At 61.2% G+C, this 49,568-nt stretch carries 49 protein-coding genes and 3 pseudogenes; 36 read left to right on the top strand and 16 right to left on the bottom strand.

The window, feature by feature from the left end; all coding sequences use genetic code 11:
- The 6 genes and pseudogenes from AC1D1L_RS31270 to AC1D1L_RS31245 all read right to left on the bottom strand — a co-directional run.
- Positions 1–186 (bottom strand): annotated as a pseudogene (locus AC1D1L_RS31270) (IS30 family transposase); the annotation flags it as partial.
- Positions 187–628: 442 nt separating this feature from the next.
- Positions 629–1,009 carry a DUF427 domain-containing protein gene (locus tag AC1D1L_RS31265; protein ID WP_477345267.1) on the bottom strand — a complete coding sequence of 127 codons (381 nt, stop codon included), beginning with the start codon at positions 1,007–1,009 and terminating at the stop codon, positions 629–631.
- A gap of 16 nt (positions 1,010–1,025) precedes the next feature.
- A complete protein-coding gene (locus tag AC1D1L_RS31260; protein WP_477345266.1) occupies positions 1,026–1,421 on the bottom strand; it encodes a nuclear transport factor 2 family protein in 396 nt (131 codons plus the stop codon).
- Between the two features lie 36 nt (positions 1,422–1,457).
- A complete protein-coding gene (locus AC1D1L_RS31255; RefSeq protein ID WP_477345264.1) occupies positions 1,458–2,204 on the bottom strand; it encodes an SDR family NAD(P)-dependent oxidoreductase in 747 nt (248 codons plus the stop codon).
- A gap of 12 nt (positions 2,205–2,216) precedes the next feature.
- Positions 2,217–2,957 carry a 3-oxoacyl-ACP reductase family protein gene (locus AC1D1L_RS31250; protein ID WP_477345262.1) on the bottom strand — a complete coding sequence of 247 codons (741 nt, stop codon included), beginning with the start codon at positions 2,955–2,957 and terminating at the stop codon, positions 2,217–2,219.
- Between the two features lie 58 nt (positions 2,958–3,015).
- On the bottom strand, positions 3,016–3,852 hold the full coding sequence (locus AC1D1L_RS31245; RefSeq protein WP_477345260.1) for an alpha/beta fold hydrolase: 837 nt from the start codon (positions 3,850–3,852) through the stop codon (positions 3,016–3,018).
- Between the two features lie 268 nt (positions 3,853–4,120).
- On the opposite strand from AC1D1L_RS31245, the gene AC1D1L_RS31240 reads away from it, so the two are divergent.
- The 13 genes from AC1D1L_RS31240 to AC1D1L_RS31180 all read left to right on the top strand — a co-directional run bounded on the left by AC1D1L_RS31240 (position 4,121) and on the right by AC1D1L_RS31180 (position 15,550).
- Positions 4,121–5,029, top strand: a complete 909-nt coding sequence (locus AC1D1L_RS31240) for a LysR family transcriptional regulator (RefSeq protein ID WP_477345259.1) — start codon at positions 4,121–4,123, stop codon at positions 5,027–5,029.
- Between the two features lie 315 nt (positions 5,030–5,344).
- Positions 5,345–6,253: a helix-turn-helix domain-containing protein gene (locus AC1D1L_RS31235; protein WP_477345258.1), complete on the top strand. Its 909-nt coding sequence runs from the start codon at positions 5,345–5,347 to the stop codon at positions 6,251–6,253.
- Positions 6,254–6,851: 598 nt separating this feature from the next.
- Positions 6,852–7,178 carry a DUF736 domain-containing protein gene (locus AC1D1L_RS31230; RefSeq protein ID WP_113190782.1) on the top strand — a complete coding sequence of 109 codons (327 nt, stop codon included), beginning with the start codon at positions 6,852–6,854 and terminating at the stop codon, positions 7,176–7,178.
- A gap of 52 nt (positions 7,179–7,230) precedes the next feature.
- The gene (locus AC1D1L_RS31225; RefSeq protein ID WP_477345256.1) at positions 7,231–7,404 is read left to right on the top strand and encodes a hypothetical protein; all 174 of its coding nucleotides are present in this window, start codon (positions 7,231–7,233) and stop codon (positions 7,402–7,404) included.
- 72 nt (positions 7,405–7,476) lie between these two features.
- Positions 7,477–7,758, top strand: coding sequence for a helix-turn-helix transcriptional regulator (locus AC1D1L_RS31220; RefSeq protein WP_140523012.1), 282 nt, complete (start codon positions 7,477–7,479; stop codon positions 7,756–7,758).
- A gap of 17 nt (positions 7,759–7,775) precedes the next feature.
- Positions 7,776–8,831, top strand: coding sequence for a replication initiator protein A (locus AC1D1L_RS31215; RefSeq protein ID WP_477345254.1), 1,056 nt, complete (start codon positions 7,776–7,778; stop codon positions 8,829–8,831).
- Positions 8,828–9,319 carry a DUF2840 domain-containing protein gene (locus tag AC1D1L_RS31210; protein WP_477345271.1) on the top strand — a complete coding sequence of 164 codons (492 nt, stop codon included), beginning with the start codon at positions 8,828–8,830 and terminating at the stop codon, positions 9,317–9,319. The genes AC1D1L_RS31215 and AC1D1L_RS31210 overlap by 4 nt, the downstream gene beginning before the upstream one ends.
- Positions 9,316–9,861, top strand: a complete 546-nt coding sequence (locus tag AC1D1L_RS31205) for a S26 family signal peptidase (RefSeq protein WP_477345253.1) — start codon at positions 9,316–9,318, stop codon at positions 9,859–9,861. The genes AC1D1L_RS31210 and AC1D1L_RS31205 overlap by 4 nt, the downstream gene beginning before the upstream one ends.
- Before the next feature lie 36 nt (positions 9,862–9,897).
- Positions 9,898–10,227, top strand: a complete 330-nt coding sequence (locus tag AC1D1L_RS31200) for a DUF736 domain-containing protein (protein WP_477345251.1) — start codon at positions 9,898–9,900, stop codon at positions 10,225–10,227.
- Complete coding sequence (locus AC1D1L_RS31195; protein WP_477345249.1) at positions 10,224–11,096, top strand: lytic transglycosylase domain-containing protein; 873 nt, start codon at positions 10,224–10,226, stop codon at positions 11,094–11,096. The genes AC1D1L_RS31200 and AC1D1L_RS31195 overlap by 4 nt, the downstream gene beginning before the upstream one ends.
- 146 nt (positions 11,097–11,242) lie before the next feature.
- The gene (locus AC1D1L_RS31190) at positions 11,243–12,982 is read left to right on the top strand and encodes a relaxase/mobilization nuclease domain-containing protein (RefSeq protein ID WP_477345248.1); all 1,740 of its coding nucleotides are present in this window, start codon (positions 11,243–11,245) and stop codon (positions 12,980–12,982) included.
- Between the two features lie 142 nt (positions 12,983–13,124).
- A complete protein-coding gene (locus tag AC1D1L_RS31185) occupies positions 13,125–15,104 on the top strand; it encodes a conjugal transfer protein TraG (RefSeq protein ID WP_477345246.1) in 1,980 nt (659 codons plus the stop codon).
- 5 nt (positions 15,105–15,109) lie between these two features.
- Positions 15,110–15,550 carry a CopG family transcriptional regulator gene (locus AC1D1L_RS31180; protein WP_477345244.1) on the top strand — a complete coding sequence of 147 codons (441 nt, stop codon included), beginning with the start codon at positions 15,110–15,112 and terminating at the stop codon, positions 15,548–15,550.
- Positions 15,551–15,645: 95 nt separating this feature from the next.
- On the opposite strand, the gene ehuB is transcribed toward AC1D1L_RS31180, so the two are convergent.
- From ehuB to AC1D1L_RS31165, 3 genes are all read right to left on the bottom strand, one after another.
- On the bottom strand, positions 15,646–16,518 hold the full coding sequence (ehuB, locus tag AC1D1L_RS31175; protein WP_477345242.1) for an ectoine/hydroxyectoine ABC transporter substrate-binding protein EhuB: 873 nt from the start codon (positions 16,516–16,518) through the stop codon (positions 15,646–15,648).
- A gap of 610 nt (positions 16,519–17,128) precedes the next feature.
- A complete protein-coding gene (locus AC1D1L_RS31170; protein WP_477345240.1) occupies positions 17,129–18,661 on the bottom strand; it encodes a Fic family protein in 1,533 nt (510 codons plus the stop codon).
- A 457-nt stretch (positions 18,662–19,118) separates the two neighbouring features.
- Positions 19,119–19,586 (bottom strand): Lrp/AsnC family transcriptional regulator, encoded by a 468-nt coding sequence (locus AC1D1L_RS31165; RefSeq protein ID WP_477345238.1) that lies wholly within the window; start codon positions 19,584–19,586, stop codon positions 19,119–19,121.
- A 126-nt stretch (positions 19,587–19,712) separates the two neighbouring features.
- On the opposite strand from AC1D1L_RS31165, the gene AC1D1L_RS31160 reads away from it, so the two are divergent.
- From AC1D1L_RS31160 to AC1D1L_RS31150, 3 genes are all read left to right on the top strand, one after another.
- Positions 19,713–22,130 (top strand): transketolase, encoded by a 2,418-nt coding sequence (locus AC1D1L_RS31160; protein WP_477345237.1) that lies wholly within the window; start codon positions 19,713–19,715, stop codon positions 22,128–22,130.
- Between the two features lie 146 nt (positions 22,131–22,276).
- Positions 22,277–23,155 carry a GHMP family kinase ATP-binding protein gene (locus AC1D1L_RS31155; RefSeq protein ID WP_477345235.1) on the top strand — a complete coding sequence of 293 codons (879 nt, stop codon included), beginning with the start codon at positions 22,277–22,279 and terminating at the stop codon, positions 23,153–23,155.
- Positions 23,149–24,222, top strand: a complete 1,074-nt coding sequence (locus tag AC1D1L_RS31150; protein WP_477345233.1) for a PLP-dependent cysteine synthase family protein — start codon at positions 23,149–23,151, stop codon at positions 24,220–24,222. The genes AC1D1L_RS31155 and AC1D1L_RS31150 overlap by 7 nt, the downstream gene beginning before the upstream one ends.
- Here AC1D1L_RS31150 and AC1D1L_RS31145 read toward each other — a convergent pair.
- Entirely contained in the window at positions 24,217–25,479 is a 1,263-nt protein-coding gene (locus AC1D1L_RS31145; RefSeq protein ID WP_477345269.1) for a threonine synthase, read from the bottom strand. The genes AC1D1L_RS31150 and AC1D1L_RS31145 overlap by 6 nt on opposite strands.
- A gap of 202 nt (positions 25,480–25,681) precedes the next feature.
- Here AC1D1L_RS31145 and AC1D1L_RS31140 point away from each other — a divergent pair, with 202 nt between their 5' ends.
- The 4 genes from AC1D1L_RS31140 (at position 25,682) to AC1D1L_RS31125 (ending at position 28,610) form a co-directional block, all read left to right on the top strand.
- Positions 25,682–25,948, top strand: a complete 267-nt coding sequence (locus tag AC1D1L_RS31140; RefSeq protein WP_477345231.1) for a helix-turn-helix domain-containing protein — start codon at positions 25,682–25,684, stop codon at positions 25,946–25,948.
- Positions 25,949–26,116: 168 nt separating this feature from the next.
- Positions 26,117–26,845, top strand: coding sequence for a LuxR family transcriptional regulator (locus AC1D1L_RS31135; protein WP_477345229.1), 729 nt, complete (start codon positions 26,117–26,119; stop codon positions 26,843–26,845).
- Positions 26,846–26,911: 66 nt separating this feature from the next.
- Positions 26,912–27,526 (top strand): acyl-homoserine-lactone synthase, encoded by a 615-nt coding sequence (locus AC1D1L_RS31130; protein ID WP_477345227.1) that lies wholly within the window; start codon positions 26,912–26,914, stop codon positions 27,524–27,526.
- Between the two features lie 217 nt (positions 27,527–27,743).
- Positions 27,744–28,610: a recombinase zinc beta ribbon domain-containing protein gene (locus tag AC1D1L_RS31125; protein WP_477345226.1), complete on the top strand. Its 867-nt coding sequence runs from the start codon at positions 27,744–27,746 to the stop codon at positions 28,608–28,610.
- On the opposite strand, the gene AC1D1L_RS31120 is transcribed toward AC1D1L_RS31125, so the two are convergent.
- The gene (locus tag AC1D1L_RS31120) at positions 28,607–28,939 is read right to left on the bottom strand and encodes a hypothetical protein (protein WP_477345224.1); all 333 of its coding nucleotides are present in this window, start codon (positions 28,937–28,939) and stop codon (positions 28,607–28,609) included. The two genes, AC1D1L_RS31125 and AC1D1L_RS31120, sit on opposite strands and share 4 nt — an antisense overlap.
- Before the next feature lie 90 nt (positions 28,940–29,029).
- Complete coding sequence (locus AC1D1L_RS31115) at positions 29,030–29,248, bottom strand: hypothetical protein (RefSeq protein ID WP_477345223.1); 219 nt, start codon at positions 29,246–29,248, stop codon at positions 29,030–29,032.
- Positions 29,249–29,697: 449 nt separating this feature from the next.
- Between AC1D1L_RS31115 and AC1D1L_RS31110 the strand changes: the two genes are divergently transcribed.
- The 9 genes and pseudogenes from AC1D1L_RS31110 to AC1D1L_RS31070 all read left to right on the top strand — a co-directional run bounded on the left by AC1D1L_RS31110 (position 29,698) and on the right by AC1D1L_RS31070 (position 40,024).
- Complete coding sequence (locus AC1D1L_RS31110) at positions 29,698–30,666, top strand: SDR family NAD(P)-dependent oxidoreductase (RefSeq protein WP_477345221.1); 969 nt, start codon at positions 29,698–29,700, stop codon at positions 30,664–30,666.
- A 209-nt stretch (positions 30,667–30,875) separates the two neighbouring features.
- The gene (locus tag AC1D1L_RS31105; protein WP_477345219.1) at positions 30,876–33,740 is read left to right on the top strand and encodes an ATP-binding protein; all 2,865 of its coding nucleotides are present in this window, start codon (positions 30,876–30,878) and stop codon (positions 33,738–33,740) included.
- A gap of 137 nt (positions 33,741–33,877) precedes the next feature.
- Entirely contained in the window at positions 33,878–34,876 is a 999-nt protein-coding gene (locus tag AC1D1L_RS31100; RefSeq protein ID WP_477345218.1) for a zinc-dependent alcohol dehydrogenase family protein, read from the top strand.
- 36 nt (positions 34,877–34,912) lie between these two features.
- A complete protein-coding gene (locus tag AC1D1L_RS31095) occupies positions 34,913–35,212 on the top strand; it encodes a tautomerase family protein (protein ID WP_477345216.1) in 300 nt (99 codons plus the stop codon).
- 251 nt (positions 35,213–35,463) lie between these two features.
- Positions 35,464–36,288 (top strand): alpha/beta fold hydrolase, encoded by an 825-nt coding sequence (locus AC1D1L_RS31090; protein WP_477345214.1) that lies wholly within the window; start codon positions 35,464–35,466, stop codon positions 36,286–36,288.
- 95 nt (positions 36,289–36,383) lie between these two features.
- A complete protein-coding gene (locus AC1D1L_RS31085; RefSeq protein WP_477345212.1) occupies positions 36,384–37,349 on the top strand; it encodes an MBL fold metallo-hydrolase in 966 nt (321 codons plus the stop codon).
- 124 nt (positions 37,350–37,473) lie between these two features.
- Positions 37,474–37,911 carry a DsrE family protein gene (locus AC1D1L_RS31080; protein WP_477345210.1) on the top strand — a complete coding sequence of 146 codons (438 nt, stop codon included), beginning with the start codon at positions 37,474–37,476 and terminating at the stop codon, positions 37,909–37,911.
- 48 nt (positions 37,912–37,959) lie between these two features.
- On the top strand, positions 37,960–39,048 hold the full coding sequence (locus tag AC1D1L_RS31075; RefSeq protein WP_477345208.1) for a Gfo/Idh/MocA family protein: 1,089 nt from the start codon (positions 37,960–37,962) through the stop codon (positions 39,046–39,048).
- Between the two features lie 345 nt (positions 39,049–39,393).
- Positions 39,394–40,024, top strand: a pseudogene (locus AC1D1L_RS31070) (tyrosine-type recombinase/integrase).
- Between the two features lie 164 nt (positions 40,025–40,188).
- Here the strand turns inward: AC1D1L_RS31070 and AC1D1L_RS31065 are convergent.
- On the bottom strand, positions 40,189–41,940 hold the full coding sequence (locus tag AC1D1L_RS31065) for an adenylate/guanylate cyclase domain-containing protein (protein WP_477345206.1): 1,752 nt from the start codon (positions 41,938–41,940) through the stop codon (positions 40,189–40,191).
- 562 nt (positions 41,941–42,502) lie between these two features.
- Here AC1D1L_RS31065 and AC1D1L_RS31060 point away from each other — a divergent pair.
- From AC1D1L_RS31060 to AC1D1L_RS31040, 5 genes and pseudogenes are all read left to right on the top strand, one after another.
- Positions 42,503–42,661 (top strand): annotated as a pseudogene (locus AC1D1L_RS31060) (FAD-dependent monooxygenase); the annotation flags it as partial.
- A gap of 96 nt (positions 42,662–42,757) precedes the next feature.
- On the top strand, positions 42,758–42,982 hold the full coding sequence (locus AC1D1L_RS31055; RefSeq protein WP_477345204.1) for a YjiS-like domain-containing protein: 225 nt from the start codon (positions 42,758–42,760) through the stop codon (positions 42,980–42,982).
- A gap of 364 nt (positions 42,983–43,346) precedes the next feature.
- Positions 43,347–43,757 carry an amidohydrolase family protein gene (locus tag AC1D1L_RS31050; protein WP_477345203.1) on the top strand — a complete coding sequence of 137 codons (411 nt, stop codon included), beginning with the start codon at positions 43,347–43,349 and terminating at the stop codon, positions 43,755–43,757.
- A complete protein-coding gene (locus tag AC1D1L_RS31045; RefSeq protein WP_477345201.1) occupies positions 43,678–44,205 on the top strand; it encodes an amidohydrolase family protein in 528 nt (175 codons plus the stop codon). Before AC1D1L_RS31050 ends, AC1D1L_RS31045 begins: the two co-directional genes overlap by 80 nt.
- Before the next feature lie 732 nt (positions 44,206–44,937).
- Positions 44,938–46,173, top strand: coding sequence for an FAD-dependent oxidoreductase (locus AC1D1L_RS31040; RefSeq protein ID WP_477345199.1), 1,236 nt, complete (start codon positions 44,938–44,940; stop codon positions 46,171–46,173).
- Positions 46,174–46,381: 208 nt separating this feature from the next.
- Here AC1D1L_RS31040 and AC1D1L_RS31035 read toward each other — a convergent pair whose 3' ends face one another.
- Both AC1D1L_RS31035 and AC1D1L_RS31030 read right to left on the bottom strand, forming a co-directional pair.
- Entirely contained in the window at positions 46,382–46,834 is a 453-nt protein-coding gene (locus tag AC1D1L_RS31035; RefSeq protein ID WP_477345197.1) for a tetratricopeptide repeat protein, read from the bottom strand.
- Between the two features lie 247 nt (positions 46,835–47,081).
- Positions 47,082–47,624 carry a phosphatase PAP2 family protein gene (locus AC1D1L_RS31030; protein ID WP_477345195.1) on the bottom strand — a complete coding sequence of 181 codons (543 nt, stop codon included), beginning with the start codon at positions 47,622–47,624 and terminating at the stop codon, positions 47,082–47,084.
- 39 nt (positions 47,625–47,663) lie between these two features.
- Between AC1D1L_RS31030 and AC1D1L_RS31025 the strand changes: the two genes are divergently transcribed.
- The gene (locus AC1D1L_RS31025; protein WP_477345193.1) at positions 47,664–48,146 is read left to right on the top strand and encodes a DUF2127 domain-containing protein; all 483 of its coding nucleotides are present in this window, start codon (positions 47,664–47,666) and stop codon (positions 48,144–48,146) included.
- On the opposite strand, the gene AC1D1L_RS31020 is transcribed toward AC1D1L_RS31025, so the two are convergent.
- Positions 48,051–48,851, bottom strand: coding sequence for a phosphatase PAP2 family protein (locus AC1D1L_RS31020; protein WP_477345191.1), 801 nt, complete (start codon positions 48,849–48,851; stop codon positions 48,051–48,053). The genes AC1D1L_RS31025 and AC1D1L_RS31020 overlap by 96 nt on opposite strands.
- 308 nt (positions 48,852–49,159) lie before the next feature.
- Here AC1D1L_RS31020 and AC1D1L_RS31015 point away from each other — a divergent pair.
- Positions 49,160–49,568: outer membrane protein (locus AC1D1L_RS31015; protein ID WP_477345189.1), on the top strand; the 409-nt coding region annotated here is incomplete at its 3' end.

Below are 49,568 nucleotides of genomic sequence, written 5' to 3'. Positions count from 1 at the left end.
CGCCGAGGCCGCTCTACGCCTTGCTGACGGAGCAATACCGCCGTGTAAGGATACGATCCGCTGAACGCCGGTCTTGTTCCGGCGGTCCAGTGCCCGCGAGATCGACGAAATGCTCTGACCTTGCTTCCATCGCTCCCAAAGCTCGGCCTTCTGCGCTGACGTAAACCAGATCCGTGACGTCACCATGCAACACCTCCTCATCCTCTCAGATTAAGAGTGTTGCGGCGACCTATTGAACCCACCACCCAATCTCGGCCATTCGCCGCGGCATACATCGATCCTGAAAGCTGCCATTGGTTCAGCTATGGTTGATGGCGTCCGTTATTAAGTGGTACGGCATCCGCATATCACTCAAGGCGAACTGGCAGGTCGGCATGTACGAACCGAGGTAAATACCGCCCCGACCCGAAACCTTGTTCGACATCTTCACCGCCGTGCGGACGTTCTATCGCGACGTGCTCTATACCGGGGCCGGGCCACGCCTCATGACGGGGCCGAACCCAGAAGCAATGCAGCGGTGAGCATGAGGTGCGACACGACCGGCATCGTCTGGGAAAAGCGCGTGATCATCGAGTCCTTCGTGCGAGGCAGTTCGGGCGTTTCGGAGCCAGACGCCGCCCGATGCGCGTCAGGCGGCGCGCTCCTCGATCGCGTCGACCCGATCGGGATAGAAAGCGAGGTGGTCCCTGATGGCAGAAACGCTGTCGTATGGTTCCTCGTAGGTCCAGATCGCATCCACCGAACGTGTGCCGCCCGCGGGAATGCCGAAATAGGACGCCTCGCCCTTATAGGGGCAATAGCTATGCGTGTCCGACCGGCTGAGCGCCGCCATGTCCACATCCGCGCGCGGTATATAATGGACGGCGGGATAGCTCGCCTCGCGCAGCGTGAGCGCGCGGGTGGTGTCGGCGATAACCTTGCCGCCGAGCGTCACGATCACGCGGCTGGCATTGGGGCCGATCGTGATCGGATGATCGGGTCCGGGAATCTTGATTACACGTTCGGACATGAGAAATTTCCCCGATTCAGGCTGGAAAGGTCCTGCCGAACATCGGCAAGCCGCTTTTGGATTCGGCCGCGGTGGCTTCGTCCTGCAGTACGTCCCAATGTTCCTTGAGCCTGCCGTCCTCGATGCGGACGACATCGGCCGCCACCCAGGCGGCCGGCAGGCCAGTGTTGGTGAAGCGGCCGTGGAGGATCACGAGATCGCCCTCGGCGACCGCCATGTCATGTTCGTAGCGCAGGTCGGCGGGGGCCGCGCGGATCAGATCGAACAGCCCGTCCCGGCCCGGCGCGATATGCGCGCTATGCTGGATATATTCGTCCGACCAGAAGGCGGCGGCGCGCGCATAATCGCGCCGGTTGAACAAGGCGTCGAACGCCTCGATCACGAGGGCCTTGTTCCGTTCGGGCGTCGTCATGCTGGCCTCCTTCAATGCCGTTCCACCGTGCGGGATTCAGAGCTTCGAGCCGCCGTCAACCCGCAACGTATCGCCGGAAACCCAGCGCGCCGCGTCGGAGGCGAGGAAGGCGATCGCGCCGCCGATGTCGTCCGCCTGGGCGACGCGTTGGAGCGCCTGGATGCCGAGCGTGAAGTCACGACCCTCATCGGTCTTGGCGAAGCTCGACATGTCGGTCGCGACCACGCCCGGAGCGACCGCATTGACGCGGATGCCTTTGGGCCCGAGCAGAGCGGCGAAGTGCTTGACCAAAGTGTCGATCGCGCCCTTGGTCGCGGCATAAGCCGGCAGCACGCCGACCGAGGCATGCGCTGCGAGCGACGAGGTGAAGATCACGCTCGATCCCTCGCGCAGGATGGGCAGCAGTTGCTGGACCAGGAAGAAGGGCGCGCGGACGTTGACCGCGAACAAGGCGTCGAAATCCTCGACCGTCGTCTCCTCGATCGAGACCGCCTTGGCGATGCCGGCATTGGCGACGAGGATGTCGAGCCGTTCGCCGGCGATCTCGCGGACCTTGCGGGCGAGTTCGACCGGGCCTTCGGGCGTGGCGAGATCGGCGCCGATCGCCTGGGCCCGCCCGCCGCTGGCGCGGATCTGTTCGACCACGGCGTCCGCCTCCGCGGCGTTCTTTCCGTAGTGGACCAGGATCTGCGCGCCGGCTTCGGCGAGGGCCAGGGCGGCCGCGCGGCCGATGCCGCGCGACGCGCCCGTGACGAGAGCAGTCTTGCCGTTGCAGTTCGTCATGACCCGTCCTCCTCAGGCGTTGGTGCCGCCGTCGACGGTAAGGCTTGCGCCGGTGATGTAGCCGGCTTCGGGACCGGCGACGAACGCCACCATCGCGGCGATATCGTCGACATGGCCGTAGCGCTTGAGCGCGGTGTTCGCGATCTGCGGATCGGCCCAGTCGCCCACGGCGGGGTTGAGATCGGTGTCAATCGGACCCGGCTGGACGTTGTTGACGGTGATGCCGCGCGAACCGACCTCACGCGCCAGGCCCTGCGTGAACATCTTCACCGCCCCCTTGGTCGCCGAATAGGCGACCAGACCTGGCGTCCCCATGCGTTCACCGACGCACGACCCGATCGTGATGATGCGGCCCCCATCGGGCAGATGCTTGAGCGCCGCCTGGGTGGCGATGAACACGCCGCGCAGGTTGATGTCGATGACACGGTCCATCTCCTCCAGCGTCGATTCCTCGAACGGCTTGGGGATAGCGGTGCCGGCATTGTTCACGAGGATGTCGAGCCCGCCCAGAGCGGAGACGGTCTGCTCGACCGCCGCCTGGACTGCCTTGGCATTGGTCGCGTCGGCCTGGATCGCGATTGCCTTGCCGCCCGCCGCCTCAATCGCCTTCATGACCTGAGCTGCGGCGTCCGCGCCCTGGGTGTAGGTGATCGCGACGCTCGCGCCATCGGCGGCGAGCCGCTTGGCGATGCCCGCGCCGATACCGCGCGAGCCGCCTGTAACGAGGGCGATCTTGTTGGTCAGATTAGTCACGGAACATTCCTTTCAACGTTGGGGTGCCCCGCGGCCGTGCCGCGAGGGGGGTGAGGTTTCACTTGTCGAGAAACAGGGTGGCCTCGGCCACGAACAGCTCGGGATATTGATAGATCGAGCCGTGGCCCGAATCCGGGTAGATGATGAGCTGCGCGTCAGGCAGATTCTGCTGCAGCGTTAGCGAGTGCACGGTCGGGATGATCGCATCGTCGCTGCCCTGCACGACCAGGACGGGCTGCTTGATCGACTTCAGGTAAGCGAGCGAATCCGCTTCCGGCGAGATCCACTTGCCGACCGCCTCGCCCTGCGCGGCAATCGTCTGCTCGCTCACCTCCGGATCGCGATCCTTGCGGCGCCACTTGCGCTCGAGGAACGCGAGACCGGCCTTGCGGCTGGTTCCGGTGTTCTTGAAGTGGACGTCGAGCCAGAGATGTTCGGGCGGATCATAGCTGCCGGCGAAGAATTCCGCCGAGCGGCTGAGCGTCATGTCCATCCCGCGATGGCCGGTGCCGACGAGGATGATCTTGCGGACGAGATTACCGCCCTGGAGCGCGGTCTCCTGCGCGACGAAGCCGCCGATCGAGATGCCGAGGACGTCGACCTGGCTGAGGCCCAGCGCGCGGATGAAAGCGATCACGTTGGCGCCCATTTCCTGGAAACTGGTCGGTGTCGCTCCCGACGAACTGGAGACGCCGGCATTGTCGAACAGGATCACCTCGCGGGTCTGGGCCAGGCCGTCGGTCACGGCCGGATCCCAATAGTCCATCGTACCGGTATAATGCTGGTTGAAGACGATCGGCACGCCGCCCGCCTTGCCGAAACGGCGATAGGCGAAGCGGATGCCATTGGCCTCGACATACCGGGTCGGGGCGGTTTCGTGCGTGTCGGCCGTCATCGTTCTTGCCCTTGCAAAAAGGAGCGGCGGCAATCGCCGCGCGTCCAAAAATCCGTCCTGTTCGAACCCGATCGCGATATTCCCGAAGGGCATCGCCAGCTTCTGAATTCCTTTGCTGAAGGACAGCCGGCCGCTCTCACCGAAAGCCGTTGTCGGCACCGTGACGCACTGTCCGACTGCACTTCGATGTTGCGTATCTAGGTATTTGTTGCGGCAACGAAAAAGACTTTGTATGTCATGCAACCATACCTGCTAGGCATGGCTTGAAATGGAACTGCGTCACCTCCGTTACTTCGTGGCGGTCGCCGAAGAGGGCAGCCTCACCGTCGCCGCGGAAAAGCGGCTGCACACGGCGCAACCGTCGCTCAGCCGCCAGTTGCGCGATCTGGAGCTCGAGGTCGGCGCCCAGCTCTTCACGCGCGGCGCGCGCGGCGTCGAGCTCACCCCGGCGGGGCGCGCCTTCCTCGATCATGCGCGCCTGGCGCTCGGTCAGGCGGCGGAGGCGGTGCAGGCGGCGAGGCGGGCGGCGCGCCCGGCGCGCGAGACCTTCTCGGTTGGTTTCCTGACGGGGCAGGAGGTCGACTGGCTGCCGCACGTGACGCGGATCTTGCGCGGACAATTGCCCAATATCGAGTTCAAGGTGACGAGCCTCTACTCGCCGGATCTCGGCGACGCGCTCCAGAGCGGTGAAATCGATCTGGGCTTTCTGCGGATCGAACCCCGGCCCGACGTGTCCTATCGCGTCATCGCCAAGGAACCGCTCGTCGCCATATTGCCCAGCGACCATCGCCTCGCGGCCAAAGATGCGGTCGATCCCCGCGCGCTGGCGGGAGAAATCTTCGTGGGCTTTTCGGACGTGCCCCATGTGTTGCGGGACGTCGTCGATACCTACCTGCGGCAGTGCGGCGTGGATCTCACGCCCAGCCACCATATCGACAATTTCGCGATGGGTATTTCCCTCGTCGCCTCGACGCGGGGGGTGGCCCTGCTTCCCGCTTATGTCGAACCGCTCCTGCCTTGGTCCGTCGTCAGCCGGCCGCTCATCGGCGCGCCGCCGACGATCGATCTGGCGGTCGGATATCGGGCGGATAATCCGTCGCCCGTGCTGCGGGCGTTCCTTGCCTGCATCGATCAGCTCATCGCGGCGGGGCCTGCTGGACAACGGACGAAACCCTGACACCAGGTCGCGGCGCCGAGCGCCCGCAAAATCCCCTGGATAACCTGAACATCGCATGCCCCGCAGGCTCATCGGCGACAGGTCGATCATCAGCGCAAGCCTCCGAGTGTCCAGGACTGGGGAAGGCGCCCTTCCCCATCAGGCTCTGACCGGAACCCGTGGGTCTGGTCGGGATTTGGCAATCATTTCCCACGCAGCGCGGGGCGTCTTTCACGAAGGTGCTGCAGATTGTCAGAAATTGGCAAAAAGCGTATCGGGGAGGACGTCGGTAGCTGCGGGCAATCCGTCGGATATCCGGCAAGCCGGGGACTGCGGATGCCAGTCAGCGACAGTTACGGCGAGGCCTTTGGCAGACGGCTGAACGCCAAGGTGAGTTCATTCGTCACCCGCGCCTTGCCGAGGTCCACGATCGCGGTGACCGAACTGCGCTACGACAATCCACAATTCATCCTGTCCACGCCGCCGATCGAGGAGGATGCGTTCCTCCTGGGCGTGCATCTCAAGTTTTACGAACGATACGAATATTGGGAGAATGGCAGAGCGGCGCCGGTATCCTCACTACGACCCGGCGAGACGATCATTTACGACATCAAGCGCCGGCCGACCTTTCACCTCAACAGTTCGTTCCACTCCGTGCATTTCTATCTGCCCGCGGGCGCGCTGAAAGCGGTCGCCGATGAGGCCGAAGCGCCGCATATTCACGAACTTCGCTACAAGCCGGCCGTTAGCCATTCGGATGCCTTCTTGCGCGGCATGGCTGAAGCCCTGCTGCCGGTCTTCCAGACGCCGGATCAGGCCAATCAGGTGTTCGTCGATTACCTCATGCTCGCAGTCGGGCATCATGTGGCCAGGACGTATGGCGGCATGATCCCGTTGGTAAAGCTGGTCGTCGGAGGGCTCACGCCGCTGCAGGAACGGCGAGCCAAGGAGCTTCTGCGGGCAAATCTCGCAGGCAATATCCGCCTGGCCGACCTGGCAAAGGAATGCGGCCTGTCCGCTTCGCAGTTCAGCAGGGCTTTCCGAAAAAGCGTGGGGGTTCCGCCGCACCGGTGGTTGCTTCAGGAACGTATAGAGCGCGCGAAAATCTTCCTGCGCGAAACCGAAACATCCCTCGCGGGAATCGCGTTGGCCACCGGCTTTTCGAGTCAAAGCCACTTCACGCGGAGTTTTTCCGCATGGACGGGGATAAGCCCGGGGCTGTGGCGCCGGTCTGTCTGCACGTAGCCGGCATCCTTTCGCTTCCATGGGCCCGCGGGAGGAATGTGACGGACGCATATGTTATCAGCCGCCTGTTCAGGGCGCCGAAGCCCCATTTGACGACCGCTCGACAGCTTGGAGGGCCTCGCGAGCCGCACGAACGGCAACTTTTGACGCTACCTTCCCCGAAAGCGGCCAGCCCGCAAACGGCCAAAACACGACACGCGCAGTGTGTCATCGTATGCGCTTGGCAGCGGATGGGCAAACGCTTTGATGCGGGGCAAGCCATTATAGGCTGACGTCTTGGCAAACCAGTCCGTTTTGTCTCTGAGCCCCGATGCCGCCATTGCCTCCCTCCTTCATTTCACAGAGCGCACCAACTCCTCTCGAACGGGTTGATCTGGCCGAAGGACGGCTGAAGCCTCGACCGCCTATGCCGCAATGGCGCGTCGCTCGTTTCTTCCCCTGGGCGTAGCCCATTCCTCGCGAAACCAAGAAACGCGGGCCTGCGCCATCCTCCGCTTTGCTGCGGTCGCAAGCGATGCGGCGGCGGTCGCCTTGGGCCTCACGAAGCCATCGAGGTCGCATGGTGCGGGCTCGGAAACGAAGAAAACGGAGACTGAAAATGGCTACCATCGGCACTTTCAAGAAGACCAATGCGAACGAGTTCACCGGCGAGATCGTCACCCTCAGCGTCCAGGCCAAGGGCGTTCGCATCGTCCCCGACACCCGGGCCAGCGGCGAGAACGCTCCAAGCCACCGCGTGGTGGTCGGCAAGGCCGAAATCGGCGCCGCCTGGTCCAAGCGCTCCAACGAGGGCCGTGACTATCTCGGGCTCAAGCTGGACGATCCGAGCTTCACCGCTCCGATCTACGCCAACCTCTTCGCCGACGAGGAAGGCGAGGGCCACAGCCTCATCTGGTCCCGCCCCAACCGCCGTAATGGTGAGTGAAGCGGCAAACGCCTCGCCCGGTACCGGGCGCGGCGTCTTCTGCCGGTGACCGTTGAAGCTTTCCGCGCCGCCGGGCGCCATGACCGAGCTTCCTTTCATCATGCGCTGCTTGATGCGCGATGGCGTGAAGATGGTGGAGCGCCTATCACAATTGCTGCGCGCGCCGGCGCCACTGCCTGATGGCCTCTTTGCGGTGCGAAATAGCGGCCCTCAATTGCGCACCTGATCACCGTCCCCACGCTCCTCCATCCTGGCCATCGATCGCCGTTCAATCGCGACGGCCGCAAGGAGACATCCCATGAATGCCGACGCCGCGCCATTGCCGCCGCGCTACCTGCGCACTTCGGAAGCAGCGCATTTCCTCAGTCTTTCTGCGCGTACGCTGGAGAAACATCGCACCTACGGCACCGGGCCTGCCTATCGCAAACTCGGCGGCCGAGTCGTCTACGCCGTCGACGACCTCCAGGCCTGGGTCCAGCGTGGCGCCATGACGTCGACATCCGATCCGCAGGGGTCGGTGCTGCCCGCCAAGCCTCAAGCCGCCCGCCTGATCGCCTATGCCGGGCGCGAAAGGCGCTGACCCGGCTGATCTCCCCTATGTCTGGACGCACACAGCAACCGTCGGAACGCGGACAGCTTGATCTGTTCCACGCGCTGCCCGGTGTTGTCGCGCCACGCGATGCGCAGGACCTCATGGCCTATCCCTTCTTCTCTCTGGCCAAATCCAGGCGCATCGCGCCGATCGACTTTCGCGCTGGCGATGTGGCGATCCGTGTCGAAGCGATGCCCGACCACGGCATGGCGACGATCTGGGATGCCGATATCCTGATCTGGGCCGCGAGCCATCTCGTCAACGCGCGGGATGCTGGATTGCGCACGTCGCGCCTGATGGCTGCGACGCCATACGAAATGCTGACCTTCGTCGGCCGCGGTGTCTCGAAGCGAGACTACCTGCGCCTCAAGGCGGCGCTCGATCGCCTGCAGTCGACAAGCGTCGTCACCTCCATCCGCCAACCCGCCGAGGGCCGGCGCCATCGCTTCTCATGGATCAATGAATGGCAGGAGCGCTTCGATCGGAACGGCCGCCCGCTTGGCGTCGAATTGATTTTGCCGGATTGGTTCTATCGCGCCGTTATGGACGATGCACTCATCCTGACGATTGATCGTGCCTATTTCGGGCTGACCGGCGGGCTGGACCGGTGGCTCTACCGGGTGGTGCGTAAGCATGGCGGACGCCAGCGCGCTGGCTGGCGCTTCGACATCCGGCATCTGCATCAGAAGTCCGGCAGCCTCTCGCCGCTCAAGCGCTTCGCCTTCGAACTGCGTGACATCGTGCGCCGCCAACCTTTGCCGGGATATCTGCTGTTCACGGAAGTCGAAGCCAGCGGCCGTGTGCTGCTGGCCTTCGAACCGACGCCCGCGCCGGTTGACAGGATCGTGCCATCGGGAACCCGCACCATCGTGCCATCGGGAACCGCATCCTCGTGCTTTCGGGAACGGCGATCGGCCTTAAGGGACGGGCCCGCAACGGAAAATCGCGCTCTTAACTTAGAGTCTAACTCTCAATCTAACAGTCTTGCGCGCAAGCCGCGGACTGGCGGTGGCGAGCAGGAGCGTCGGTGCGCTGGCCGGCGCGCGGGAGACGACACATGACGTCGTCTACCCGATCAACGCCGCGCGGTAACCTCACGACGGTCGAGCTGATCTGGATCGAGAAGCGGATTGAACATCGCATGCGCTTCGGACGTCCTGCCGATCAGACGATCATCGACAAGCGGCGCCGCGTCGTCGGATTTGCGCCTGGCAGTGTTTTTGCGTTCGTGCGCTGGGCGGCGAATGACTTTGGCACTGTCGTTTCGCGCATCGACATCGTGCGCGCGGCCTTGCCCGCTGAACCTTATCAGACGCTGCCTTACATCCGGCCAGGCGGCGAGATCCTGCTCAGGATCGCAGGCTGGGACAAGGTTGAGCGCGTTCTCCAACGGGTCGATGCGATCGAGGCGATGGGTCTCGATCCGGCCGAAGCCGCACCGGACTATTGGCGTCAGACCCACAACCGTCTGATTGCCGGCGCAACGCCTCGTGCCTATTCGCTCGAGCAGCACCGGGCCTTTCTGTTGCGCAAGCGGGTGACCTCATGAGCCGCGCCGCTTGCATGGCCGCATCGCTTGCGGCCGTCGTCGCGACGGTCGCTCCGGCTGTCTTGGAGATGCCGCCGCTGCTGCTGTGGAATGCATCGGCCAGCGCGCCTCTTGGGCTCTATGCGATCAGGAAAATGGCCGTACCAACGGCTGGCGCGCTCGCTGTCATCGAACCGCCAGACAAGGTCGCCCAGTTCGCTGCCAAGCGTGGCTACCTTCCCCCCGGCGTGCCGATGCTGAAACACATCGAGGGTCTTCCTGGGAGCCAAGTCTGCCGCCTAAGTCGCGTCATCACTGTCGACGGGCGCGCGGTCGGTACCGCCCTGGAGCGCGACCGCAAGGGACGCGCCCTGCCTGTCTGGCAGGGCTGCCGCGTCATCGCCGCCGCCGAAATCTTCGTCATGAATCGGAAGGTCGGGGACAGTCTCGACGGCCGCTATTTCGGCCCGTTCCCGGCGAGGTCGATCGTCGGAGCCGCGCTGCCGCTTTGGACGGACGAGAGGGGTGATGGCCACTACACCTGGCTCGCTCCGGCGAACTGAAATTCAGCCCAGCCAACAAGAGGAAAGAGATTATCGATGGCCGAGATCGGCGTCTTCCACAAAACTGAATCTGGTTATTCCGGACGCATTCGAACGCTGCTCGTGGATGCCGAGCTGGTGCTCGTGCCGACCAAAATATCTGACGGCAAGGCGCCTGATTTTCGTATCCACATCGGCGACGGCAGCGGCCCCGAGGTCGGCGCGGCCTGGAAGGAAACCGGACCGACGTCTGGAGACTATCTGTCGTGTCGATTGGAGGATCCGCTGTTTGGTCGGCGCTTTCGCGCCGGTCTCTTCCTCGCTGACAACGGCTCCTGGTCGCTGCGCTGGATTCGGCCGAAAGCGCGGCCGGAGCGTACTCGATGAGTGGGCCATCGGCGCCGAACTTTGCGCACGAATGCCGGCCCGTCAGTTGGTTGCCCGTTCGTCGTAAAGCACTTTGCCTTATCGGCGGCATGCTGATCGTCTGTCACGCAATGACAGGGGCCTTCGCACAATCCGCGCCGGCCCCGCGCGAATCCGCGGACGATCCTTATGCCGCACCTATCGCCGAGGCGTCGCATCGCTTCCGCGTTTCCGAGCGCTGGATCCGGGCAATCATGCATCTCGAAAGCGCCCGCGACCCGCGCGCCGTGTCGCGAAAGGGGGCCCTGGGCCTGATGCAGATCATGCCTGGAACCTGGGCCGAGCTGCGCCTTCGCCACCAGCTCGGCCGCGATCCCTATGATCCACACGACAACATCCTTGCCGGCACCGCCTATCTTCGCGAGCTGTATGATCGATACGGTTCACCGGGCTTTCTGGCCGCCTACAATGCGGGGCCAGGGCGTTACGAAGCCTCCTTGAAGGGCCGTCCGCTGCCGGCTGAGACCCGGGCCTATGTTGCGACGCTTCGCCCTTTCTGGGGCGGTGGTGATGCATCCGGCGCGCTCACCGCCGGTCATGCCAGGGCCGTCAGTTGGAAGGTTGCGCCGCTGTTCATCGTGCCGTCCGCGTTCATGGCCGCTTCCGGTGTTCCGTCCGAGGAAGCCCCCTCCGGCGAGGTTTCGTCGCCACCGTTGGTGCGCAGACTTTTCGCGGCCGGTTCGCAGCGCACCAGCTGTTCACTGGGTCCGACGTCCGGACACCGCAGCGATGACGAAGTCGCCGTCAGGTCGCGCCCTGGCGTCTGTTTTGACGTCGCAGCCAATGAGGCGCGGAGAGCACAGGGCAACAACCGAGGGATGGCAAGATAAAAGGGCGCACATTGCGCGGCGGTCGGTTGGTTGTATTTGCTGGGCTTTTAGCCACTTTCCGCACATTGCAGCGAACAGGCGCAATGTGTTGAAAGCATGCAAATCGTTGTATTTGTTATGTTTATGGCAGTGTGAGGGCGCGTGCCGTGTCCGATGAGGGCGAGTTCCGCGTCCGTCCAGGTCGCATTCGGTCAACACGATCCCAATCGTCGCGGCCCTTCATCGCCCAGGTGCTCGCGGCCGCCCAGAAGGCTGGCGGCGGCGTGTCGCGAGCCGGAGGGATCGGCTCAGGCAAGCGCTCCCAATTTGGACGCGGCAGGGCAGCGAGCGTCCAGGCCAACCGTTTGCTTACCGGCCGCTCCCGCATCGCCATGATCAAGACCCGCGTGGTTCGTCATTCGAAGCGTGGCGCGCCGTTGGCGCTCCACCTCAACTATCTGCGGCGCGAGGGCGTCACACGGGACGACGCGAAAGCCCGCATGTTCGGACCGGAAGTCGACGAAGCGTCGGCCACGGATTTCGTCGCGCGCTGCGAGGACGACCGGCATCATTTCCGCTTCATCGTCTCGCCCGAGGATGCCGTCGAAATGGCCGACCTGAAATCCTTTACCCGTGATCTCATGGGTCGCATGCAGAAGGATCTCGGCACCGCGCTCGACTGGATCGCGGTCGATCATTGGAACACCGACAATCCGCATGTCCACATCATCCTGCGTGGCCGGGCCGACGACGGCCATGATCTGGTGATCTCACGCGACTACATCAGCCGTGGCATGCGCGATCGCGCCAGTGACCTGGTCACGCGGGAGCTCGGCCCCCGGTCCGATCTCGAAATCCGCCGGCATGTCGAGCGTCAGGTCGAGGCCGAGCGGTGGACCGGGCTCGACCGCCAGTTGCTCCGGGACGCACGCGACAGCCGTGTCATCGATCTCGCGCCGCATGCCGATCGCCAGCCTGATGAATTCATCGTGCTCAAGGTGGGGCGGCTGCGCAGACTGGAAACTTTCGGCCTTGCCGAGCAGCTCGGTCCTGGCCAATGGGTTGTCAGCGACAGGGCAGAGGCAACGCTGCGTGCGATGGGTGAGCGCGGCGATATAATCAAACGCATGCATCGCGCACTCTCGGTCCGCGCTATCGAACGCGCGAGCGCCAGCTATGTGCTGGCCGCGGAGACCATCGAGGAGCCGGTTATCGGCCGCCTGATCGAGCGCGGGCTGGATGACGAACTCAAGAGCACCGCCTATGCGGTCATCGATGGCGTCGACGGCCGTTGCCATCACGTCCGGTTCGCCGATCTCGAGGCGGCGGGCAGCGGCGCGCCAGGCTCGATCGTTGAGCTGCGCAGATTTGAGGACGCTCAGGGGCGCCGACGGGTGGCGCTTGCCGTGCGCTCCGATCTCGATATCGAACGTCAAGTCGATGCGGACGGAGCGACCTGGCTCGACCGGCAGGCGCTCGCCCGTCCCGCGGCGGCTCTCTCCGATGGCGGCTTCGGCGCCGCGGTTCGCCAGGCGCTCGATCGGCGCGCCGAACACCTGGTCGGACTGGGGCTGGCTGAGCGGCAGCCGGGCGGAACAGTCTTTGCACGCAACTTGATCGGCACTCTGCGACAACGGGAACTCGACGCGCTGGGAAGCAGGCTGGCAGCCCAAAGTGGCCGGTCGTTCAACCGCGCCGGCAGCGGCGACTCCGTGTCGGGCACCTACAACCAGCGCTTTGCGCTTGCATCCGGCCGTTTCGCGATGATCGATGACGGCCTCGGCTTCCAGCTGGTGCCCTGGACGCCTTCTTTGGAGCGCCATCTCGGCAATCACGTGTCCGGTGTTGTCCGCGCTGATGGCGGCGCCGATTGGAGTTTCGGCCGCAAGCCCGGTCTCGGCCTGTGACGGCGCTCTCACTTGGCGCCCGGGATCTTGGGCTGCCGATCCCCTGTCTTCCTTGCCGACAGCGCGACGCGACGCGATCGGGCTGAGCCGGCTGTTGAAATTCGCATCAACCTTGCTGACCTCTCGGCACAAGGAGGACCCAATGTCGGGAACCAAAGTCCTTTGGGGGCAGATCGTCATTGTATTCCTGATCGTGCTCTTCACGATCTGGGGATCGACGCAATGGTCGGCGTGGCAGCTGGGTTATCAGGAGCAACTGGGGGCGCGGTGGTTCGTCATCGGCGGCATGCCGGTCTATTATCCGCCTGCCATCTTCTGGTGGTGGTATTTCTATGATGCCTACGCGCCTGGCATCTTTGCGCGCGGCGGCGTGATTGCCGCCTCCGGCGGCTTCATAGCGATCGCCGTGGCGATCGGCATGTCGCTCTGGCGTGCCCGCGAGGCGACGAAGGTCGTGACTTACGGTTCCGCCCGCTGGGCCGATAGGAGCGAGGTGCAGGCAGCAGGGCTGCTCGCCTCGGACGGTGTTGTGCTGGGGCGGTATGGGCCGCACTATCTACGCCATGACGGGCCCGAGCATGTGCTTTGCTTTGCCCCGACGCGTTCGGGCAAGGGTGTCGGCCTTGTCGTCCCCTCGCTGCTGACCTGGCCTGGCTCAGCAATCGTCCATGACATCAAGGGCGAGAACTGGAGCCTCACCGCCGGCTTCCGCGCCCGCCACGGCCGGGTGCTGCTGTTTGATCCGACCAATGCAAAATCGGACGCTTACAACCCTTTGCTCGAGGTTCGCCGTGGTGAATGGGAAGTGCGCGACGTGCAAAACATCGCCGACATTCTTGTCGACCCGGAAGGCTCGCTTGAGCGGCGCAACCATTGGGAAAAGACGAGCCACGCGCTTCTCGTCGGAGCGATCCTTCATGTGCTCTATGCCGGACCGGACAAGACCCTGGCCGGCGTCGCGGCATTCCTCTCCGATCCCAAGCGGCCGATCGAATCGACCTTGGCAGCGATGATGACAACGGCGCATCTGGGGCAGGACGGGCCGCACCCAGTCATCGCCAGCGCGGCCCGCGAGTTGTTGAACAAGTCCGACAACGAACGCTCCGGCGTGCTCTCGACCGCGATGTCCTTCCTTGGGCTCTATCGCGATCCGGTTGTGGCCGAGGTGACCCGCGCCTGTGGCTGGCGCATCGCCGACCTGGTCGCCGACCCTCGTCCGGCGACGCTCTATCTCGTTGTTCCACCCTCCGACATCAGTCGCACCAAGCCGCTGATCCGTCTCATCCTCAACCAGATCGGGCGCCGCCTGACCGAGGATTTGCAGGCGAGGGCGGATCGCCATCGATTGCTTCTGATGCTGGACGAGTTCCCGGCGCTCGGACGGCTCGACTTCTTCGAATCCGCGCTCGCTTTCATGGCCGGCTATGGGCTGAAAAGCTTCCTGATCGCGCAGTCTCTCAATCAGATCGAGAAGGCCTACGGGCCGAACAATTCTATTCTGGACAACTGCCATGTGCGCGTCAGCTTCGCGACCAATGACGAGCGCACCGCCAGACGCGTCTCCGACGCCCTTGGTACGGCAACCGAGCTGAAGGCGATGAAGAACTATGCCGGTCACCGGCTCTCGCCATGGCTCGGTCATCTCATGGTTTCGCGCTCGGAGACGGCGCGGCCATTGCTGACGCCCGGCGAGATCATGCAATTGCCGGCTGGTGACGAGATCGTCATGCTGGCGGGCACGCCGCCGATCCGGGCGAAAAAGGCGCGCTATTTTGAAGACCCGCGGTTGCGAGAGCGCATTCTGCCGCCACCCGCTCCTAGGGCGAGAGCCGAGCCGGAGCCTGACGATTGGACCGTGCTTCCGTTGCCGCTTCCGCCAGCGGGGTTGGCTGCGGCGCCCGTCGTGGTGAAAACCCAGCAGGAATCGACGGACTCCGAATTGCGGCGGCAACCCGAACTCGATCCTTCGGCTGCGCCGGAGCCGCCGCTCGTCAATGAATTCGAGATCGACGCGCGTGACGAGACGGATGATCTCGCTGCAAGCAGCAGCCGGGTGGCTGGCCTCGTGCGGGGCGTGGCGCGTCAGATCGCGCTCGATCCGGACGATGGCATGGAGCTGTGACGACTGTGCCGGCGACAAAGAAAAAGGTGCAGATCTCCGTCTATCTTGATCCTGCGGTGATGGCGGCGCTGCTCGAATATGCTGCCCGGCGCGATCGCTCGCAGTCGCTCATCGCTGAAGCGGCGATCGCCTCTTTTCTCTCTCCGGATGCCGACGTCCAACGCGAGGCGGCGATCTCCAGGCGTCTCGACCGGATCGACCGCCGGGTCGCGCGGCTGGAGCGCGATGTCGGCATCTCGATTGAAACGCTGGCGGTGTTCATCCGCTTCTGGCTCGCGACCACGCCTGCCTTGCCCGAACCGATGGCCCAGGCGGCGCGCGCCAAGGCAGGTGAGCGCTACGAGGCATTCGTCTCTGCTCTTGGCAGGCGCCTGGCAAAGGGACCAACCTTGCGGCAGGAAATCCCCGAAGACGTTGCGCTGTCCAGCGACGCGGAACGGCAATGATCTGAATGGCATGTCGCCGGACAGAGGCGCCGCCCGAGCGCGCGCGGCGCCACCCCGCCCTGTTGATGCCAGACGGCTTCTGTTTCTGACGCCGGTCAGTTGGCGGTTCCGCACAATTGCGACGTCGTCAATCCTGGCGGCACGTTTTCCGTGGGACCAAATCCGTACTTCGCCATGATGGTGGCGATCGTGCCGTTCGACATGACTTTCGCCAGACCCTGATTGTAGAGGTCGCGCAGATCGCCATCGTCTTTTCGGAACGCGATCGCGATGTAGCTGATCGACTTCGCGTCCGTCGTGAACGGGCTGGCGCGCTCCAGATCGGGGCTCCTGTTGCCGGCCAGCAGCCCGATCACCGTCGGGGACGAGAACACCGCGGCGTCTGTGCGGCCGGCGCGCAGTGCCGCGATGTTGGTCTCGATATCCGGGAACTGCAGGATGCGGTCCTCCGGCACGCCCTCGGTGATGGCGTTCTTGATGACATTGCTGCCGCGGCCGCCGCCCATGATCGCGTCGGATTTCTTGGCAAGATCCGCATAGCTGTGGATCGCCTTGGGGTTGCCGGCGAGCACGATCGCCGCGTCGTCCGACCTCAGATCGGGAGCGCCGAACGCGACCTGCTGGCATCGCTCCGGCGTTATCGACAGACCGGATGCGACGGCATCGAAGCGCCCGGCCATCAGGCCCGGGATCAAGGCGCCGAACTCGGTGACCTCGAAGTCGACCTGTTTGAGGCCGAGATCGGCGAAGGCAGCTCTGAGGAGATCCGGATGCCAGCCCAGCAACTCGCCGGTTCCCTCCTTCTTGTAGCCCCATGGCGAGCGATTATGGATGCCGATGACGATGCGTCCTTCCTTCAAGACGCGTTCTTTTGTGGTCTCCGCCGCGGCCGGCAACAGAGATCCAACAAGCGCGGCATAGGCGATGCAGGCCAGGCCAATGGCGGCCGATCGGGTTTGAGATTTCATCGGTGCAGTCCTCCCATGAGATTGAGTTGTTGCGCGCAGGCATTCCGCCTCAGCCGCGCGACGCTACGTTTGAAGATGGCAGTGCGTCAATATAGATGTACAAAATGTATACGAAATATTGCGATTGCAGCAGGTGAGAGCCTCTTCGTTCGTGCCGACGAGGGGAATACGTTTGCTTCGGGAGTTGCGATTGGGTTGATGGTGGAATTCGCGGGCCTTGATCTACGCGGCCTCGTGCGTATTTCCTCCAAGGTCGCCGTAGCCAACCCTGGAGGCGACGAAACGCCATCCGAAGGGCTCCCGCGCAATTGTGACAAGGCAGCCTCGCTCTTCGGCGCTTGTCAACAAGGTGCTGGCCAACAAGAAACTGCTGCCGACATCGGAGCACAGTCTCTACAGCCTGCGGCACACTTTGGAGGATCGGCTGACGGCAGTTAAGGCGCCTGAGGAAGCAATCGCTCCCTTGATGGGCCGCAAATGTATGCGGCCGAAATACGCGCCGCACCATCCTTGGCGCAGAAGCGCCTGTGTGGCTTCAAGAATCGCCTCTATTCGACCCGCGAGTATCAGACTGATGGGAACGTAGGGTTTATCATCTTCTTGTCTGTCATCAGCCAGCTTGCTCTGAGGACCATTTGACCCGTTTCGCCAGGAATTCGGCGAAAGGCTTTACATTCATCCCAACGCTAGCCTGTTCAAGCCCAGCAAGGTATGCCTTCCGGTCCTCCACTCTCACCACTGTCCAGGGATAGCCCCCTGATGCCAGCATGGCATTCATCAGAAAGCGAGCCACGCGTCCGTTTCCGTCAGGATAAGGGTGAACATAGCCGAGAAGCCAGTGCCCCAGAACAGCGCGAACTGCCGGGTCTGCTTCGGCTTCTAGTAGATCGAACAGCGCATCCATGCCGTCGAGTACCGCCTCCATACGCGGCGGTACGTGGGATGACCCCTTGAGATACACAGGATGGTTTCGATAACCGGCAAGCGCGCTCGCTTTCAATATGCCTGCACTCACTGAGGGCGCGAAGAGCTCTCTATACCATTCCCGATGCGCATCCCTTGTCAGTTTACCCGCAGGTGCGCCATCGATAATCGCGGCAACGGCATCCTTGACCTTTTGGAACGCCTGATAGTAGCCGCGGGCGGCCAGCGCATCGCGGTTCTCACGATCTGCTTCATCGATCTCTGGATTCCAGCCGCCATCGCGCACGCGGTCGATCAGTTCTGGCGTAACGCTGTAGCCTTCAATCGACAACGAATGATAGGCATCGCTCTCATAAATATCTTCCACGAATTTCATATAGCTATCCTTGTCGGACGGCAGCCCGGGTGCTTTCGGGAAAATTTCGGCCACCGCATCGCGCTGTGATTCCCAGATGGCGTGGAGCCTTGTCACGATCGGCGGCGCGCCTGACGTGATGGCAGTAACACCGACCTGTCCAGCGAAAGGATCGGACTCTCGAATGTCATAGCGTGCAGCCTTGAACGCGGCGACGATCTCGTCAGAGAAGGCATCGCGCCCTATGCGCCGAAACGCGCCGGCAAGCCGCCCGGCGATAGCCGAATGGCCTCCATCGAGCAAAAGCCCTAGCACGCCTGAGACACTGCGTAATGAAGCCATAGCAACCTGGGCTTCGATTGGGTAACGCTGGAAGAATGCCTCGGGTACACGGACTAGGGCGGCATTGACGGGAAACAGGCGCAAGCCGTTCTTCTCCGTCAGGTTTTCAGGCATATCCTTGATTTTGAGGTCGTATAGCGATGTGCCAAATAGCAGGCCGATTTTATTGTTGCCCCCGTAAGGGCTGCTGATCACCACCTGCGGTGGTATCGCAGTAGCCTCTGCGTGCAGGAGCAATGATTGCTCGGGAGAAAGGTACCACGCCTTCCCGAAACGCTCGTTGCAATACATCGCGCAAAACTCCCAGAAGCTGGCATACCAAGGCGTTGTGTCTTGCTCCGGCGCTTGTGGTCCGGTGGACACCAACCACCCTTTGATCACCTCACGGAGGAATCCGTTTTGGAGTAGGCGCTCACGATGAATCCGGGTGATCTCTTGAGATTTGAAAATGCGGCGCCCTCCTGCCTGCCGGTCTTGCAGGATGGCGAGCGATTCCGCGAGTTTTTCGTGAGGCTTAGCCATGGCCGTGCCCTTGCAAGTTTCTTGTGCCGTTCAAGCACAAGTATATAGAGCTGTGTGATCGCAAGTCAATTATGGTGTGCAAAGACAAGTTTTTGATGATGAATCATTACAAGTTTTTGACACGAAATAGCCAAGAAAAATCTTCAAAATCAATGCGATGTATGGAGAATCGCTGGCGGCGTCACCATGAAAAACCGGGTTTGTAGGAGGCAGCTAAAGCTTACGTTCCTGTTGGCAGAATGATGGCAACAGGAATTCGCGACATCGAGCTTACCCGCATCGGTTCACATTTGCCTTTCGGAACAAATGTCATATCGACGTGACAGGCCGCCCCATCCCGTAACAGTGAGGTCGCGATTGCCCTAAGGGACTTTCTGTCAAAGAACATGAGCTTGCTTTCGTCGAGGATAATGCGAGTGCCGTACCGACAACTGGCCGTCGCAAAATACCCGGTCGGTTAGATAGGTAACACTTCCGAGCGCTTGACCTGTCCCAGGGCGAAGCTGCTTTCGATCGAGGCAATGTTGTCCAGCCGCGTCAGCTTGTCCTTGATGAACCGCTCATAGGCCTCGAGGTCGCGCACCACGATGCGCATCAGGTAATCCCGCTGGCCGGTCATCAGATAGCAGTCGACCACCTCCGGCCAGCGCAGCACCGCCTGGGAGAAGCGGTCGAGATCATCCTCGCGCTGCCGTTCAAGCTTGATCGACGCAAACGCGCTGATCGGCAGGCCGAGCTTCTTCTGGTCGACGACCACGGTGTAACCCTTGATGACGCCGGCGCTCTCCAGGAGCCTGACGCGCCGGGCGCAAGGTGAAGGCGAAAGTCCGACGGCATCGGCGAGCTCGTTTGTCGTCGCCTTTGCGTTCTTCTGCAGCGCGGCGATGATTTTAAGGTCGATTGCATCGAGCGTCGGATTTGGCACGTTTCCCTCGTCTGGGCGTCACTATTGGCTGGATCAGCCAATATCATTGATAGCCTTGCTTAAGAATAGCCACTTTTGAGAGACCTTGGCCGCTATCGTTAGACCGCGATTTCACGGGAGCCGACGATGACGATCCTTTCCGAGCTTGAACGCAAGGTTCTGTGGCTGACTGTCTGGATGATCAATCATGCCAATCATGTTCGCGGGTCGGAGGACGGCCTCAAGGTCGGCGGCCATCAGGCGTCGTCCGCGTCCGCCTCGACCTTGATGACGGCGCTCTACTTCCAGATCCTCAGGCCTGAAGATCGTGTTGCCGTCAAGCCGCATGCCAGCCCTGTTTTCCATGCCATCCAGTATCTGTTCGGCAGGCAGACGCTTGAGCAGCTGCAGAATTTTCGCGGCTATCGCGGCGCGCAGTCCTACCCGTCTCGAACCAAGGATATCGACGATGTCGATTTCTCGACCGGGTCGGTCGGACTGGGCGTGGCGCAGACCCTGTTCTCCTCCCTGGTCCAGGATTATGTCAGGGCAAAAGGCTGGAATGCCGACCGGCCGGAAGGCCGGATGGTCGCCCTTCTCGGCGACGCTGAGATGGATGAAGGCAATATCTTCGAGGCTCTTCTCGAAGGCTGGAAGCACGGCCTGCGCAACACCTGGTGGGTCGTCGACTACAACAGGCAGAGCCTTGATGCGGTGGTGCGGGAAGGCCTGTGGCAGCGCTTCGAGTCCATCTTTCGCAATTTCGGCTGGGACGTGGTGATCCTGAAACATGGGACATTGCAACAGGCCGCCTTCGAGGAAGAGGGTGGCGAAAAGCTGCGGTCCTGGATCGATGCATGCCCCAATCAGCTCTATTCCGCGCTGACCTTCCAGGGCGGCGCTGCATGGCGCAGGCGCCTTCTGGACGACCTCGGTGATCAGGGACCAGTCACCCGCCTGATCGAGAAGCGCAGCGACCAAGACCTTGCCGCCCTGATGGCAAATCTCGGCGGCCATGATCTGGCGAGCATCATCGATGCCTTCGAGGAAGCGCGCGGGCATGATCGTCCGACCTGCTTCATCGCCTATACGATCAAAGGATTCGGCCTGCCGCTCGCCGGCCACAAAGACAACCATGCAGGATTGATGACGCCGGCGCAAGTCGACACGCTGCGGCAAGGCATGGGCGTCCGCGAGGGGCGTGAATGGGAGATGTTCGAGGGCCTTGCATATGATGAGGCCGCGATCCTGTCCTATCTGGCGTTGTCGCCTTTCGCGCAGCCAGCTACCCGTCGCCACAAATCCCCAGCCGTACCCGTGCCGGCACAGATCACCTGGGGCGCACAGGCCTCCATGTCGACACAGCAGGGTTTCGGCCTTCTGATGCACGAGATCGCCAAGTCGGACAGTGATTTTGCAAAGCGTGTCGTCACCACTTCTCCGGACGTTACTGTCTCGACGAATCTTGGCGCTTGGGTAAACAGGCGGGGTCTGTTCGCGCGCGGCGACCAGGCGGACATTTTTCGTGAAGAGCGCATTCCCTCTACCTTCAACTGGACGTTTTCGCCGTCGGGACAGCATTTCGAACTGGGCATCTCGGAGATGAACCTCTTCACGATGCTGTCTGCGCTGGGCTTGTCGCACTCGCTTCACGGCGAGCGCCTGCTTCCGGTGGGAACGCTCTACGACCCGTTTATCGAGCGTGGCCTCGATGCGCTCAACTATGCTTGCTATCAGGACGCTCGCTTTATCCTGGCGGCAACACCCTCCGGCGTGACGCTGGCGCCCGAGGGCGGAGCACATCAGTCGATCGCCACGCCGCTGATTGGCATGGCGCAGGACGGCCTGGCAACATTCGAGCCGGCCTATGTCGATGAGCTGGCAGTCATCCTGCGTTGGGCATTCGACTACATCCAGCGCTCCGGCGAGGCCGAGCCCGATGACCATAGCTGGCTGCGCGATCAGACTGGAGGTTCGGTCTACCTCAGGCTCTCGACGCGGCTGATCGAGCAGCCGACACGCCAGACCGGGGATCCGCTGGCGCGCGACATCGTCGATGGCGCCTACTGGTTGCGCAAACCCGGCCCGAATGCCGCTGTGGTGATCGCCTATTCGGGAGCTGTCGCGCCGGAGGCGGTCCAGGCATTGGGGCTGATGGCCGGTGACCGGCGCGATGTTGGGCTTCTTGCCGTGACCTCGGCCGATCGGCTGAACGCCGGCTGGTCGGCCGCGGCGCGGGCGCGCCAGTATGGCCATCCGCACGCCAGCAGTCATGTCGAGCGCCTGTTGGCCGGCCTCCCGGCCTCATGCGCCATCGTGACGGTGCTGGACGGGCATCCCGCCACGCTCGCCTGGCTGGGGTCGGTCCATGGCCACCGTACGCGCGCGCTCGGCGTCGAGCATTTCGGCCAGACCGGTACGATCGCGGATCTCTATCGGCATTATGGGATCGATGCGCAAGGTATCATGGCCGCCGTGCAATCGGTGTCGGCCGGCCGGCCGCTGAGGCACCTTGGCCCGCCTGACAATCCCCCAGCATCGCCTCACGGCCGGCTCACTCGATAGGGGCCGTCAATACCGGAATTCCTTGAGGGCGGCTGCCAATGGTCGGCGCCATCTTCCCGCGTGGCTAAAAGCGCGGGGAGATGAAAATGGTTGAGGCCGGCGATCTCAGGGGCAGTGAAGCGCTGCGGTCGCCGGTTGGAACGGCGGTGGCGATTGCGCATCACGGCGAACTCATCCAGGGCGTCTTCAAGGATAATGACGGGCGCCTTCATCGCGGGCTCGTGACGCTGCCAATTGCCGGCTTGAGGTCGGAGGCACGCTTTGCCAGCAGCGACGCAGATGCGGTCGTTGTCCACCCCGATCATAAGGTCAAGGCGTCGGCAGCCGCGCGGCTCACGCTCGATTTCTTGAACGTCACCGGCGGCGGCCAGCTGACACTTCAAAGCGCAATTCCGGTGGGGCACGGCTACGGCTCATCGACGGCTGACGTTGTCGCTTCCATTCGTGCTGTCGCCGCAGCCGTTGACGTCCAACTGCGACCGTCAAGCATCGGGCGTCTGGCGGTGGCTGCCGAGCGCGCCAGCGACGCGATCGCGTTCGACGATCACGCAGTGCTTTTCGCGCAACGAGAAGGCACGGTTATCGAGAATTTCGGAGGCTCCCTGCCGCCGCTGCTGTTGGTCGGCTTCAAGGCAAATGGCGGGGTCCCGGTCGACACATTGCAGCTGCCGCCCGCACGCTACGATAGTGCCGAAATCCAGGAATTCGGCGTGCTTAGGGCGCTGGTGGCGCGGGCGGTTCGCCTCCAGGATCCCTATCTTCTTGGACGCGCCGCCTCGGCCAGTGCCCTGATCAGTCAACGGTACTTGCCGAAACAGGGCTTCGGCGAGATCGCCGAAATCGCCCGGCGAGCCGGGGCGTGCGGGGTGCAAGTCGCTCATAGCGGCTCGTTGTTCGGCCTGATTTTCGACCTTTTCGCATCGAATCTGAAGCGACGGGCGGCCCTGGTCGCGCAGCAGATAAGACGTGCCGGCTTCAAGGATGTCGAGGTCCATCTGGTCAATGCGGAGGGCTGGACATGGTGACCCTCGACGTGGACTATTTCAGGGACCTTGAGACCCCGCGCCTTGCGCGCCTGGCGCCAAATCTCGTGGCCGCGGCGTTTCCGCTGATGAAGCTGATGCCGGCTCGCCACATTCTGGATCGAGCAGCGTCGGATGGCGAACTGAAGGCAGGCTCCCACATTGTCGAGACGACGTCGGGCACGTTCGGCATGGCGGTCGCGCTGCTGGCGGCGGCGCGTGACTATCGCCTTACGCTCGTCACCGCTTCAACGCTGATCGATGCCAAATACAAAGCCCGCCTGGAGCGCATCGGCGCCACGGTCATCGCCCTTGACGATCCGCGCGGCGACGGCAATCAGCCTGGCCGGCTGGAGCGCCTCCAGGAAATCCTGGCCAACGAGCCGGACGGCTTCTGGACCCGCCAATACGACAGTCCGGGCAACTGGCTTGCCTATGCGCGGCTGGCCGAACTTTTCATCCGGGCAATGGGCAAGGTTGACTGCCTCGTCGGCTGCGTCGGTACGGGCGGCTCGCTATGCGGCACCGCGTCCTTTTTGCGAACGGTCTTTCCGCATCTGACGGTGTTTGCCGTCGATACCCATTGCAGCATCCTGTTCGGACAGCCCGTCGGCAAACGCATGCTCCGGGGCCTGGGCAACAGCGTGCTTCCTAAAAATGTCAGGCATGAGCTTGTCGACGAGATCCATTGGGTTGGCGCCTATCCGGCTTACATGACCGCGCATCGTTTGCTGCGCGAGCACGGCCTCTTCATGGGGCCGACCAGCGGCGCCGCCGCGTTGGTGGCACAATGGGTTGCAACGACCCTTCCGGATGCGCAAGTGACGGTCATCATGCCTGACGAAGGCCATCGCCATGCCGAGACTGTCTACAATGACGAATGGCTCAGCGCGCTGCCTGGCTGGCCCTGCAAGGAACTGTCCGAGCCAAGGACGCTGACCACCATCGCACCGGCCGCAGAAACGCAATGGACGCGCTTTCTTTGGCTGCGTCGCAGTCTCGACGATGTGCTGAACACGTGCGAAGCAAGCGAAGTGCCACCGGTTGCCGGTGCGGCGGAAAATCTATGAAACGAGATCCAGCCCGTTTTTGTCGAGCCAGCGCCAGGCATCGTCCGTCGTCTGGAAGACCTGATCGTGTTCGTTCAATCCCGCGGACCGATCCAGGTCCTTGAGACCGCTGGCTGTCACGACGGCCACGACACGGTCCGTGGCTGCGATGACACCTTGGGCCTTCAATGTCGATATCGCCATCAGTGGCGTGACCGACGCCAGTTCGGCAAAGATCCCTTCGTCCCGCGCAAGGCGCTCCTGCATCGCGATTAGGCCGTGATTGCTGACGGGGACGGCGTGCCCGCCGGATTCGCGCAGGGCCTTCAGCGCCTGAAAGGTGCTGCGCGGCGTTCCGATCGATACGGCCAAGCTGTCGAAAAGCATTTTGCGTTCACTCAACGCATCGGCGCCGCTGGCCAGAGCGTCCGCCAGCGACCCATGCACCTCCGCTGCGACGAGACGAGGCAGGCGCGTGATCGACCCTTGCGCGAACAACTCGCAAAAGCCGGCCCACACACCGGACAGGGCATCGCCGTAGCAGACCGGCAGGACGCACCAGTCCGGCGCCGTGCCATCTGATTGCTCGACGATCTCATAGGCGATCGTCTTATAGCCTTCGATGCCGAGTGGATGGCTGCCGACGACCGGACCGTGATAGGGCGATGCGATGAACCAGTCGTAACGGGCCGCTGCCTGTTCAAGCAGCGACCATCGGTCCATTTTGCTGACCAAGGGCAGGACCGTCGCGCCGTATTTGCGGATCTGCGCCAGCATCGCGCCGGCCGATCCCGCGAAAGTGGTGACGATGCATTTCAACCCCGCGCGGGCAGCGTAGGCCGCCAGCGAAGCGCCGGCGTTTCCCGATGAGGCGGTGGCGACAATTCTCGCGCCGCGCGCGCGCGCCACGCTGACCGCGATGGTCGAGAAGCGGTCCTTGTGCGACCAGGTCGGGTTCCGGCCTTCGTCCTTGATTGCAAGATCCGGCACGCCGAGAAACGCACCGATGCGCGGCGCGGCCAGCAATGGTGTCAGCCCCTCGCCGAGGCTCACCGCCTCCGCTTCTGTACAAGGCAGCATATGCGCAAAACGCCACAGCGAGCGCGAACTGGTGGCGCCGGCCAAGAGGGGAGACCGCGGGGCCGCATAGACCGGGCGAAGATTTGCCGGCGCGGTGTCTTGGCACCGCGCGCATCCTTTGGAGTCGATTGTGACATCGGCGGGGTAGGAAGCGCCGCATCGGATGCAGACGAGTTCCAGGACCTGGCTTGTGTCCATACCGGGACGGCTAACCTCGCCTGAGGAATGCGCGGACACGTCGTGCGCGAGGTCGCGAAACGGCCGGCTCGTCATGGCTATTCCTTGTCCGGAAAACGATGAATTCGCTTGTTGGTTCAAACAGCCAACAGCACGGCTGTCAATGCGGAATGTGCACTATAGTGTGTCGCACCATAGTGCGCGCCGTAGCATCCGTTGTTCGATGAAACTTCGCGGCGTTTTTGGCCTGAACGTGCAGCGGCTTCGCAGAGAAAGAAAACTCTCGCAGGAGCAGTTGTCTTTCGTTTCGGGCCGCACGCGCGCCTATATCAGCAGCGTCGAGGCCGGGCGGCGCAACGCCACGCTGGATACAGTCGAGATTTTGGCCAAGGCGTTGAATGTCGAGCCACAAGAGTTGGTTTCAGCAAGCGCGGCAAATAAGCGAGCTATTCGGGTTACGAAACCGGCCGCTTCAAAGTCGACCGATTGAAGCCACACTCCCACAATGCATTGCTGACCAGATTTTCACTTATCTCTTCGTTGTGACACGTGATTGACTCCTTCAGTGTACATTCGATGCGTGTCCTATTGAAGATCGTGTCTAGACAGCCATAGGTTGTTCCGCGGGGTAGGGCCTGACTGTGGTTGAGGTCTGCCAATGGAGAACGAAACTGTTGTCGACCTTTTTGCGGCGATCACAAGGATCGATACTGCGCGGTCGGCCGATGCAATCCTTCAGGAGTTCCGCTTCGCCATGGAGCGCTATGGATTGCGTAATTTTCTGATCACCGGACTGCCTGTGCCGCACGGTACGGACTGGCAGCGTGAAATTCTTGCCGATGGCTGGTCTCCTGAATGGCATCGTCGCTACGTCACCGAGGAATATTTTTTGTACGATCCTTGTGTCGCCCAGTGTCGGCACTCGCCCCAGCCTTTCCGCTGGGGCGAGCTGCCGACCGCAAGGCTGGTTCCACGCGCGAAGCTCGTCATGCACGAGGCGGCCGAGTTCGGGATGAAAGAAGGCATCTGCGTCCCGATTCATCTTCCATTGGCCGGGCCAGGCGTCGTCACGATGGCAAGTGACCAGATCGAAGTTCCGGCAAGCGCCATGCCCCTTATCGAGACGCTTTGCGCGCATACCTTTCGAAGCCTCTCAGGGCTGGGAACACCGGGCGATGGCGATGAGCCCACGCCCTTGACGGCGCGTGAACGCGAACTCCTGGAGTGGAGCGCGCAAGGCAAATCCACCGATGACATCGCTTGTATCCTCGGTGTTACCAGGAACACGGTTGAAAGCCATCAGCGCAACATTCGAGCAAAGCTCGACGCGATCAATGTCGCGCACGCCATCGTCAAGGCGCTGCGACGGCAGGAAATCCAGATTTAGCAATACCTGAATACCGTCATACGTACGGCAAGTCCGTTTTCCTACGACCCTCCGCCTGGAGGCGTCATGGTTCGTATACATCTGGTCACTTGGGATAACAGGAAGCACTACAGGAAAGTACTGGAGCGCTACTTTCGGATACGGTACGAGATTTACGTCAAGCAGAGGCGTTGGCGCGCCGTCGCACGGCCCATCAACATCGAGATCGACGCCTTCGACAACGAGCATACGCTTTATGTTCTGGCGCTTGACACCAACGGCAAGATCATAGGCGGTTCCCGTCTCGTGCCGACGCTGGAGCCGCATCTCATGAGCGAGGTCTTCCCGGGTCTCGCCCGCGGCAGGCCTCCCAGAGCAGCTGAAATCTTCGAATGGACGCGTTTCTTCGTCGTTCCATCGCTTCGCACGCAAGGCGCCCCGTCGCCGATCGCTGGCTTGGTTCTTTGCGGTCTGCTCGAGACCGCGCAAAGCTTGGGGATTCGACAGATCAGCGTGGTGTGCGAGACATTCTGGCCAAAACGGCTGCGCGCGCTTGGCTGGACGCTGATCGAGCTCGGTGAAGTTCTCGAACATCCCGACGGCGACATCATCGCGCTGCTGATCGATGTCACGCCAGAGGCTGTTGAACAGACGCGCCGCGCCTACGGCATCGGCGGCGTCCTACTTGCCGACAAGATCTAGACTAGCCCATCGCCAGCTGAAGTTCGCCAGCCGGAGACCGCCAATTGATCGCGAATTGTAGAACTATTCGACGACCATTTTGGGCCGGAGAACGAACCCGCTGCGCGGGATGGGCGCGTGTGGTGAGGTAGAGATCACGAGCCGGACGTCGCGCTCGCATTGAGGGTGGTTCGGCAGCGGCAGAGCATCACGGGCTTCTTCAACAAGGAGCCTGACCATGCCCTATCCTGTTCTCGATGCACCGATCAGCCCCCTGCGTCAGCGGTTGATCGACGACATGACCCTGCGCCGGTTCAGCCAGGTGGCGATCGCCACGCGCAAGGCCCGCGCGAGAAAGCTGCACACCATGAGGCGGCCGGTCTCCCTGCTTTCCGGCCTGCTCACCTGCGGCGGCTGCGGCGGGCGCTATGGCCTGTTCACACGCGACCGTTACGCCTGCCTCAACCACCAGCGCCGCGGCATCTGCGACAATGGCACCATCACCCGCGAGAAGATCGAGCAGCGCGTCCTCGCAGGCCTAAAAGAAAGGCTCGTCTCGGCCGATGCCGTGGGCGAGGCAATCAGAGCCTATGCCCAGGAGACCAATCGCCTTAACCAGGAGCGTCGCGCGCAAGGCGAACAGGACCGCAAGGCGCTCGACAAGATCGAGCGCGCCATCGCCGGCATTATAACCGCGATCGAGGATGGCCTGTACCAACCTTCGATGAAAGCGAGAATGGAAGACCTGGAGAGGCAGAAGGCAGAGATCACCGCGCGTCGGGCAGTGGCGCCCACAGACGTGCCCGACCTGCATCCCAACATAGCCACTCTTTATAAGAAGAGGGTCGAACAGTTTACGCAATCGCTAGCCGACCACGAGGACGGACGCCAGGCCGCCGAGGCGTTGCGCTCATTGATAGGCGAGATCGTCCTCACGCCCGGCGTCAAGCGCGGCGAGGTCCATGCCGAGCTACGCGGCGAGTTGTTCGGCATCCTGGAATTCGCCAAACCCGACCAAAATCAAAAGTCCGACGATGTTATGACAAAAGGGGTTGCGGGTCCCCGCAACCAATTCTATCATAAATCAATTACCGTCCCGGTCTAACCGGGGCGGTTTTTTGCGTTTTGAAGACCACGCAATCGCTGCCGTTGTTGGCCTTCGCGTTTTCTTCCTGGTGCGCACGCCGTGCGTCCAGACGCCTGCTCAGCAGGAAGGCGAGTTGTTATCTTCGCGTGTAAATGTGCAGCATCATTGAAGAGCATCCCAACAAATGACGCGACAACGCTTACCGCTAATCTCCTCTGCTCTACAGGGTCGGATGGATAATTCCACAATCCGCCCTTCCAGGGCTTGAATACGCTGAAAACGGCGATCCCAAATCCGATCGCGAACGCAATAATGAGGAAGATGTTGTCACGAATGTAGCCCAGCACCTCTGTGCCCTTTCAAATTCCCGCTTATCGGAAAGCTTCCACCATTTCTACAGATTACAGGAAACAAGGCGGATGCACGATGACTGTAGGTCAAATCGGCCTCAACTCCGCAGGCGCCGCCGTCGCGCTCCCCTTGCGCTTGGCGGAATCGCCACGGGCGGCGCCACTGGTACCGGGCAAGACCGTCACCCTGCAGCGCCGAGCGACGTGCAGGCGGCCATCCTCGAACAGCTCTGCCCCCGTCAGCGGTATCGAGCCGAGCTGCAGACGGTCGGCAGCCAGCGCGTCGCCGAACCCAGTAGGTTGCATAGTGGTTTGAGATGGTAGAGGGACACGAACCCGAAACTAACCTTCTCTGAAATCTGGGTAATCAAGGTCCGCTTTTGGAACAGTCGAAGACCACGCTCGGGACGACCGCTTTGCGCCCAATCTCGGACGGTCGAGCAGGCTTGAGCTCTTCCTGAAAGCGGACGTATGTCGTTTCTTGTCTGCTCGATTTCCTGACCCGCGCGATTGGCTGGCCCAAAACTGAGGAGCAATTAATCGGCCAGTCCGGTGACCGCTATTGGCAGTTCTGGTAGTAGCAGCGACGGTCGGATAACGACGAGATGGTGTCGGAAAGGCCCCTACAGTTATCACATCCAGTCGGACCTGTTGCACCCTGGTGACGGTCTAAGCGTGCTTTGACGACAGATCCTAAGAAAACTACTAGTGGGTTTGTGTGCCGAGCATTCTTACGGGAACCGCTGGGGAGCAAAATGTGCGAATGGCAGACTCCGCTCTATACCCCGTTTGGGCTTTCGGTGACGGCGGAGGAAGTGGCTCGGGGCGTGGACCTTACCGGGCAGGTTGCATTGGTAACAGGTGGTTCTTCCGGGCTGGGCTTGGAGACTGTCAGAGTGCTTGCAGCATGCGGCGCTAGCATCAGCGTAACCGCGATTGACCCTATAGCCGCCCACGCCGCTTTAATGGGAATTGGCGGGGTAGAGGTGTGGCCTATAAACCTGATCAATCAAATCTCTATCAAGACCTTCGCCGCGGACTTTCTCGAGCGACACAGGCGGCTTGACCTTCTGGTCTTAAATGCGGGCGTGATGGCGAGGCCGCTGTTTCGCGACGGAGAAGGTCGCGAGGGTAACTTCGCCACAAACTACCTCGGACACTTTCGGCTGACGGCGCTACTGTGGCCAGCCTTACTTGCGGCTGGAAAATCTCGAGTGGTTGTTCTTTCGTCTCGAGCCCATCAGCTGTGCGATGTTAATCTCGACGATCTCGATTTTGTACGACGTCCGTACGATAAATGGACCGCCTATGGTCAATCAAAAACTGCGAACGCCCTTTTCGCAGTTGCGCTCGACAGGCGCGGACGCCATCACGGGGTCAGCGCTTTCTCCGTGCACCCCGGGATGATAATGACGCCCGGGATACGTCATCTGACCCGGTCCGAATTCGACGCAGTTGGTGCTGTCGCTTCAGACGGGTCCACCATAATCGATCCCGCGAGGGATTTGAAAACCGTGAAACAAGGCGCGGCGACGACAGTCTGGGCCGCCACCGCTCCGGTGTTGGACACGATAGGCGGGGTCTATTGCGAGAATTGTGACGTCGCACGCATAGAGCCCAATGAGGGATTTGGAGTGCGCCCGTATGCGATCGACCCCGAGATGGCTGAGAGGTTGTGGCGCGTGAGCGCAAGGTTGACTGGGCTGGACATCGCAAGAAACTAAGGCGCCGACCCTTGGAAGTCCGCGCGTAAGGGCAGTCAGGTATCAAGGCCGCCGAACTGGATGGACGCCCACTGACTGGGAGATCGGCTATTACTTCGAAGGTGAGTCGACCGCACCGTCGTCAGTAACCTGAATGGGAGACTCGATCTCCTTCCCAGCATCAATCTATACTCCGGAAGATAAGGCTCCGTTACCAGGGATGGGTAGGTATGCAAGAGCAAGCTTCCCCGAAGGCAACCGCGGCAGACGTGGCGCTCGCCTTTGGCTCATTCCTGCTCTATCCGGGGCGACATCTTCTGCTCAAAAACAATGAACCTGTCACGATCGGGTCCCGAGCGCTCGAACTACTCATCACGTTGACCGAGAGACCGGGAGAACTGGTAACGAAGGATCAATTGACCGCGCGAGCCTGGCCCAATGCCAGAGTGGAGGAGTCGAACCTTCGAGCGCAGATCGCATTGCTCCGCAGGGTGCTCGGTGAGGATCAAGCCGCTACGCGATACATCGTCGCCGTTCCATCAAGGGGCTATCGGTTCATTGCTCCTCTGACCCACTCTCGTGTTGAGCACGAGGCCGTGAATACAACGGCCCCGAACAACCTCCCAAAACAGCTGACTCGACCTATCGGACGTGAGGAAGCCATCAAGACCGTCGAAGGGCGGTTTCAAAGGTTCCGGCTGGTCACCATTGTCGGCCCAGGTGGCATAGGAAAGACGACCGTCGGCCTTCGCGTGGCAGAGCAATTGTTGTCATCACATGACGGCCATTGCTTCATCGACCTCGCCCCAATAACGAACCCCCAAATCGTCCCGTCAGTCCTAGCGTCACAGCTTCGCCTTCCGGAGACATCGGGTGATCCGACTGCGAGCCTCATAGGGCACCTTCGGGGGAAACGTTTGCTACTCGTGTTCGACAGTTGCGAACTCGTTCTCGAAGCAACCGCCCGTCTGGCGGAGACCTTGCTCCGCGAAGTGCCGGAGATCACCATTCTTGCCACCAGCCGCGAAGCCTTGCGGGTGGAGGGTGAAAGCGTCTACAGGCTCCCCCCTCTCGATACACCGCCGTCGGCGGTGGGTCTGACTGCTGCCTACGCGTTGGAGTTTCCCGCCATCCGTTTATTCGTCGAGCGGGCGACCGCTTCCGGAAGCGGGTATGCGTTCGACGACGATGAAGCGCCCGTGGTCACACACATATGCCGCCAGCTTGATGGAATCGCCCTTGCGATAGAGCTTGCCGCAGCGCGGGTGGAGGCATTTGGCACGCGCGGAATCGCCGAACTTCTCAACGATCGTCTGCGGTTGCTGACCGGTGGACGGCGCACTGCGCTTCCTCGCCATCAGACTTTGGCTGCAATGATTGACTGGAGCTACGGAGCGCTTTCAAAAGAGGAGCGGAAAGTGCTGCGTCGGCTCGCCATCTTCGCAGGCGACTTCGGACGGGAAGCTGCTGTTGCCATTGCAACCGAGACGACCTCCCGCGACCGCGACATACCAGGTTATCTTGCTGACCTCGTCGCCAAATCCCTGGTGGCCGTCGACGCTCAACGCAAGGACGCGCGATACCGTCTGCTTGACACAACGCGGGCATTCATTTTGGACAAAGTTCGGGAGGAAGGGGAACTCGACGCAGTCATTCGGCAACTGGCGACCTATCTGTGCGATGTCCTCCGACATTCGCAGGAGGAAGTGGAAACCCTGACGAGCGAAGAGTGGCTGTCGAGATATGGTTCCCACATCAACAACATACGCTTCGCCTTGGACTGGGCGTACTCGGATCATGGCGATCCAGAGGTTGGACTAGCGGTTACCGTCGCCGCCATTCCGATGTGGTATCAGCTTTCTCTGGTCGACGAATGCCTGACCAGCGTCCAGCGCGCGCTGCTGGGCATCGGTCCGGGAAAGCGAAGAAACGCGTATGCTCGTCAGATAATGCAGCTCTACAGAGCGCTGGGGCTCTCTCAAGCATTCAAAATCGGCTTCGCGCCACAAGCTCCGGCCGCTTTCACCAAGGCGTTGGAGATATCGGAGCAGTTGGGGGATGTCGACGCTCAAGCTGAGGCTCTTTGGGGCTTGTGGGTCGCACAAGTCGGCATGGGTGAGTACAGGCTGTCGCTGGGAAACGCCGAACGGTTCATGGCACTCGCCCAAAGCGAACTCGATCGGTTCATCGGTGACCGGATGCTCAGTATGACCCTATTTTGCATGGGTGACTTCCGTGGCGCCCGCCGTCACGCCGATCTGATGTTGGCCCACGATGTCTCTGCTGAAACCGCCTCCGCGACCTCAGTTCGTTTCAGATTCGGCCAATCGGTTTCGGCTCGAATCCAACCCGCCCAACTCCTTTGGATGCAGGGCCTTCCTGATCAGGCCGTCAAGGCGGTCAACACCGCCGTCGCAGCCGCGCGGGAATCGGGCCACGCAATCTCGTTGTGTGAAGCCCTGGCTCGCTGGTCATGCCCGGTTCTTGTTCATGTCGGCGACCTAGCGGCGGCAGATTCGGCTGTCACCGAGCTACTCCATTTGGCACAGACGAACGCGCTCGGACCATGGGAGGTGTTCGGTCGCTGCTGGAAGGCGGTGCTTCTGATCCAGCGAGGGCTTGCCGAGAGCGGCATTCCCCTTCTCCGAAAGGGGTTGGCTGAACTTCCTCAGGTGAAACTCTTCAACCTTTACACCGTCAGGTTTCTCGGCTTTCTGGCCGAGGGCCTGTCCTCCCTTGGCCAACACATCGAGGCCCGGTCGCTGGTGGAGTCGGCGATCAGCGCCAGCGAGGAGAAGGAGGAGCTCTGGTGCGTTGCAGAGCTCTATCGCCTGAAGGGGGATGTCCTTTTGCGCGGCGGCGAGGACCTCGGGAGCGTCCAACGATGCTATTTCCATTCGCTCGACGTGGCGGCTAGACAGGACGCGCTTTCCTGGGAGCTCCGGACGACAACGAGTTTGACGAAGTTGTTGCGTGACCGGGGAGATACCGATCGCGCGCTTACACGACTGGCCGCGGTCTACTATCGGTTCACTGAAGGCTTCGACACGGCCGACATGGTGGCGGCAAAGGCTCTTTTGGACGGGGTTTCCTGACCTTTCCGCGCGGTACCGCGCGTCAGTGGTCGCAGCCGTCACAAGATTTCACGACGATTCACTGGCTTGAAATCGCGCAGCTCTGCCATCCTGTGACAGTCGACGGATAGCCGTCGACACCGCAGTGAGGCAGACAGATGACTATGCCGAGAAAAATGGAGGCCCTCGTCCTAAACGAGACGAACTCCGACTTCGTTCGCACCAGCATGGACTCCCCAGCGCCCGCGGCGGGCGAGGTCCTTGTCCGCGTGAAGGCGAGCAGCGTCAACCCGCTCGATCTCAAGATCAAAAGCGGCCAAGCTCCGCATGCGAGGCATCCACTGCCCGCTGTTCTTGGTATGGACGTGGCCGGAATCGTCGAGGCTGTCGGCCCCGGGGTGACCGAATTCAAGGCGCAGGACGAGGTCTTCGGCATGACGGGCGGCGTGGGCGGTCTCCAGGGTTCGCTCGCGACCTTCGTTACCGTCGACGCAAATTTGCTAGCTCCCAAGCCTGCCAACATGACCATGCGAGAAGCGGCCGCGTTGCCGCTGGTCTTTATCACCGCCTGGGAAGGTCTGGTGGATCGCGCCCAAGTCCAGGCTCGGCAGAGGGTGTTGGTACTCGGTGCCGGAGGCGTCGGTCACATTGCCATCCAGATCGCACGCGCTTTCGGCGCCGAGGTCTTCGCCGTGGACAAGGCTGCCAGGCACCGCGAGATCGAGGAGCTCTGTGCCACCGCAATCGACCGCCATCAGACGACGGTCGAAGAATACGTCAAAGATCATACGGGCGGGCGGGGCTTCGACATTGTTTACGACACCGTGGGCGGCGCCGGTATCGACGCCGCGTTCAACGCTGTGGCCCGCTTCGGCCATGTCGTCAGCTGCCTGGGATGGGGAACCCACTCGCTCGGTCCCCTCTCGTTCCGAGCCGCAAGCTACTCCGGCGTCTTCACGCTCCTGCCGATCCTGACCGGGGAAGGCCGCGCCCATCACGGGCAAATCCTGCGAGAGGCGAAGCGGCTCGCGGAAGCAGGAAAGATCACACCTCTCGTCGATCCCCGCCGCTTCAGTTTCGAGACCATTGCGGAAGCATATGCCGAAATCGAAAACCGAACTGCCAACGGGAAGATCGTGATCGACGTCACCGACTAAGGCGACCCTTCAAGCTCTAATCAAAGGAAACGCGTCATGCCATTCGTTAATGTGAAACTGGTCGACGGCGTGTTCACGCCGGAAGAGAAACATGCCATGGCGAAGGCCCTGACCGACGTCATGGTAAAGTTCGAGGGATCGGAGGCCTTCCGCGAAGTGGTATGGGTCCTTATCGAGGAGCTTCATACCGACGGCTGGCATATCGGCGGCAGGCCCTTTGAAGGGCCCAAGTCGTTGATGACAACTCTTTCGAAATCCAAAGAGATCGTCGAAATGATCGATGGCACGCCTACCACCCGGAAAGAGTGGGCCTCGGCAGCGCCAGTTCTCGGCTGATCGCTTCGCAATCTCTACACGGTCGAAACGGGAGCATCCGGACAGCATAGTCCCGAGCCTTCAGTGAAGCCGTGTCCAGCCCGATAAGGGGAAGAGAAATGGATACGAGCACGTCCACGACAATGCCCACGGCGACAAGACGGGAAGTCCTTATCGGGACGGGAGCCGTCGCTCTTGCCACGACGCTGCCTTTGGCGACCAGGGCGTCTGCGAACTCAACCAATCCAACCGTGGAAGATGGGAGTGAGATTATGAACAGCATCAAAATGAAAGACGGCGCGCAGATTTTCTACAAGGACTGGGGAGCGGGTCAGCCGATCGTGTTCCATCACGGGTGGCCGCTGAGCGGCGATGATTGGGATAACCAGATGCTGTTCTTCCTCGGCAAGGGCTTCCGCGTCATCGCTCACGACCGGAGGGGCCATGGTCGCTCAAGCCAGACCTCCGACGGCAACGACATGGATACCTACGCGGCGGACGTCGCCGCACTCGCCGAGGCGCTCGACCTTCGCGATGCGATCCATATTGGCCATTCGACCGGGGGCGGCGAGGTCACCAGGTACGTCGCCCGGCACGGTAAAGGCAGGGTCGCCAAAGCAGTGCTCATCTCTGCGATTCCTCCCGTGATGGTCAAGTCGGCCAGGAACCCTGGTGGACTCCCGATCGAGGTTTTCGACGGCTACCGCGCCGCCTTGGCGGCTAACCGAGCGCAACTCTATCTCGATATCGCCAGCGGACCATTCTACGGCTTCAACCGCCCAGGCGCCGTGATCTCCGAAGGCACGATCCGCAACTGGTGGCGCCAAGGGATGATGGGCGGTGCGAACGCGCACTACGAGTGCATCAAGGTGTTCTCGGAAACCGATTTCACCGAGGACCTGAAGATCATCGACGTTCCCGTCCTGATAATGCACGGAAGCGACGATCAGGTCGTGCCCATCGCCGACTCTGCCGAACTCTCGGTCAAGCTGCTCAAGAACGGAAAACTCAAAGTCTATGATGGCTACCCGCATGGAATGTTCACCACGCATGCCGATGTGATCAACGCGGACCTGCTCGCCTTTATCAAGGCGTAACCACTTGGGCAGGTCGAAAGGCCTGCCCAAGCGGTTTCCTCAAGTCAATTCAAAAGCAGTCGGCCCACCTGAGGTCGGCTGCGGAAAGGTATGTCATGATAACCGAACACATGCTTTCCCGGCGTGGATTTTGCCTTTGCTGCATAGGCGCTGCCACCTTCGCGGCGACCGGTGGTTGGATGAGCCCGCGCGCAGCCTATGCCGAGGCGCGCGGGCTTGTGAGCCTCATCAAGGACAGCGCCGCCAAAGCAGACATTGCCACTCACAAGCTGAGGAATAACATCACCATCCTCGAAGGCTCTGGCGGCAATGTCGCGGCCCTAGGCGGCAAGGACGGCCTCGTCATGGTTGACGCGGGCATCAGCGTATCGCGCCCCCAAATGACGAAGGCGCTCGCAGCCATCTCCGCCGAACCCGTGACCCATCTGATCAACACCCACTGGCATTTCGATCACGCGGACGGCAACCCCTGGATCGGTTCTGGCGGCGCCAAGATCATCGCGCACGAGAATACCCTAAAGCACCTGTCGCAGGTGCAGCGGGTCGAGGACTGGGACTACAATTTCCTGCCGCTGGAGCAGAGCGGGGTCCCCAAGCACGTCTTCTCAAAGGAGCATTCGCTCAAGCTGAGCGGCCAGTCGGTAGCCATGAAATATTATGGCCCGGCGCATACCGACGGCGACATCTCGGTCATGTTCGGCGAGGCGGACGTCCTGCATGTCGGCGACACCTACTGGAATGGTATCTATCCCTTCATCGACTATTCGACGGGCGGCGGCATTGACGGGATGATCGCGGCTTCGGATGCGAATCTGGCCGCGTCGACCAACAACACGATCATCATTCCAGGCCACGGAAACCCCGTGAGCAATCGAGCGGAGCTCCAGGAATTCCGCGACATGCTTGTCGCCGTGCGCGAGAAGGTCGCGGCGCTCAAGCATCAAGGGCGATCGAGAGACGAGACAGTCGCCGCCAAGCCCACGGGGTCGTTCGATGCCAAGTGGGGGAATTTCGTCATCGATCCAAGCTTCTTCACGCGGCTGGTCTACGAGGGCGTCTAGTACGAGCCTTCGTCTATCTTCCGATTTCTTCTGGCGCTTCCTCCCAACGCACACGCCGTCGGGACGCCCTTAGGGGCGTCCCCCGAACTGAACCTTAYAGAATTCCGAACCCTAGGAGACAGCCATGCTGGAAGCAAAAAGTGCTCTTTTCATTGATATCCCGGTCGAACTAAATGAAGTGAAGTCTGTTCACAGCATCGGGGACCTTCAGTTCGAAGGCGACCTGCCAGCAGCGCTGTTCCATCTTCAACTGATCACCACGGACATCGCGAATTGGAAGGCGACATCGGACGTGATCGTGGTCTTCCACACCAATGCGGGTCACGTCACGCTCAGTGACGCAGCCTATAATGCGTCGCGCAACATTGCCACCGGCAACCCATACAAGAAGCTGGTTGCCGACCTCATCGACAAGGGCGCCAAGGTCGAACTTTGCGGTGCGACCGCGAAGGTTAACGGCTGGGGAAACGCCGATCTTCTCCCCCGCATCAAGGTCAATCTCGACGCCATGGCCCGCACGATCCAGCTTGTGCAACAGGGCTTCGTCAAGATCACAGAGTGACGGTCGGTTCACCGATCGAATCTCTCATTGGGAGCAAAGGAGACCGCCATGCCGAACCATGCACCGATCAGAGTTGGCATCATCGGCGTGCACCCCGACCGCGGCTGGGCCTCGACCGCCCATGTGCCTGCGTTGAGAGATTTCCCGCAGTTCAGCCTTTCTGTCGTGAGCCATCATCGAATTGAAACTGCGCGGGCGTCAGCCGAGAAGTTCGGTTTCCAGCGCGCGGTCTCGTCGACGGAGGAGCTTGTGAACCACCCTGATGTCGATCTGGTGGTCGTCACGGTGAGGGTTCCGGAACACCTTCGAGTGGTAACTGCGGCGCTGGAAGCGGGAAAGTCGGTGTTTTCCGAATGGCCACTTGGAATGAACTTGCGTGATGCGGAGACGATGAACTCGCTCGCCGTCGAAAAACGCGTCTCAACAATGATCGGCCTTCAGACCCGCGCGAATCCGACCGTCCGGCAAATGCGTGAGCTCATCAGGCAGGGCTATCTAGGCGAAGTGCTCTCTTGCTCGATCATTGGCTCGGGGATCACTTGGGGGGAAGAGCTGGAAGAGGCCTTTCGATATACCTTGGACCCGTCGAAGGGCGCAAGCATGCTGCACGTGCCGTTTGCCCATACTATCGATGCCTTACTGTTCGCATTGGACGACAACTTCCACAGCGTGTCGGGGACACTGGTCAATCGTCGCACCACGATTAGGATGACGGAGAGCCAGGAAATCGTTCCGCTCGACGTCGCCGACCAGATCGCCTTCAGTGGGAAGCTCACGTCAGGCGGCCTGGTGACAAGCCATTTCCGCGGCGGACTGTCGCGAGCTACCAATTTCCGTGTGGAGATCAACGGTAGCAGGGGTGACCTGTTGCTGACGAGTCCTGTCGGCTACGTGGGCCTGGGGGGATTCAAGCTTATGGGGGCACAAGCAGGCGAGTCCCTTCATCATATCTCCGCACCGGGTGAATTCGACGCCGGCGAAAACGTCCTGACGGGCAACGTCAGAAACCTCTACGATTTCTTCGCTTCCGACATGACTTCCGGCACGCGTCGGGGGCCGACGTTTGGAGACGCCGTCACACTGCATCGTCTAATCGACGCGATCGAGCAAAGCGGGGGAGTCGCGCGCGATGTCTGAGACGACGCAAGCGCTGGTGGTGTGTGCGCCCGGCGGATCTGAGTTCTAGCGGTTCGCGAGATAACAAGACCTCAGTCGAGAGATCCTCGGACGAGCTTTGTCTGGTTCCGCGCGACCGGCTTGAAGGCTGTCTGGATGCCGGCCGAAGCAGTTGGATGAGGGTTCTTGAATGTGTGTATTTATTTCGGCGGCGCTATCACACCCTGTACGACCAAAATCGGGTCGCCAGCGGAATGGCCGCTTCAGACAATTTCGGCCTGATTTCGGACGGCCAGCTTCCGGCCCCTGAGCCGTAGTGTCCTGCCACGTTTCACTCTCGGCCAATCACGGCCGAGGAGAACTCACATGGGCTATTCTCAATTCGATGATGCCAGCCGCGAGCGCGCAGCTTGGAACGCTGGAAAAAAGGTAGGCGCCAAGCGTCCATTCACCCAGAAGCAAATCTGGGCCATCCGCTTCCTCCTTGATCGCGAGAGACGCATCCGGGACCGAGCCCTGTTCGATCTCGCGATCGACAGCAAGCTTCGGGGCTGCGACCTAGTCAAGATCAGAATTCGCGATGTGGTGGCCGGGCCGGAGATCAGAACTCGCGCGATCGTTGTTCAGCAAAAGACAGGTCGGCCTGTCCAATTCGAGATCACCAGTGACGTGAGAGCCAGCCTTCTGGCCTGGCTCGAACGACGTGGGGGCTCGGTCGAGGACTATGCGTTCCCGAGCCGGGTCGATCATTCATGCCACATGAGCACAAGGCAGTACGCGCGGTTGGTCGACCAATGGGTGACCGCGATCGGTCTGCGTTCGGAGGAGTACGGAACACACTCGCTCCGACGGACGAAGGCGTCGATGATCTACAAGGCGACGGGAAACATCCGCGCTCTCCAGATACTGCTCGGACATTCCAAGATTGAGAACACGGTCCGATCTGGGGGTCGACGTGGAGGACGCGCTGCTCTTGGCAGAACGGACCGAAATCTGACGTTGGGCGGTCATCCGGCGCGACGCGGATGAACGCTTCAACGGGTTATCAATCTCAACGGCCCCGACCACCATGGGGTGGAAAGCGGTCAGTCCGGTGGAGAGGTGCTAGTGACCGCTTCGTGTCACATAAAGACCTGTAGAAAGTGACCAAGAAAATTCCTGTCATTCGGGCAGACCCGCATCCTCGAGCCAAGCCATAATTCGCTGCAGGCGCTCGGGATCGCGATAGAACTGTGCGGCGGCAACACCAGAGCGAGTCATCTCCGGATGCTTGCCAAGCAGGAAGCTGATGTGACCGCGGGCGGCGTCGAGCCGGCCAGTGGCGGCAGCGGTGATTGCCGATAAGATGTAGGCAAAAGGCTCGTGTGGCTCGCGCGCCAGGTAGAGCGCAGCATCGGACCGCGCTTGTTCCAGATCGCCCTGCCAGAGATCGGCCCAGGCGAGGTAGTAGATAGCCCAGTTGATGGCGTATGGGCTGAGTCGCCGCGAGGTTTTCAGGGTTGCTATGGCCCCCTGAAAATCGCCGCTATAGACCTGTGTCATGCCGAATGCGGCCGCGCAGTAGGCGTCGCTCGGCGCCAGTTCGCCCGCGCGGCGGTGGAATTCAAGGGCTTCATCGTGGCGCCGCTCCATCAGCGCAGCATTTCCCTTGTAGTGCAGAACTGCGCCGGTTTCGCCTACAAGGTCCTCCGCACGCTGAAGGGCCGCCTTTGCCAGCCCAAGAGAGATCGCCGGATCGGGGGTGAAGCCAAGCCGCGCATCCAACCAATGGGTGTGCGCCAGCATAACGAAGGCGAGCGCATAGTTTGCATCGTGATGTACGGCTCGTTCGTAGAAGAATCGTGCTTGGATATTGTCGAGCTTTGTGAACTTCAGTATTGCGGTCTGGCCCTGCAGGAAGGCTTCCCACGCCTCCAAGTTGCGGGTCCCTTCGGCCGCGATCCGCGCTGTGTCGCCTTCGGTCAAGTTAACCTGGAGTGCAACGGTGACGGCTTTGGTGATTTCGTCTTGAAGTTCGAAAAAGTCGGTGAGCTCCCGGTCATAGCGCTCGGCCCAAACATGCCCACCCGACGCGCCATCGATCAGCTGAGCCGTTACGCGAATTCTGTTCCCTGCGCGCCTCACACTCCCCTCAAGGATAAAGCGTACCCCCAGATCGCGTGCCACATCCTGAACCCGCACAGTTCGGCCCTTGAACATGAGGGTCGAGTTCCGAGCAATGACCAGCAGATCGCGCAGTCGCGACAGTTGGGTGATGAGGTCCGCGACGATTCCATCGGCGAAGTAGTCCTGCTCAGGATCGCCCGACAGGTTGGCAAACGGCAGCACGGCGATCGAAGGCTTCTCAGGTGTCGAAGTGGTCGTCGCCGTAACCGTCACTGCCGGCGTGTTTGTGACCCGATAGATGCGGACCGGTTCGGCGATGTTCTTGAGAACCCGAGGACCAAGATCGTCAAACGAAAGCGCGAGCTTACTTCGAACTTGCCGGTAAGCGTCTTCTGAGATCCAAACGCCGCCGGGATCGGCAAGGGCTTCCAACCGCGCCGCAATATTCACGCCGTCCCCGTAGAGATCATCGCCGTCGACTACGACGTCGCCCAGGTTGACTCCAATGCGCAGCACGATCTGGAGACCGTCCGACTGGTTAGCATTTCCGGCAGCCATGCGTTCTTGCAGCCGTGCGGCGCACTCGACTGCGTCCACAGCGCTGGCAAACTCAATGAGAGCACCATCACCTATTAGCTTGATGATCCGGCCACCGTGATTGGCGACCGTCGGTTCGAGAACGGTTTTCCGTCGATCCTTCAGTATCGCTAACGTGCCGGCTTCGTCCTGCTGCATCATGCGGCTATAGCCGACCACATCGGCGGCCAGGATGGCGGCAAGGCGACGTTGAGCGCGTTGTTCAGCCATACTGTGCGATGGCCCCCAAGGCAGGAACTATGCGTAATTGTATTGCGACGCCGCGGACATGTCCATCTGGCCGGATTTGTCGTGGGCCAAGAGGGCGGGTTGCCCACCGCCCTGACCACCAAAGGTAAGATTTTTCGACGCTGCTGCCTAAGACCTGGCAGTCGGCTTGCCGCCCACGGCCTTTTTAGTGGAACGACTGCTCGCGGGAAATGGTGCAACCAGCCTCTATGGCGGGAAGGGGGCGCTGAGCCGCTGTTGAAGCGGCGGCGCGTCGATGTCCCCAATGGGGTCGGGCGAAGAACGGCAGCTTACCGCTGGGCGATCCCCGAAACCGGACAGTCAGGAAGCGGCCCAAAGGCTGCCGGGCCGCAATGCGCCTATGGCACTCATTCCTACAGTCCCGTCCATTCGTCAAAACTGGACATGGCTGTTGCAGAGGTCACACGCTGCTTTGTGCCATGAGTCGTCATTAAACGCTTGGACGAGCCGCGTGACTTAGGATCGGCCAACCAAAACCCCAACCCTCCCGGCCACCAGTGCGCTGAACCGAGTGGACTCTGTCAAATGGGCGTTCTTCAATCGCGATCCGCTACCTTTGTGGAGCCGCGGTCGTCTCGTCCTGCTGGGCGACGTCTGCCATCCGATGAAGCCTCATATGGCGCAGGGTGCAGGCATGGCGATCGAGGACGCAGCAATGCTGGCCCGATGCCTGACTGAAACCGAAAGGCGGCTGAATAGGAGAGAACGCCATGGTCACTATTGAATCCCCCACAGGGCGGCGGCGGGACGCAAGGCGAGCCGTACCGTCCGTCGCATTTTGGCGCTTCTACACGGAACCGCTGCTGCCGCTCTGTGGCTACCGCGCTTTTGGGCACAACGAAGGCAGCTCGCTTTCCTCGCGTCGATGAGCACACGCGAGCTTCAGGACATCGGCCTGAACACCTGCGACATTGCCAACGCCCTCGCGCAGCCAAATGACCAGGATCCGACAGTGTACCTGGCAATTGTCGCCCGCGAGCGCAGGTTGGGCAGGCAGGCTTAGGGCATTGGTCAAAGACTTGAACGTCCAACCGCCTCGGACAAGTCTGCCATAGTACCCGGATCTGGGGCGGCGAAGAGCCGGTTCCTGCGCTGGCGCTTCCGTTGTCGTCACTCCGTTCCGATCTGTATCGCAAGAGCAGAACCGCAATCACCTGAGGCGCTGGATCGCCTTGTCAATGCGAAGCGAGTTGGCTTCGGTGACTGCCGACATCGATGTCGAACTGGCACGCCACGTCCTTGAGCAACTCGGCAACCGCTTGAACCGCGCTGCATAAGGGCAGATAGTGACGCCAGGTGTTATCTTTTCTGCTATGACCGCCAGCAAGTCGTAGGACAACGACAGATCCGGTGTGCGGAGCAGTCTCATGCACGTTATCGATTCTCACTTGCACTTTCAGGACCGCGTCCGCTATCCGCTGTCGTTCCCGCCGGCGGTAGGAGATAGGCTCGATCGCGACTTCACACCCGAAGACCTCCGTCCGTCGCTGGTTGAGTGCGGCATAGACAAGACCATCCTCGTCCAGTTGCACAACGATATCGACGAGACCGAAGACTATCTCGACATCGGCAATAATGTCGACTTCATCGTTGGCGTCGTAGGCTGGGTGCCACTCGCCGATCCCAAACAATGCGCGAAGGCGCTGGATCGACTTGCCGTCCGTGGCAAGTTGGTCGGCATCCGCCATCTAATTTCGTATGAGCCTGATCCCGAATGGATTCTGCGGCCGCAGGTTCTGGAATCGCTGGGGCTGCTCGCCGCTGCGGGTGGTCTTTGAGGCAATACCGATCACTGAAGCGCAGTTCGGGTCGGTGGTGGAGGCAGCTCGGCGGGTGCCCAATCTGAAGGTGGTCCTCAACCATATGGGAAACCCGCCCGTTTCCAGCGACGGCTGGGACCCGTGGGCCACCCAGATAACGCGGGCATCGTACTTACCCAACATGTCAGTGAAGCTCTCAGTCGGCCTCGCAGTAGCCGTGCGCTGGTCTTGGTCTACAGAAGCGTTGCGAAAATATGCCGAGCACGTCATCCATCGGTTCACGCCGAACCGCGTTATGGCCGGTAGTAACTGGCCAGTCATATTGCTCTGCGCGAGCGCGTCCGATGCCTGGCGTGGAATTGAGGCCTTGGTTGCCGGCCTTTCGGAAACGGATCGGCATGCCATTATGGGAGCAACGGCCCAACGCATCTACGCTTTAGGCGCGCCAAATTTCGATCCGCGTTGACGCCTTTCGACGTCCGAGTTGGGTCAGAAACCGGATCGGCTGGCGGGCCGCTCGTGCTGATATCATATGCTATCTAACTGACGGCGTGATCACCGGTGTTGCGGGAGTATTTCGGCTGGGAAATGTGGTGACTAGTCGCTTCTAGCGAGCGCAATAGCCCAGCCTTCGGTTTGGTTGCTGATGGTGCAATACTAATTCAGTTCACGGATGTGGCCGCGCGCCGGGTGTCAGCAGACGGCATGCCAGGCTTAACTTTACGAGCGGTTCCTTCGGCGCGGCCAATTTCTGTCAAACGCAGTTTATAGTGCCAGGTCGACGCTCTGTTTGAACTTGGTCTTGTTGAAATAATAAAGACTATAGATGTCAGAGATTGCGCACCTGCGCCGTGTTGCGAGGCCGCTTCCCCGCTGTGCCAGCCGAAACGCGCGCGGGGTGGCAGACGCCAATAGAGAAAGCCCGGCGCGAGCGTGCAAACCGGGCTTTCCTTTGGACAGTGCCGCTTCTACTGGAGACAGGCCGGCGACACGTCGACGAAGGCTATTTCTTCTTCGGACCACCGCCGGGAGGGCCGACGTGAATGTGGTTCTTGTCGCCCCAGCCATGGCCAGGGCGTGATCCACTCGATTTTGCAATCGCCTTCCATCCTCTGACGCCGGGGCAACGGCGGTAGACGCCTTTGGTAAGCAGGCTATAATTTAGCAATATCTGAAATGCCTGTGACAACCTATCCTCATGGATCACCCTGAATACGACCTAATCATTGTTGGTGGCGGTCTTGCAGGCGCTTCGCTGGCCATTGCCCTTGCCAGTCGCGGCGCCAGGATCCTCATTGTTGAACAGCAGGAGCCTTTCAGGGATCGTATCCGTGGCGAAGTTCTCATGCCCTGGGGAAGCCTCGAGGCCAAGCGCCTTGGCATATACGATCTCCTCCTCGAGGGCTGCGCCATCGAGGCAGGTTATTATTCGAGATTCAGGAGCGGCGCATCGCCCGCAGTTCGGGATCTGCTCGCGACGACTCCAGAGGCCACCTGCTGCATGACCTTTTCACATCCAGCGATGCAAGAGGTTCTGCTGGCGCATGCCGAGGCCCTTGGGACAGCGGTTCGGCGCGGGGAAGCCGCTGCTAGTGTTACATTCGGGGAGGTGCCACGGGTTCATATCGGCGATGAGACCAAAGGGGTCTCTGCCCGCCTGGTCGTTCTGGCTGACGGCCGAGATTCGCGACTGCGTTCGCTTCTCGGCTTCGAGGTGCGGCATGACCCGGAGCAGCTCATCACGGCAGGCATGATTCTTGAAGGCGACGTCGACTGTTCGGAGCTTCTCGCCGGCAACGCTCCATCATCGGGAAGCACAATCAATCTCTTTTATGATCCCAGGGGCGGACGAATGGTGATCGCGATGCGCATTGCGCCCGGGCGCAACCGCATCTACCTAGTCCACCACAAGGATGTTTTGCCTAAGCGTCTATCAGGCCGACACTCGGTCGATGAAATGGTCCGGCAGCTTCAGGCGGTGGGCGCCCCAGCCCACTGGTTTGACCGAGCTCGGCAGGCGGGTCCATTTGCGAGCTTTGACGGGTCACATCGCTGGGTCGACAATCCCTATCGTGACGGCGTGGTTCTCATCGGCGATGCTGCAGCCGCTACTGATCCAGCGTGGGGTCGTGGGCTGTCGAGGACGCTTCGGGATGTCCGGTTGCTGAGGGATCGGTTGCTACAGAGTTCTGATTGGCATTCGGAAGCACATGCTTACGCCAGGGACCATGATGATTTTTACGGCCGGATGCGGCGGCTGGAAGCAATGGAAACGGCTTTGCTGTTCGAACGCGGCGATGCCGCCGACCGGCGGCGCGAGCATGCGTTTGCACTCTTCGCCCAGGATCCGACACGTATTCCGGATGTCACCGGTTTGGGGCCAGAGGCACCGTCAGACGATCGGGCGCGTGCGCGCTTTTTCGGTGAAGACTGAGATTGCGACGGTTTTGCCTGGGAGGTGACGGGATCCCCCACGCCGGACCACGCGCCATTCGTCAGCGCCTCGTTGTCTGACTGAAAGTCCAAAGCCCCTGTTGGATTGCGCCGCCGGGCCTTCGGTTAAGTTCGATCCAGGTTGCACTTGCCAAGCGATTTTTCAAACTAGGACGCCCGATCGATCTGGAACCTCCCGGAAAGTGCGTTCACGCCGGAAAACCGGCGTTTCTGAAGCCTGACATGAAAAGCTTGAGGCCGACTTGGTCGGCGAACGGGAAACCTGAAAACAGCCGGAGACTCAGGTCGTGTTTCCTCGTCAGTGCTTCCACGACCTCAGCGCGCGCCTTCTGCGTCTCGCCCAAATGTGCGTACGCCGCTGCGAGGAAGGCATGAATGAAGAATTGGTCGCCGGCCTTCTGATACGAACCGACGGCTTCCGAGTACCTTCCAATCAGGAAGAGCGAGCTGCCCTTCACCTCCGAGAACCATACCGGAGGTAACGGGTCGCGCAGGAGCGCAGTTTCGAGCACGTTCAGCGCCGTCTCGGCCTGTCCGCCGTAGTTGAGCCAGCTTGCGTAGTCCCCCGCTATGTTCACGTCCAGCGGGTTCAACGAGCGCGCTTGCTCGAAATGCACTCCCGCATCGCGATGCTGGCGCATGTGCGTAAGCACAAGCCCCATGCTCTGGTGACAGACGCCATCGCTCCTGTCGAGAGCGAGCGCCGTTCGTGCCGAGTCCCAGGCCTCCTTGTGAGGCTCCAGCAGCAGAACGGACCGCAGTTCGCGACCTGTCGGGGTAAGTGGGATTACACCAACCGCACAAAGGGTCTGGGCGCCACGCCTGCTGGCGCTGGCGTGGCCCCGTCGAGGTCGTCAACTTGTCGACCATCGCGATGATGGCTAGTAGCTATAGGATCCTCGTCACCAGCGTGTCCAAACGGGAATTCTCACGGTAAGCCAGTCGCACCAAGACGGCACCTAAGACGCCAATGAGGGCGCCGCCGATCACGTCGGTGACATAGTGGGTGCCGACATAAATTCTCGACCAGCAAATCAGGAATGCCAGAAAGGAAAGTGCTACCGTCCGGCGAGGCAGAGCTTGCATCGCGAAGGCCGCAACGATCGCGACGCTTGCAGTCGCGTGGTCTGACGGAAACGACCAGTCGGCGCTGGGTGCGATCAACAGATGCGTCACGCCAGCATCGTAGGGTCGTATCCTATGCACGAACAGAAGAATGAACTGGTTGATCGCCAGACCGAGCAGGAACGCCAGACCGGCCGATAAGGCCGCGTGACGAACGTGGTAGCGGTCGACCATCATCCTCCATTGCAGAGCCACAGCCAACACCATGAGCGGAACGCCGATTTGCGAGACCCCGACCATTGCCCTGTCAAGCACGGGGTGGAGCCCAGCTGCGCCGTTGATCCAGTGAGTGAGAGTTGCATCCATTCGTTCTTGCTTCCGTTACGGTGGATCGCGAGGTGACCAATGAGAGCAGTCGACGAACGCCGCATCCATCAGATTTTTGAAGTCAGCGTCTGGCTCAAGGGCGCGCATGCCTTGATCGAATGTCTCGGCGGGGTCCTGCTCTATTTCGTAACCACGAACACCATTGCCTCGTGGGTCAATGCCCTTACCCAAGACGAGTTGATCGAAGATCCAAACGATTTCATAGCCGGCCATCTGTCGCAGATGGCAAGCCATTTTTCCATCGCCAGCAAGGAGTTCTACGCCTTCTACCTGCTCAGCCACGGCCTGATAAAGCTACTCTTGGTGATAGGCCTTTTGCGAGGCAAGCTGTGGGCGTATCCGGCCTCTCTCGTCGCGCTTGGCGCATTCATGGTCTACCAAGTCTACCGGTTTTCCTATACCCACTCACCGGGCCTGCTCGTCCTGACCGTCTTCGACGCGGTCGTCATGGTGTTGATCTGGCACGAGTGGGCGATAATGCTGCGGCACAAGCCAGCTTAGCGACGGATTACCCTGCTCAATGCGCTGGACCGCAGACCAGCACAGAATGGCCCAGGCGGAACCGACACACCAACCTGCAAGAACGTCGGTGGGGTAATGGACGCCGAGATAGACCCTGCTCAAGCCGACCATGATGGTAAGAAACACTGCAAGCGAAACGAAATACGCCTTGACACGGGGATCGGGGTTAGCCTTGGCCAGCAACGCACCAAGGGTTAGGAAAGTGACAGCGGAAAGCATGGCGTGTCCGCTCGGAAAGCTCGCTGTAAAGACCCTTGTGGTGTGTATAAGATCGGGCCTTGGGCGATCGAAGGCGATTTTCAAGAGGATGCTAATGGCTTCCCCGCCAGCCACAGCGGCCGCAACAAGCACAGCGTATCTCCGCTTTCCTGCCATCAGCAGGTAGCCCACTGCTGCCACCGACACGAACCCCAGGAAGGCAAAACTGCCAAGAGACGTAACGTCGCGCCCCATTTCCTCCAACCAGAGTGGACCGATCGGGTTGGTGGGGTCGCCGGCGCTACGGAAGGCCATAAGCACCGCCCGATCGAAACCGCTGGTGTCTCCCTCAATAACTTCCTCCGCTAGAAGACCGAAGCCAAGGACCAGAGCGGCCGCCAGAAGCAGCGACGCCATCATCCACATAGCGTCGACGCGAAAGCCGTGCAGAAACCGGTTGGGAAAAGAGGGGGACTTGATCGCCATACACACAAGCTACTGTAGGCGCGAAGCGCGTCAATCACTCACGACCTTTCTACGCAATGGGTGAAGCCGGGGCTGATCGGGGCGCGTAAAGCACTTGCGCGGCGAGGAAGACTTGAGGCATGCATCGCTGCAGGATTTTCGCGAGGATGACAAATAGCAGGGCCCGAAACCGGGCAGGTTCGGGGACGCGTCTACGGTGTGGCAGAAATCACGCGAACGAACCAAGTCTCAAGTGTTGCATGAATGAGACAGTAAATTTAGCGAACACTGATACATTTAGGTGCTCGGACTTTTAGCGTGGGATAACGATGCGCAGCCTTTCATTTGCAATTGCAGGTATTTTCGCGATGCTGGCTGGGTCGGCGAATGCCGCAGATGCAATCGGCGATGCTCAGCCCGAAAGCATCAATTGGTCGGGAGCCTATCTCGGCGCCGTGGCCGGGTGGGGCTGGAGCAGCGATCCCTACCGTTTCTTTGGCAGCACCGTTGAYGTCGATTCAGACGGCTTTGTCGGCGGTCTGACCGCTGGTTACAATTGGCAGGCGGGGCAGATCGTTTTCGGCGTCGAAGGTGACGTGTCTTACGCCAATATTCACGGCAGCGTCCTCAAGGTTCCGTTTGTACCGCCTTGCGGGATCGAGGGCTGTTCGGCGGACATCGATTGGTATGGCACAGGCCGTGCGCGCGTCGGCTATGCCTTCGAGAACTTTCACTTTC

This window comes from Mesorhizobium sp. P2_D6 (assembly GCF_056404315.1).
The sequence above is the reverse complement of the archived record's forward strand: the minus strand, read 5'-3'. Positions and strand labels throughout refer to the sequence as shown.

Bases quoted from the DNA above. Each gene is read 5' to 3' on its own strand.
- AC1D1L_RS31160 (WP_477345237.1), top strand. From the start codon at position 19,713: ATGACGATCCTTTCCGAGCTTGAACGCAAGGTTCTGTGGCTGACTGTC.
- AC1D1L_RS31110 (WP_477345221.1), top strand. From the start codon at position 29,698: ATGTGCGAATGGCAGACTCCGCTCTATACCCCGTTTGGGCTTTCGGTG.
- AC1D1L_RS31080 (WP_477345210.1), top strand. From the start codon at position 37,474: ATGCTGGAAGCAAAAAGTGCTCTTTTCATTGATATCCCGGTCGAACTA.
- AC1D1L_RS31085 (WP_477345212.1), top strand. From the start codon at position 36,384: ATGATAACCGAACACATGCTTTCCCGGCGTGGATTTTGCCTTTGCTGC.
- AC1D1L_RS31040 (WP_477345199.1), top strand. From the start codon at position 44,938: ATGGATCACCCTGAATACGACCTAATCATTGTTGGTGGCGGTCTTGCA.
- AC1D1L_RS31020 (WP_477345191.1), bottom strand. From the start codon at position 48,851: ATGGCGATCAAGTCCCCCTCTTTTCCCAACCGGTTTCTGCACGGCTTT.
- AC1D1L_RS31150 (WP_477345233.1), top strand. From the start codon at position 23,149: ATGGTGACCCTCGACGTGGACTATTTCAGGGACCTTGAGACCCCGCGC.
- AC1D1L_RS31240 (WP_477345259.1), top strand. From the start codon at position 4,121: ATGGAACTGCGTCACCTCCGTTACTTCGTGGCGGTCGCCGAAGAGGGC.
- AC1D1L_RS31025 (WP_477345193.1), top strand. From the start codon at position 47,664: ATGAGAGCAGTCGACGAACGCCGCATCCATCAGATTTTTGAAGTCAGC.
- AC1D1L_RS31035 (WP_477345197.1), bottom strand. From the start codon at position 46,834: ATGCGCCAGCATCGCGATGCGGGAGTGCATTTCGAGCAAGCGCGCTCG.
- AC1D1L_RS31170 (WP_477345240.1), bottom strand. From the start codon at position 18,661: ATGGCTAAGCCTCACGAAAAACTCGCGGAATCGCTCGCCATCCTGCAA.
- AC1D1L_RS31185 (WP_477345246.1), top strand. From the start codon at position 13,125: ATGTCGGGAACCAAAGTCCTTTGGGGGCAGATCGTCATTGTATTCCTG.
- AC1D1L_RS31050 (WP_477345203.1), top strand. From the start codon at position 43,347: ATGCACGTTATCGATTCTCACTTGCACTTTCAGGACCGCGTCCGCTAT.
- AC1D1L_RS31030 (WP_477345195.1), bottom strand. From the start codon at position 47,624: ATGGATGCAACTCTCACTCACTGGATCAACGGCGCAGCTGGGCTCCAC.
- AC1D1L_RS31215 (WP_477345254.1), top strand. From the start codon at position 7,776: ATGTCTGGACGCACACAGCAACCGTCGGAACGCGGACAGCTTGATCTG.
- AC1D1L_RS31115 (WP_477345223.1), bottom strand. From the start codon at position 29,248: ATGCAACCTACTGGGTTCGGCGACGCGCTGGCTGCCGACCGTCTGCAG.
- AC1D1L_RS31195 (WP_477345249.1), top strand. From the start codon at position 10,224: ATGAGTGGGCCATCGGCGCCGAACTTTGCGCACGAATGCCGGCCCGTC.
- AC1D1L_RS31125 (WP_477345226.1), top strand. From the start codon at position 27,744: ATGCCCTATCCTGTTCTCGATGCACCGATCAGCCCCCTGCGTCAGCGG.
- AC1D1L_RS31145 (WP_477345269.1), bottom strand. From the start codon at position 25,479: ATGGACACAAGCCAGGTCCTGGAACTCGTCTGCATCCGATGCGGCGCT.
- AC1D1L_RS31140 (WP_477345231.1), top strand. From the start codon at position 25,682: ATGAAACTTCGCGGCGTTTTTGGCCTGAACGTGCAGCGGCTTCGCAGA.
- AC1D1L_RS31075 (WP_477345208.1), top strand. From the start codon at position 37,960: ATGCCGAACCATGCACCGATCAGAGTTGGCATCATCGGCGTGCACCCC.
- AC1D1L_RS31245 (WP_477345260.1), bottom strand. From the start codon at position 3,852: ATGACGGCCGACACGCACGAAACCGCCCCGACCCGGTATGTCGAGGCC.
- AC1D1L_RS31230 (WP_113190782.1), top strand. From the start codon at position 6,852: ATGGCTACCATCGGCACTTTCAAGAAGACCAATGCGAACGAGTTCACC.
- AC1D1L_RS31090 (WP_477345214.1), top strand. From the start codon at position 35,464: ATGAACAGCATCAAAATGAAAGACGGCGCGCAGATTTTCTACAAGGAC.
- AC1D1L_RS31200 (WP_477345251.1), top strand. From the start codon at position 9,898: ATGGCCGAGATCGGCGTCTTCCACAAAACTGAATCTGGTTATTCCGGA.
- AC1D1L_RS31095 (WP_477345216.1), top strand. From the start codon at position 34,913: ATGCCATTCGTTAATGTGAAACTGGTCGACGGCGTGTTCACGCCGGAA.
- AC1D1L_RS31065 (WP_477345206.1), bottom strand. From the start codon at position 41,940: ATGGCTGAACAACGCGCTCAACGTCGCCTTGCCGCCATCCTGGCCGCC.
- AC1D1L_RS31100 (WP_477345218.1), top strand. From the start codon at position 33,878: ATGACTATGCCGAGAAAAATGGAGGCCCTCGTCCTAAACGAGACGAAC.
- AC1D1L_RS31260 (WP_477345266.1), bottom strand. From the start codon at position 1,421: ATGACGACGCCCGAACGGAACAAGGCCCTCGTGATCGAGGCGTTCGAC.
- AC1D1L_RS31265 (WP_477345267.1), bottom strand. From the start codon at position 1,009: ATGTCCGAACGTGTAATCAAGATTCCCGGACCCGATCATCCGATCACG.
- ehuB (WP_477345242.1), bottom strand. From the start codon at position 16,518: ATGAAATCTCAAACCCGATCGGCCGCCATTGGCCTGGCCTGCATCGCC.
- AC1D1L_RS31220 (WP_140523012.1), top strand. From the start codon at position 7,477: ATGAATGCCGACGCCGCGCCATTGCCGCCGCGCTACCTGCGCACTTCG.
- AC1D1L_RS31130 (WP_477345227.1), top strand. From the start codon at position 26,912: ATGGTTCGTATACATCTGGTCACTTGGGATAACAGGAAGCACTACAGG.
- AC1D1L_RS31045 (WP_477345201.1), top strand. From the start codon at position 43,678: ATGAGCCTGATCCCGAATGGATTCTGCGGCCGCAGGTTCTGGAATCGC.
- AC1D1L_RS31255 (WP_477345264.1), bottom strand. From the start codon at position 2,204: ATGACGAACTGCAACGGCAAGACTGCTCTCGTCACGGGCGCGTCGCGC.
- AC1D1L_RS31105 (WP_477345219.1), top strand. From the start codon at position 30,876: ATGCAAGAGCAAGCTTCCCCGAAGGCAACCGCGGCAGACGTGGCGCTC.
- AC1D1L_RS31210 (WP_477345271.1), top strand. From the start codon at position 8,828: ATGACGTCGTCTACCCGATCAACGCCGCGCGGTAACCTCACGACGGTC.
- AC1D1L_RS31205 (WP_477345253.1), top strand. From the start codon at position 9,316: ATGAGCCGCGCCGCTTGCATGGCCGCATCGCTTGCGGCCGTCGTCGCG.
- AC1D1L_RS31235 (WP_477345258.1), top strand. From the start codon at position 5,345: ATGCCAGTCAGCGACAGTTACGGCGAGGCCTTTGGCAGACGGCTGAAC.
- AC1D1L_RS31135 (WP_477345229.1), top strand. From the start codon at position 26,117: ATGGAGAACGAAACTGTTGTCGACCTTTTTGCGGCGATCACAAGGATC.